Source organism: Candidatus Brocadia sapporoensis (assembly GCF_001753675.2).
Taxonomy (GTDB): Bacteria; Planctomycetota; Brocadiia; order Brocadiales; family Brocadiaceae; genus Brocadia; species Brocadia sapporoensis.
This window is the reverse complement of sequence record NZ_MJUW02000098.1, coordinates 1-49,179: the sequence shown is the minus strand read 5'-3', so window position 1 is coordinate 49,179 and position 49,179 is coordinate 1. Positions and strand designations below refer to the sequence as shown.

The following is a 49,179-nucleotide window of genomic DNA, read 5'->3' as shown; positions in this document are numbered from 1 at the left end:
CTATCGGCTCCTAACTATTCTGAGAAAATATTCTCTCTCACCATCCGTTTCGCTAAATAGTTACGATTTGTGTTTGTTCAACCATGAACTAACAGACTTTTCAAACAAGAAAATTGCCTGAGATATACCTATTTCACGGACTTCGTATATTGCCCTTGGAGAATTAAAGGGTGGAATAGATCCGCAGTTGCTTATGAACACTGAAAAACAGCCAGAACACATCTTAATCATATTTCAGACTCATTTAAGAATTGGGTATAAACCAAATTTTTTTGAGATGGCTATTGAAGCAAAATGGCAGTTGAAATATGGCGTCTGCTCAAAAAGGGTGTACTTTCAAATGCTGCAAATTTAACTGAAGATAACAAAATAGCGTCTCTATTGCGTTGGTTGTGTAATCTATAATCGTGTACGCTATGTCATGAGGCAAAGGTGGAGTATAGGTAATTTTGAAGGGTTAAGTTTTGTTTCATTCAGTCCAGCCTGTGCAACCACCCCCATGAATTCCATTGCGGAATCAGACGATGCCGTGTTCAAGTCATTTTCAAAGAAGGCATTGACGAATTGTTGTCATTTTGAAAAGCAATCATTTAAACACAGCAGACATGGAGCCTACGAAGGTTAATCTCGTGGAGAGAACCCACATGTTACTACCGTGTCATAGATGCGTTTAATCCCGTAATAATTTCCAAATTTATCTTGAGAAAATTCTTAATCTCTAAAGCCCAGCAACCTGACATCTATTTCTCATTCAAATGCACTAATAATATATCTATGAATCAGACCCGCTTCTATTCCCACAACCATGGTTTCACATGATTTTATACTATCCCTGGGAATATCCGGTATAGTAAATTCTTCTTTTTTAACAAGCAAATCACGATCATCATAGATTTCTAATTTAAATTTTGCAAAGCGATAATTTTTTTCGGACCTGTTGGCTATCTCACCGGTAAAGAGCACGTTATCACCAAAGGGGCTGAAACGTACGTTTCTTATAAAGAATCCATTTCCAATATCTTCAAACCCATCCGTATGAAAAGGTTTCACCGTTTCTTTGCCAACAACCTCTTTTTTGGGTGCTTTTGAGGTTCCCGGAGAGAGATTTTTTTCTAATGTATTTACCCGTTTTTCCAAGGCCTCCACCCTTGCTATAAGATTTGAAATAACGATCTCCAGCATATTCAATTTATTGGACACATCCTGTGCACTTAACGCATCCATCATAAAAGTAGGAACAATGAACGCCACCAGAACTATGAAAAACTTTCTCTTCTCTCTCTTCATTTTCACACCATAAAGTATCTTGCCTCTATCTGACCTGAACAAGTCGAAAACATACCATGGGCTTTAAAGCATACAAAGGATGATTTTGCACTGTCTTTCGCTTCAACCGGGAATTATTATTGTAATTCAATAACAGGTTGTGGATTATTCTTTTTTTTAATTCTATTACGGGGTGATATTATCACACTCTAAGCAGGTAGCGCAAGTGTAATCCGTCTCAACCGTCACAGGCAATCACTAAAGACCGTGAATCTTGACAAGGCGCGATAGAGTTGTTATTATCATAATCAATAAATTTCCGTATACACCTCTTTTGCCATGCACCTTCATGCGACATATTTTAACAATTCGATACGGCGTTCTGAAAAACACGTCCGATTTTTATTCATCCTTTAACTCCCTTAAGAAGGGCGATTCCGTTATTATCCGTTCTTATCGGGGTGTAGAATTTGGTGAGGTAGTTACGAAGGTTAGGGAGTCCCCAGATGATGTCTCGACAGAAAATCTCGGAGAGATTTTACGAAAAGCCACTCCCGATGACAAGGAAAAGCAAAGAAAAATACATGATGAATTAATTCCTATTGAATTCAAGTTTTGTCAAAAAAAAAATAAAAGACCACAAACTTCTTATGAAATTGGCTAGTGTTGAACACCTCTTTGGGACAAAAAAAATCATCTTCTACTACCTTGCAAACGGGCGCGTAGATTTCCGTGAGCTTGTAAAAGATTTGGCAAAAGAATATCAGTCCCGCATTGAAATGAAACAAATCGGGGTTCGTGACGAAGCCAGGCTCTTAGCTGATTACGAACACTGTGGACGAGAGCTGTGTTGCAGAGCCTTCCTTAAAAATCTCGAACCTGTTACCATGAAAATGGCAAAAAACCAGAAGGCCACGCTAGACCCTTCTAAAATATCAGGTCGATGTGGACGACTCATGTGTTGTTTGCGTTTCGAAGACACCGTTTACGAAGAGCTAAAACACGCGTTGCCAAGAAAAGGTTCTGTTGTCAAAACTGCGCAAGGAATTGGCGAAGTCGTTAATTATGATGTTTTACAACAACAAGTTACCATTGAATTAGAAAACGGAAGTAAGGTTAACACATTAGTTTCTGATATTATTGATAGGGTAAGAGAGCCGGCGCGGCAAAAAGAGACAGTTTGTGATCACCCCTGCGAAAAGGATTGTGGTCTTGAGTAAACAGAGCTTTTATCTTACCACACCCATTTATTATGTAAATGACATACCACATATCGGACATTCTTATACTACCATCGCAGCCGACGTACTGGCTCGATATAAAAGAGCCAGGAACTTCGACGTATTTTTTCTGACAGGAACAGACGAGCATGGGCAAAAAATTCAAAAGGCGGCTCATGCCTGCAATAAATCTCCCTTGGAATTTGTGAATGATGTGGTAGAAAAATTCAAAACCTTATGGGACGACCTCAACATTTCATATAATGATTTCATACGAACAACTGAGGAACGGCATTGTCGACGCGTCAAAAAAATCTTTCAAAAGATCCTGGAGAATGGTGATATCTATCTGGGAGAATACGAAGGATGGTATTGCATCCCTTGCGAAAGTTTCTGGATCGAATCTCAGTTGAAAGAAAAAAAATGCCCTGAATGCAACCGTCCTGTTGAAAGAGTAAAAGAAAAAAATTATTTTTTCCGGTTGTCCAAATATCAGAAACGTCTTCTGGAATATTATGATAAACATCCTTCTTTCGTCCAGCCCGAGTCGAGAAGAAATGAATTACTGCAGAGAATCAAATCTCAGATAGAAGATGTCAGTATTAGCCGTTCCGCCGTAGAATGGGGCATTCCGGTTCCTTCAGATCCAACTCATACGATATATGTCTGGATCGATGCGCTTCTGAACTATATTACCGCGCTGGGTTACGATGACGACTTACAACTATTTCAAACATACTGGCCTGCAAGCGTCCATATCATCGGAAAAGAAATCTTATGGTTTCATGGAGTTATCTGGCCGGCGATACTCATGTCGTTAAAAATAGATTTGCCTTTTAAAATCTTTGCGCATGGTTGGTGGACCGTGGAAGGCCAAAAGATATCGAAATCTCTGGGAAATGCAATAGATCCGCATAAGATTATTCAGTCTTATGGCACGGATGCTTATCGATACTTTTTACTGAGAGAAGTCCCTTTTGGATTAGATGGAAATTTTTCATATAGTGCTCTCATTCACAGAATAAATTCAGATCTCAGTAACGATCTTGGCAACCTATTACAACGCACATTAACCATGATTGAAAAATACTTCCAGGGAATAATTCCCGAAGTTTCCCGTGCTGACGACGAACTGAGCGGGGCATCGCGAGTTACCCATGATGCAATGGAACGGGAGATGGACAAACTTCAATTTAGCAGATCTCTTGAGATTATTTGGGAATTTATTGGCCGTACCAACAAATTTATAGAAGACAAAAAACCCTGGTCGCTGGCTAAAACAAGTGCGACAAGGCCGCAACTCAGCACCGTTATCGGCACTCTGGCACAAGCGATTAAAGATATTTCTGTTTTCATTTACCCGTTCATGCCAACAACTGCTGCAGAAATTCAACGACAACTTGGCATCATCGAAAACAATCAAACTCCTCGTTTAGAGTTTCAACAAAGTTTTCAAAAAGGGGTGATTATACGAAAGGGGAAACCCTTATTCCCAAGAATTGAACCCGTTTAAATTTTTTATATTTGGAGTTTTAGAGTGATAGATATGACAAAGGCATGGAGCAAGATAAAAGAAATTATGAAAAAAGACCCCCGTTATGCCTTGCACGCCTACCAGTTTGTATTTGAAGCCCTTGATTATACCACAAATATGCTTGGCAAAAATCAACAGAAAACAACCGATGCCGATCGTCATGTTACGGGGAAACAACTTATGGAGGGCATCAGAAAATATGCTTTAAAACAATTCGGTTTTATGTCTTTAACCGTATTCGGACTCTGGGGGATAAAACAAGATTTAGATTTTGGTAATATCGTCTTTAACCTGGTGGAAAGCGGTCTCATGGGAAAAACAGAAACGGATTCACCGGATGACTTTAAAAATATTTATGATCTCAAGAAGGTCTTCGACGAAGGATTTAAATTTGACGGAAAATACGATATCCATTTATCACTCAAAGCATTGGGTATCAAGAAAAGATAGTCGCTAGGCATCTTTGACACAACGAAATCCAACATTATTATCTTTCCCTTCGGGATAACTGCAGCTTCGATAGGCACTCCTCAGAATATAGTGATGGTTGAGCCACGACCCTCCTCTCACGACCCGAAATTTTCCTTCCTCGTACCAATCCTCACACCATTCCCAAACATTGCCAGCCATGTCAAAACAACCAAAAGGACTTACGCCTTCTTTTCTATTACCAACTAGTGCCGGAGAACCCGTATTGGGATCCTGATTATAAGCAGCTTTCATGCTATCCGGTTGTATATTTCCCCATGGATACTCTCTGCCATCGACTCCGCGCGCCGCTTTTTCCCATTCCACTTCCCTTGGAAGTCGTTTCCCTGCCCATTTTGTATAAGAAACAGCGTCTTTCCAGCTAACACCCACCACTGGCTGAGCTGGTTTATTAAATCGCTCATTATTCCAAAACAGAGGTTCCGGCGACCCTGTTTCTTCGATAAATTTTTTATATTGTAGATTCGTTACAGGAAATATATCAATATAAAAAGCTTCAACAAAAACAGTTCTTCGCTCCTCCCCCATAATAAATTCACCCGACGGCACAAGAACCATTTCCGAGCCGTCCTTTTCATTAATGATACTTGCCAACTTCATCATGTTTGTAGCACCCATAGCAAAGAAAAGGTTAAAATTCCTTGTTTTTTCTTCTCTCTTTTTTTCTTACTTTTCACAGAGCTTTTCACCCCTCTTTTCACAGTCAACTGCCGAAAGAGGTTTTGTTTTCGCATTTTTTAAATCGCTTACGATGCCCGGCATTCTCGCTTTCTTTGTGTTTACACAACCTACTCATAAAGAATTACGTGCCTTTATCTTTCATTCACATTTATATTCTTATCATCCGTAATACGTGGTATCTTTACCCTGTCACCTTCTTTCACCTTGTGCATTGTAAACCAGCCTTCTTTCATCTCAAGGGCATATTTAACTTTTTCTCTTGAAACGTGAGTATCCAAACTATAGGGTTTCATAGATTCTATTTGTATAATTCGGCCGTCTTCCTTAATAAAGGCGAGAGAAAGGGGAATATGCGTGTCTTTCATCCAGAAAGACAACTCTTTCTCGGTTGGAAAAATAAAGAGCATTCCTTCATTATCGCCTAAATGATCACGATACATCAAACCTAAAATTTGATCTTCAGGAGTAGTTGCCAATTCTACTTCCAACGCGATTCCGGCCACACTAATAGGCATTACCTTGTTTCTTTTTTGCCCATCACCCCAAATCTCCCTGATACCTGCGTATATTAGCACCATGCAAATAAAAAGTATCACAAAAGAAAAATAGCCATACCTTCTGTTCATTTCCATAACCACCATTCTCTAAAAATCACACCCTGAGATATTTTACGAACCTCAAAACCAAAGTCAACCTATTTCTAACCTTGACTTACTCCAACCAACCCGATATAGTTCTGATTATGCGTTTAGACGCCTTCTCTTACAAGATTTTTAATATCATAACAAGACACCAACTTATTAAACCTCATGATTCAATCATTGTCGGCGTATCCGGAGGACCTGATTCTGTTGCACTTATTAAGGTTCTTCATGCTATTAACTCGGCGAAGAACCTCCATCTCAGCCTGTTTTTAGCACATCTTAATCATCAACTACGGGGAAAATCTTCGGAAGAAGATGCACAATTTGTTCAAAAATTATCGAACAACCTTTCCCTGCCCTTCATTCAGAAAAATGTAAATATACAAAAAATCGCAGCTCAAACAAAACGTTCCATTGAAGAAGCTGCCCGGAGAGAACGTTATAAATTCTTTATGGAGTCAGCACAAGAATATCGTGCTTCTGCCATAGTACTCGGGCACACAGCAGACGATAACGCAGAAACCCTTCTTCATCGTGTAATCCGGGGAACAGGGACATTAGGACTTGGAGGAATACCCTTAAAACGCCCATTAACCACAGGTTCTCCAATACACCTTGTGCGTCCCCTCCTCTTTGCCTGGAGAAAAGAAATTATCAAATACCTCGGGGAAAAACAATGGAACTACAGGACAGACGCCTCCAATTACGAGCCGGTATACCTCCGCAATAAGTTGCGCCTTGAATTAATCCCATTATTAGAAAATCAGTATAATCCCAATATAAAAAATCTCTTGACGCAACTATGCCAAATTCTCAATCTCCATAATACGTTTTTTGTCACCGAAGCAAAAAAAATATTGGAAGTCTCCGTCGTAGAAGAAAAGAAAGATTCCTATACCATTGACACCCGCCGTTTAACGCAATATCCTAAAATACTACAGTATTTTACATTGAAAGAAGTTTTGAATAGCCTGCATGTCTCTTTACGCGAGATTACCTATGACCATTATACAAAGATATTGGACGAAATAGTTAAGAAAGGGAAGAAGCGTCATTTCCAACTACCCGAAAAACTTTCCCTGTGGCTCGAGCACGGCATGCTCCATTTTCAAAGAGACCGCCTTCCTACACAAAGCATACCCGCGTTAGAAGCCACTGTCCAAATACCAGGAATAACGCCTGTTCATACTTTGGGATACTTGGTAGCTGAAATATCAGACATGCAAGACTTCTCTCTGGAGACCCACAAAAAGCATAAAACAAGGGATCGGGAAGCCCTTGATTTACATAGCATCACCATGCCACTTTCTGTGAGGATGCGCCAGAACGGAGACACGATTTCACCATTAGGCACCCACGGGCACAAAAAACTGAAAGACCTCTTTATTGATAAAAAAATACCCTTAAAAGAGCGAGATACCATCCCTGTTATTGTAATGGACAACCAGCCCGTTTGCGCTATAGGAATCTGTATTGACAATAAGGTAAAAATTACTGCTAAAACAAAAAAAATTTTAACCCTTACATTCCAAAGAAGTTATGCAGGAAACAACCGTACGGAAAAGAATTTCATTGCTTCAAAATAAAATTTGTAGTTTCCAAAAGTTATTCATGGAAATTTCTATTCGTCTACAAGCTTCTCAAATTCGGGACACATTCAAAATTGTCTTTTTTTTACTCTGGCAACTCTATTTCGCTACAGGCGAGAAATATGAAATCTCGCCCGACATCACAGACCGCCTGATCCTAAACCCGATTCTTTTATCGATATAATGTCCCCGTCTTCTAAAATAAACGGAGTCTTATCTCCGCATCTTCCCACCAATTTTCCACTATAAAGGATTGTTTCACCATCTTGAAACTTTAATGCTTTATCCTTCTTTGCCAATCCGAACTTTACCTCGACATCCCTTTTTTCCTTTTGCATCATTCCCATACATAAACCAGTAGCAACCATGTTTTTATACATAATCTTCCCCATCCAACTGACATATTTCCCCTTGTATCGTTCCCATGCGATTTCCTTTTGCGTTTCCGTCATCCCGCTCCCATTGCCAAAGATATTGTCCAGATCTTCAAACGACTCTATCAGGAATACTTTTTTTGGCCCTTGCGAAACTGGCATGACATAAGGATCCTCAACCAATTTACTCCTGTCTACCGGCGGAGGAAGGGTATTCTCAACTTCAAGCACGTCACCATCTTCAAGTTTATACGGAAACACTTTTGTTACCCGCGAATCAAGCTTTCCGGTATAAGTCACAGTATTGCCAAATTTCACCAGAGAAAAATGATCCTTATGGGCTGAGTTTAGCTTTACCTCAACACTGGTATCCCCGTATTTTATACTCATCATCCAGCTCGTTATGAATCCCCATCCAATATAAGCCACCCTTCCATTCCACTTAACCCTTTTCCCCATACACTGACTCCATAAACTCTCTTTCTGCTCATCAGATAACTCACTTGCTATTCCGAAGATCTTATCAAAGTCTTCAAAACTCATGTCAATAAATCCACGGGAGGTCTCCTTTATAATAATCCCATAGTTTGACGCTACAATCTGATTTCCCGCATCCGACTCTTTTGGAGCAATTTCTGATTTACTTAGACACACAGATTTTCCCTGGCTTTTTTCTTCAATAACGAGATTTTCTTTTCTGCTTGTGGTTCTTCCCTCTTGAAATAACTGGTCAAATTCCCTTTGATACTTAACAACTAATTTTGTTTCTTCGGTAAAAATCATATCGTAGCGATTATAATTACCCATATTCTTCCTCCATGGATATGACCCCAAAGTCAGTAATTGAGAATCAAAAATAGCAAAATTATGGTGCATTCTTCCTTTTTGAAACACGGTCTTTATTGCAAATTTCTCATCCTTGTCAGTACCAGGCAGAGACCCTTTCTCGAATAGGTGTTTTGTGCTAATAACAAGCCTGATCTTTACCCCACGCTCATGTGCCTTAACAAGGGCATGGAGAAAATCATAGGAAGTAATATCAGAAACTGCAATATCTATAGAATCACGACACCCTTCAATAGCATTTAAAATTTGTTTTTTAATCTCCCGGGATGCAAAATACGCATCTGAAGAATAAACCTTTTCCTGCATATAAAAAAACGAAATCCACAGCATTACAACAAAAACCGTCCAATACATCTTTTTCACATTCATAATTCCCCTTTTTGCGAGATTTCTTGGAACAAAATACATTTAGATTCCTGTTTTTATAAAAAAATACATACCAACGCAAACGTATGCGCCCCTTGCATCGTCCCCATAAATCGTGAATCAAAGAAAGGACTATTTTGGCCGCAATGGATCACAAATGTACCTGATTGAACTCTTTTATTTTATCAATGCGCAAGGATGAATGCAAGCTTTATGGAAATCTCACACAACTTTTGATTTGACAAAAAGTTATATCTAACATAGAATTTTCTTAATTCGTTACAAATTTCAACTTTTATTTAAAGGAGTTTTATTCATGACCCACAGTTCAAAAAGATTTTATCTTCGTCTTTTTTTCATTTTTAGCCTCTGTGTTGGAGTAACTATGTGTTCCTTTCTTAACACAAAAAGCTATGCAGCGAATAAACAAGTAAGTGAAACCAGCGCAGAAGAACTAAGTACCGCCCTCCACTTTGAACATGTATTTGAAAATGTGGTTAACCAGATTAAACCTGCCGTTGTTTCCATTACTTCTGTAAAGACGTTTAAACACAGCAAACAAAAACAAAGACAAATGCCTAATGACAGATTTCATTCACAACCAAGACCAGGTCCAAAACAAGAACAGGAAGATGATCAATTCCAACAATTCAAGGATTTTTTTGGTGACGACTTTTATGATAGATTTTTCAAACCTCGATTTCCTGAAGGTGATTACAAAATACAAGGACTTGGTTCCGGAATAATTATTGATAGCGAAAAGGGTTACATTATAACAAATAATCACGTCGTGGAAGATGCCGATGAGTTGAAGATTAATTTAGGAGATAAACGGGAATTTGATGGAAAAGTAGTCGGCACTGACCCTCAAACAGACATTGCCGTTGTAAAAATAGATGGAAAGAACCTGCCTTCCGCAAAATTGGGCGATTCTGACACTATTCGTGCCGGGCAATGGGCCATTGCCATAGGAAATCCTTTTGGTCTGTCGCAGACTGTTTCCATCGGTGTTATTAGCGCCACGGGGAGGGCAAATGTGGGCGTTGCAGCGTATGAAGACATGATTCAGACAGACGCAGCCATCAACCCGGGCAACAGCGGTGGACCGCTTGTTAATATCAAAGGCGAAATCATTGGTATTAACACCGCTATATTTACCAGGAGTGGTGGTTATCAAGGAATCGGATTCGCTATCCCCATCAATATGGTAAAAATTATTATGAAAGATCTTGTAGAAAAGGGTAAGGTTACCCGTGGGTGGCTTGGAGTTGTCATCCAAGACATCGATCCCGCTTTGGCAAAATCATTTAATGTTACGGTTACAGAAGGTGTCCTGGTAAGTGATGTTCAAGACAATTCTCCTGCAAAAGAAGCAGGCTTTGAACGAGGCGACATTGTAGTTGATTACGATGGAAAATCTATTCGGGACGTAAATCATCTCCGCAACACGGTTGCACAAACGGAAATTAACAAAAAAATAAAGGTGAAAGTTCTGAGGGATGGAAAAGAAAAGGATTTAACTGTAAAGATTGGTGAACAGCCAGCCGATTTATTCGCCGCCGGGCCTGGTGCAGCTCCATCCGGAAAAGACCTTGGAATGACCGTACAAAACCTCACGAAAGAACTTGCCAAAAGTCTCGGTATCGAAGAAGAGAGCGGAGTAATCGTTACCGAGGTTCAACCTGGCAGTCCGGCAGCTATGTCAGAGATACGAGAAGGCGATTTCATCAAGGAAGTAAACCGAAAAAAAAATTAATAATGTTACAGAATTTAAAAAGGCATTGAATGAGGCGGACAAAGAAAAAGGTGTCCTGATGCTGATAAAACGGGGTGAGTTTTCACGATATGTTATTATTAAGACAAAGGAAAAGTAATTTTTTTCGACTTAACTCGTAATAAAATATTTCAAAAGGGCGATCCTGGAGATCGCCCTTTTTTTTGTGATTTTGTCAAACACAATTAAAATGGCATGTTCATCATCAGAACATGGTACTACATCCCCGCCACTACCCTAGCGGCTTGTTCCTTCATTTTCATTTCCCTGCTGCCGTAAGGAGATATTTCCCTTAACCTTCTGATAATTGGAGGAAGTTGTTCAATAATATAATGAACATCTTCTATGGTGTTATATCGACTTAAACTAAGCCTTACAGAACCATGCACTGCAGTAAAGGGAACACCCATAGCTCTCAACACATGTGATGGTTCCAGCGAACCAGAGGTGCAGGCAGAACCTGACGAGGCACAGATTCCTTTTTCGTTCAGCAATAATAAAATAGCCTCACCCTCCACAAATTCAAAACTCAGGTTCGTCGTATTCGGAAGACGCTGCATTTTGTGTCCATTTAACCTGGCATCCGGTGCTTTTTTCAGAATCTCTTCTTCCAGCCTATCTCTTAATTGTTTCATCTTGGTCGATTCCTCATTTATATAATTCCTCGCCAATTCACATGCCCTACCAAGACCAATAATCGAAGGAACATTTTCTGTGCCTCCCCGTCGATTCTTTTCCTGATGCCCCCCAATAATAAAAGGAGCAAACGTAATTCCCTTCCTAACAAAGAGGGCGCCAACCCCCTTTGGAGCGTGTAATTTATGGCCCGATAGGGTTAACAGGTCTATCGTACTTTTTGAAAGATTCAGTGGTATTTTACCTACGGCTTGAACCGCATCCGTATGGAGGATTGAACCCTTACCCTTTACAATCTGACCAATCTCCTCGATAGGAAAAATCACTCCTGTCTCATTATTTGCATACATAATTGACACAATCGCGGTATCTTCACGTATTGCATCAGATAATTCATCCAAATTAAGCATCCCATTGCTATCTACACCCAATTCCGTCACATGATAACCGCACTGAACCAAATATTTACCCAAATTATAAACTGCAGGGTGCTCTACCCTTGTCGTCACGATATGTCTTTTCCGCGGATTTGCCCGAAGTATACCCCAAATAGCTGCATTATCGCTTTCCGTACCACAACTACTAAACACCACTTCCGCAGGGTCTGCACCAACAAGCTCTGCCACCTGCTGTCTTGCAACATCTATTTTTTTCGCTACCTGGCCTCCAAAGGAGTGCATACTCGAAGGATTCCCATAATACTCGGTAAAATACGGCAACATAGCCTCTACAACCTCAGGAGCAACCTTTGTTGTAGCATTATTATCTGCGTATACAACCTTCATGAAGCCACCTCCTCAACGATAACCGTATCTGTCACAAACTCTCTTAACTTCGCTTCCACCGTCGATTTTAAAGTAACTTTTGAACTGGGACATTCTGCACAACTTCCCCGAAATGAGACCATAACACGGTCTCCATCAATATCAATTAATTCAACATCGCCTCCATCTGATTGAAGGGTAGGCCGAATATCTCTTTCTATGGTTTCCTGTATTAACTTCATCTTTTGTATATTTGTCAGCTTTTTAACGGGACTCCTAACCATTTCAATCATTGCTTTCTCTTTTTCTTTCTGCCATACCTCATTTATGATAGCCTGGATCTTCGGATGACATGAGCCACAGCCACCACCTGCCTTACAGTAATTTGTTACCTGCTCGATGGTTGTTAATTTATGCTCTCTCACCTCATGCATGATCTTATTATCTGTTACTCCAAAACATTTGCAGACAATCACACCTTCATCAACCGGTTTTTCTATCTTTAATCCGTGGTAACTTGCAATAGCTGCTTCCAGGGCCTCCCGGCCCATCACAGAACAATGCATTTTCTGCTCCGGCAACCCATCAAGATATTTTGCGATGTCGTTGTCCGTAATTTTCCCTGCCTCATCCAAGGTCTTTCCTTTAATTATCTCTGTCAAGGCGCTCGCAGAGGCAATGGCACTTCCACATCCAAACGTTTTAAATTTTACATCCACAATGCGGCCTGAAGTATCCAGTTTTAGCATCAATTTTAGCGCATCTCCGCAAGCTAAACTGCCCACTTCACCCACGGCATCCGGATTTTCAATTTCGCCTACATTTCTTGGATGAAAAAAATGATCCTTCACTTTTTCAGAATAATCCCACACGCGGCATTCCTTTCTAAACTAATCACAGAGAATCTCCGCTACTTGTTTCTTTTCGGCAATTCTCATTTTCAAAATGGCCTTTGTAACAGAAACTACTTACTTTCCTATTTTTATATTTTAAAAGTAACTATATTCTTTCACACCTTGAATGTCAAGGATGCTCGCCGTATAAAAGGTGGTATCGCGCAACAAACATATCCCGTATGCACCAAAAACCATTTTTCAGGAACATACAGATAACTCCCTCATTATCTTTCATTTCGCTGAAGGACTTTTCTTAAAAATTTCCCTGTATAAGATCGTTCATTTTTCGCAACCTGTTCTGGGGTGCCTGCCGCTACAACTTCGCCCCCCTTTGCTCCTCCTTCTGGCCCTAAATCAATGATGTAATCTGCTGTCTTAACGACCTCCAGGTTGTGTTCTATCACCAGCACCGTGTTTCCCAAATCGACTAGTCTGTGTAAAATTTTCAAAAGCTGCTGAATATCAGCAAAATGGAGACCTGTCGTAGGCTCGTCAAGAATATAAAGGGTTTTCCCTGTTTCGTGACGGGAAAGTTCTGTTGCGAGCTTTATCCTCTGCGATTCTCCGCCAGACAGAGTCGTGCTTGACTGTCCCAATTTAATATAGCCCAGCCCAACATCGTTGAGCGTGTGTAAGATCCGTTCTATTTTTGAAACATTCTTAAAAAACTGGTGGGCCTCTTCGATACGCATGTCAAGGACATCAGAAATGCTTTTATCTTTGTAAGTAACTTCCAGGGTTACTTTGTTATATCGCTTCCCTTTACATTCTTCACACAGAACATACATATCAGGCAGAAAATTCATCTCTACTTTTTTTATTCCTTGTCCCTTACAACCCTCACATCGTCCACCGCTAATATTAAAACTGTATCTCCCGGCGGTATAACCACGAACTTTTGCTTCCTGTGTCCGTGCAAAAAGAGAACGAATCATATCAAATGCCTTTGTATACGTTGCAGGATTCGAGCGTGGTGTGCGTCCAATAGGCGACTGATCAATTTCTATAACTTTATCAATATGTTCCGTACCAAGAACGGCATTATGCTCTCCCGGCACCTCATAACTATCGTACAACAACCTCGTAAGAGCCCGATACAGGATATCGTTAACGAGGGTGCTCTTGCCAGAACCGGATACTCCGGTAACACAACAAAAAGTTTTCAGCGGGAATTTCACGGTAATAGACTTTAAGTTATGAGCACAAGCGCCTCTTATCTCAAGAGAATGGCCCATATTGATTTTACGCCTCTTTGCCGGAAGTTCAATTTTTAATGTTTGGTTGAGATATTGGCCGGTTAATGAATCAGGGTTATCGACAATTTCATGTAAGGTACCGCAAGCAACAATACTGCCGCCGCGTTCGCCCGCTCCTGGGCCAAGGTCTATGATATAATCCGCATGGCGAATGGTGTGTTCGTCATGTTCTACAAGGATGACCGTATTCCCATAATCACGAAGACTTTTTAGCGCCCGAAGAAGCCGTTCACTATCCCGTGAATGAAGCCCTATCGTTGGCTCATCCAATACGTAACATACACCAACAAGACCTGAGCCAACTTGCGCGGCAAGCCTTGTTCTCTGGGCTTCGCCTCCGGATAGGGAGTCACTGCTGCGTCCCAGGGTTATATAGTGTAATCCCACCTCTATCATAAAGCGAAGCTTGTTTTGTATTTCTTTCAGGATCGGTCTGGCAATTATTGCCTGTTGTCCTTCCAATCTTAACTTGGTAAAAAACTTCAGGGCTTCTTCTGTCGTGAGGTTCATTATCTCTTGAATTGACTTATGATCTATTTTTACCGAAAGAGATTCTATTCTCAGTCGTGCTCCGTTACAGGCAGTACACGCCCGGTAACTCATATAGCTGGAAAGTCGTTTCAAAATGTGTTCGCTCGCTGTTTTTTCATAGATGCGTCTGAGGTTGGGAATCACCCCTTCAAAATCTTTCCTGCCAAAGAGCAAGGCATCCCGTGCCTCTTTTGGCAGTTTCGTAAAAGGCTTATGCAAAGGAACAGAGAAGCTTTTTGCAAATTCCTTGATTTGGTTATCATAATGATTCTGGGTAAGTGCCCCCCATTGTTTCCAGGCATCAATGGCACCTTCTTTTATGCTCTTACCTTTATCAGGAACAATTAACTCCGGGTCAAAATCAAGGCAATTTCCCATTCCATTACAGGATGGGCATGCACCGTAAGGACTGTTAAAAGAAAACATGCGTGGCGTCAGCTCTTCGTAACCACTACCGCATGTGGGACAGGCATATCGTTCACTGAGGAGAATATCTGCCCGTGATTTTTCGCGTTCCTGGTTTACCAGCATTACCCCTTCGCCTATTTTAAGGCATATTTCCACAGAATTGTGCAGACGTGCCTGGATATCATTTTTCATAACCAGACGATCAACGACTACATCAATTTCATGAGCTTTATACCGCGCCAATTTTGGAATTGCTGTAAGTTCTATAATGTCACCATCGACACGTGCGCGCACAAAACCTTTTTGTAGTATCGATTTAAATATCTCCCGGTGCTCTCCTTTTTTCCCTTTAACAAGAGGGGCAAGGAGCATAATCCTGGTCCCTTGAGGAATTTCCATGATTTTTTGTATCATCTGGTCAATCGTTTGTCGGGAAATAATACACTTACACTGATAACAATAAGGAGTGCCGATCCTCGCGTATAATAACCGTAAATAGTCATAGATCTCCGTAACGGTTGCCACCGTAGAACGTGAGCTGGGCGGACTGATGCGCTGTTCAATAGCAATGGTGGGGGGAAGCCCTTCGATGAATTCTACATCCGGTTTTTGGATTTGATCTAAAAACTGTCGTGCATACGTAGAAAGGCTTTCTATATAGCGTCGCTGTCCTTCCGCATAAATGGTATCAAATGCAAGGGAAGATTTCCCTGAGCCACTAATGCCCGTAATAACAGTTATCCGATCGCGTGGAATATTAACATGGATCCCTTTCAGATTGTGCTCTCTGGCACCTCTGATAACAATGGCATTGTTGCAATTGCTCTGTTTTGTACTCATCATTCCTTCAATCATACTCCTGTCACATTTACTTACAAAGATGTCTTCCTGGGGAATCTGGTCCAGTTTCTGACTAATTGCACCAGCAATCGAACGCCAACGCCAGAGGCTCCTTTTTGAGTATATGCGCCGTTTTTCTCACACCATGCGGTACCGGCAATATCAAGGTGCACCCAAGGATATTTTTCTGCAAATTTACTTAAAAAACAGGCTGCAGTGATGGCTCCTCCATAAGGACCTCCCACATTTTTAATATCTGCAATATCGCTCTTGATTTGTTCCTGATATTCCTCCCAGAGGGGAAGTTCCCACACTCTTTCCCATGATCTTTCACCAGCAATCCGGACTCTTTTTTTTAACTCTTCGTTATTTCCCATCATACCAGTAACAACCGTGCCCAAAGCAACCACACAAGACCCGGTTAGAGTTGCAAGGTCAATCACCGCTTGGGGATGATAGCTTCCCGCGTATGCCAATGCATCCGCCAAAATCAAGCGCCCCTCCGCGTCCGTATTTGTAACCTCTGCGGTCTTGCCTGAATGGAAGGTAATAACATCGCCCGGTTTCATTGCCGAACCACCGGGCATATTTTCAGTGCATGGAATCAGACCAATAATGTGCTGTGGAACCTTCATTTTCGACACCGCCATCATAGCCCCCATAACAGCAGCAGCGCCAGACATATCACTTTTCATCTGATCCATATCTTTGGCCTGTTTTAAACAAATTCCCCCTGAGTCAAAGGTAATCCCTTTTCCGACAAACACAATGGTGTCCTGACCCTTAGTGCGGGCATTATATTCGAGTATAATAAACTTAGGCGACTGGGCACTTCCTTGAGCAACGCCTAATAAACCACCCATCCCGAGTTTTTTCAACTCTGGCGAAGACATCACTTTATAATGAATATCAAGTTCCTTGGCCATTTTTACAGCATGATCCGCTAAAATAGCGGGGGTTTTATCCCGTGAAGGTGTGTTAATGAGATCGCGTGTGAAACAGACAGCATCAGCAACTATTTTCCCATATTTAACAGCATCGTGAATTGTCGTTAATGTATCTTTCCGAGATACGAGAAGAGTTAGCATCTTAAGTTCGTGTCGTTCTTCCGGTGAAATATATTTATATCTTTGGTATTTGTAAAGAGAAAGCAGTGCGCCTTCTACGTAAGCCTGACACCACTCGCTTGGCGGGATAAAAATATCCAGTGAGTCTGTCACCGTGGTGCCCTCACTGATACCCATGTCGCGCACAGTGCTGGTTGTAATGCCTGCTGCCTGTCTTATTTTGTCTAGTGTTACCTCTTTTTTCTTACCCAAACCCACCAACAGAACGCGTTTTGCAGGAATTTTTCCATACGTAGGCAACACCATCGTCTTGTTGAGTTTGGCACTAAACTCTTTTTTCTTTATTAATTCAGAGATACTATTGTGTAATGCCTTATTACAATGGGCGAGTGCTTCGCTCATGATTCTCATATCCTCATACAAGTAAAAAACCAGTATCTCTGCAGCTTCTTTTTCAACGGTTCCAATTTTTACATTAATTTTCATATAAACCCTTCCCGAATTTGCTTCTGCAGTTCATCTTCAATAAAGTGCGCCTTGTCCACAATCCTCTACGTTTCTTTTCGCTCCCCAGAGAGGAAGTGCAAGCTGTGTAACTGCAAATTTAGCATTAAGCGGTTATATATGTCAATGTAATATTTAGGTATGCATTGTTCTATGAATCCGTCTTTTTGAATGGATACAGATTAATCGCAGGGAGATACAAACACAGATTTAATGATGAGCAAAGGATGAGATTAATGGACAGGTAAATCTTAATGCGTGGTATACAATCTGAGAGATGACGTGGCAGGTGCGTGTAGGAAGTCTTTTATAAATGCGTTATTCTAAACTTCCTTCAGTTGAAAGGCAATGATAGATTGTACAAATTCCTCTATAATCTTCGTTTGTTCTTGTGTTGATAACAAACGGTATGGAATAATTGAGTCTTTCATCCAAAAACAGGTATTTTTAATAATCATGCTGAGATGAAGTATGCGCGGGAGATGTTCCACGGGATATTTTTTTAGATCTATTCCATTTACACCGATAGCTTCCAGAAATTTATTATGCATGTTTATACTTCCTCCCACATTATAATTATCATCAGTCATAGCGATAAGAAATTATTGCTGCACTACTAACAACCATCGTTTTGTACTGGAAATTATCGGCATAACTACCAATTATATTAACAAAAAAACGGGTCTGTCTTTTCCTCATAATTGTGCCTTTTTTAGCGTAATGGCACAAACAATGTCTGTTCTTCTTGTGTATCAGACGATACCCGCAATAACTCTTCCAGCGTTGTTTCTCCCCTGCGAACCGATTCCAGCCCGTCCACCCACAAGCTTTTTGTCCCACCCCTGACAGCTTCTTTCATAATCTCACTGGAATCCTTATGAGCAAGAATGAGCCGGCGTATGGTGTCATCCACACAGAGAAACTCTGCAATACACTTTCGGCCTTTAAATCCGGTATTGCTACACTCGTCACAGCCCTTGGGCCTGTATAAATATTCCCCTGCCGGCATCTTCAGCGTCTGGCGTAAATCATCGCCTGGCACAAACGCTTCGCGGCACTTCCCGCAAATTTTCCTTACCAAACGCTGTGCAAGAACACCAATAATACATGAAGAGATTAAATAGTCCTCCATCCCCATATCCATCAAGCGGGTAAATGCGGATGCCGAATCGTTTGTGTGAAGCGTCGATAAAACAAGGTGCCCGGTTAAAGAAGCCTGTATAGCAATCGATGCCGTTTCCCGATCTCTGATTTCTCCAATAAGAACGACATCGGGATCGTGTCTCAAAATGGATCGTAGTCCGGAGGCAAAGGTTAAATTAATCTGAGGATTTACCTGTATCTGGTTCACCCCCTCCATACTGTATTCTACAGGGTCTTCCACGGTTATAATCTTGATTTCAGGAGAGACAAGTTCTTTAAGTACGGCATACAAAGTCGTTGTTTTTCCACTTCCCGTAGGGCCTGTCACAAGCAACATCCCTTCTGGCTTACTTACCATTTTCCGAAATTTCATTAAAAATTCCTGATTAAAACCCAATTTTTCCAAATTGAGTGTAACTGCCGTCCGGTCTAAAATCCTCATCACCACTCCCTCGCCATAACTCATGGGGATGATTGAAACCCTTAAGTCTACCTCCTTGCCCGCTACTTTCATCTTGATCCGGCCATCCTGAGGCAGCCGTTTTTCAGCAATGTTCAGCTTCGACATAATCTTAATACGTGAAATAATCGCATTGTAGAGCTCGCGCGGGGGAGGAACCATTTCTTGCAAAACACCGTCCGTACGATAACGCAAACGTGTGTTTTTCTCAAAAAGCTCCAGGTGTATATCGCTCGCCCCTATTTCAATAGCCTTTGTTAATATGCTGTTTACAAGTCGTATCACGGGTGCTTCTGAAGCCATATCCCGTAGATGCTCTACATCATCTTTGACTTCGATACTGGAAGTCATCCCGTCTTCTTCTTCTTTAACCTCACCCTCATACATCGTTTCAAGAGAGGCTAAAATATCCTTTTCACAACCTGCAAAAATCCGTATTTCTTTATTTGTTGCCAATGCGATCGTCTCCGCCAACAATGAATCCTGAGGATCAGCAAGGGCAATCTCCAGTACCCCGTTATTCAAACACAGGGGAAGTACACGATTTGCCAGCAGAAAGACTTTAGGAACGTTTTCAATCAGCGGATAACGATCGTCTTTCTTTTTTTCCCAAACCGGTATCTGCAATAATCTGCTATAGGCAAGACGAAGGTCTTCTTCCGAAACCGTTCCTAAATCAATAAAAATGCGTCCGAGCTTTTGCTTCGTTTGTCTTTGAACTTCCAGCGCACGGTCTAAATCAGCCCGATTCACTTTGCCAATTTCAAGTAGCGCTTCCCCGATATTTTTTATTAAGGTTTGATTCATGATGGAAAATCTGTAAGACCCTCAAAACGTCTGTACTTCAACTTTATTCCCAACTTACCACATCTTTAGCTTCGCCTTCTCCTCCGGCATTGCTGTCCGATCCATACGAGACAAGGTCATAATCTCCGTGTTCGCCAGGGTAAATATAAATATAATTATTCCCCCAGGGGTCTTTTGGGACAAACTTTTTCTTTAGATACGGACCTTTCCAGTTGGAAACTCCTTGAGGCTCTGTTATTAGCGCCTCTAATCCCTGCTCCTGAGCGGGATATTTTGTCGTATCGAGCTTATACATTTCCAGGGCGCTTGAAAACCCTTCTATTTGCTGTTTCGCAACCGTTTGGCGCGATTCACCAACGCGACCGATCATCTTGGGGCCTATCAATGCCGCAAGCAATCCAATTATAATCATAACGATAAGTAATTCCAATAAGGTAAAACCGTTGTGTCTCAATAATCCTAACGTTAACTTGTTTCTCATGTAAATCGCTCCGTTCAAAAGTCATTATTAAATAAATTTAGCAAATTTTTACAATTTAATTGTATGGGATTTTTCATATTATTTAAGCGGGTTACCGGATGGCACGGACAAACGTTGTTTGTCCGTGTGATATATTCCAAATCCGTGTGTATATTCAAACAGCACGCAGATTTTATTAGACAGAAAAGCACTTTGCGACTCCATACTTACTCATCCCCCGTCTCTTTGCTATTCTCATAAGACATCTCGAATCCATTATTTGTTCCGAGTTCTTCATTTTCTAAGTTAATATTGCCCATATCATAGTATTCGGTTGTGACACCGTTTCTTACTGTATCAGAATCATTCGATATATCAATATTTTTTTTCAGTTCATCCTCGCTGAGTTCTGATTTATCCCTTGCATAACGAACGACCTGCTCCATCATCTCATCCATTCGATAATACGCCAATCCACCTAAAGGCTCCACATGTAACACAGCGACCATCTTATCGCAAACAAATCCTATTTTTTCTTCCAATGCCGTCCCATTCGGAAAAAAAGCAAATGTCTTCGTATGGTCATACTGGGCCTCAATCTTGTCAGCAAATATCTCAACATTTTTGGGCAGAATAAAAATCTTTTTATCACTGTTCCAGCAGAAACCTTTTTGGAGGTCTATGGTAACATAATATACCTCTGCAATCCCCATAGCCCTGATACGGGCCTCTCTGAGAAAAAATACCAGGTCTGACATCGTCTTTTTGAACCTGATAGTGTCAAAAGAGCTTGAGAACCTGGGCACTGCCACACCAGCAATAATACCGATAATCAACAATACAATTATTAATTCTATGAGAGTAAAACCGCGATTCTTATTTATAAAAAGATCCTCTCTTGTTTTAACAACTTTCTCTGTTGTTTCTATATTCATTAACCAATCATACTTTAATTTTCCAGCAATATCTAAGTTCTCAAATAATAACAAAAATACCCTTAGAATTTCCACAACCATAAAACGGAAAGGTTCATCAGTTTTTCATACCTGTGTTTGGCTATCGCGGCACCCGTCTTTCTTGTGGCGGTAATAATAAATGTACTTGACCAGCACTTTCTTCCGTAACTGTTGCATTACTATCATCTTTGTCCATATTAATATGTCAGCCGTGATATATTATTGTTTGACTTGTTGTCTGTTTCTTGGTACTATTTCTGCCGATTTTTTGTAAAGTATATTTGTTTTTCTACAGAATTTGCCTTACTCTTCAACGTTCTTTTTCGTTTCATACTTTTAAAATTTTTGAAAATTTTCTGCGTGTTTTCACCTGCCAATTAAAATTTAACGTTAACACAATATCCGACAATGTTAAGAATACACCCTGCTTCGAATGACGAAAAAGATTTTATTTTAAAGGGTGTGTTGTCCACAATAAGAGAGGTAGTCACTGAGCAACAATTCGATATATGGTTTTCGTGTCTCAGAATATCTTCCATAACTGGTAATAGTATCACTTTTGTTGCACCAAACTACTTTATTTGTGAGTGGCTTAACAGTCACTATAATGACCTTTTCTCGGGTGCTGTATACAAGGTATTAAACTCCTCAAAAGAAGTCATTTTTTCCACAGAGGAAGAGGTATTTAGGCGGTTATCTACCACGTCTTTTTCCAACGAAGATATCTCCTTAGGAAAAAAATCTCCTGAGGAAAACTATACGACTCAATTGTATAAATACTATAGTTTTGAGAATTTCGTTGTGGGTCCATGTAACAGATTAGCACATGCAGCAGCTATTGCCGTTTCTAAATCACCAGGACTTGCATACAATCCTTTATTTATTCACGGTGCTTCTGGATCGGGAAAAACCCATCTTCTACATGCAATCAACAACATACTTTTATCAGAGCACAGGATGAAAACTATCTATTTACCCTGTGAACGTTTTGTGAATCATTATATTTCAACGATACAATCAAATAGCTGGGATTCTTTTAGAAATTTCTACAGAAATATCGATGCGCTCCTCATTGACGACATACAATCGTTTGAAAATTCACATGGAAGCAGAGAAGAGTTTTTTCACACATTCAATGCACTCTACAATGCCAAAAAACAAATTATTATTACCAGCGATCGCCCCCCAGAATCTATCGCTACTCTTGAAGATAGACTTATTTCCCGCTTTAAGTGGGGACTCCTCTGTGGTATTGAAAACACAACGCTGGAAACACGCATTGCAATCACGGAGAAAAAGGCGTCACTGTGGGGTATTAACCTGTCGCATGAAACCGCATCTTACCTATCAAAAAATATAACCGGTAGTATCCGTGAGATTGAAGGTGCTATAGCACGTCTAAGTCGGGATGGGAAAACAACCAAGAACAGTATAACAATGGACCGCGTGAGAAAAATAGTTTGGGAGCTTTCAGAAAATAGAAAGCACGTCAACATAGAATCAGTTATTAAAGCAGTATCCGAGAGATTTAATGTCCGTGTGTCTCAACTTCAATCACGATGCAGGACAAGAAATCTTGCACTTCCCAGACAAATAGTAATGCACTTATCAAGGAAACTAACCAAGATGTCGCTCATGGAAATCGGTGGATACTTAGGTGGAAGAGATCATTCTACGGTAATTCATGCAGACGAAAAAATAACTAGAATGTCTAAGAAGGATAAGCATCTCAATATTATACTTCAAAAATTAGAAAGTGACTTACAGAAATAACATGTTTATAACATGTAGAATGTTCCCAGCATTTAGTGAAGAACAATATTAGATATAGGCCACCACTAATTTTTAATCTCCAATGGAGGATACTATAAAATACAAAGCATCTACAACTTTTCTACAAGTAATAAATGGTGTATGTTTTTATTTTTTAAACAGTTATGCTTTTTAACAGAAGAATGATCATTCCATAATAATAATTTTACGATTTATAAATTCTTTTAAAATATAATAAAAGAGATAGGAAGAATATATGAAATTAAGTTTTTCCGGAAAAGATTTGTACAGTGGTTTTAACCTGGTAACTGGTATTGTTCCCTCCTCGGCGCTGAAAAGCGTGTTGAAGGGTGTTAAGGTCGAGGTAAAAAAAAAGCAGGTAGAATTTGTTGCTACGGATCTAGAGGTTTTGGTTAAATATATCCTATCGGCAGGAAGTTGTGAAGAAGAGGGTGGAATTGTCCTGCCTGCGATTAGGGTAAACAATGTTTTAAGAGAGTGGGCTGGAAATGAAGAGATATCGGTATTGATTGAAGGATGTAATTGTACTTTGAGATCGGCTGGTGGGTATTTTAAGATAGCAGGAGAAGATTTTCTTCAATTTCCGGAAATAGGTAAGATAAGGACCGGAGGTTTTGTTGAGGTGGATGGTGAAATTATCAGCGATATGGTTGAAAAGGTTGTTCATTCTGTGTCAACAGTTAAAGTGAGGAGTATGTTATGCGGTGTCTTTGTAAGGATCATAGGCGATGACATGGTTATGGTTGCTGCAGATGGAAATAGGATGTCTACCATAAAACGCAAGGTGAATAATCCGGAAGGGGTTTCGATGGAAGGGATAGTTGCAGTGAAGTGTTTAACATTCATGCAACGTTTTGTATCTGAATGTAAAGGGGTTTTAAAGCTAGGGATGGGAGAGCAACAAGTGTATTTTGTGGGTGAGAGGGGTGAAATTGTTTCGCAGTTGATAGAGGGAAAGTACCCGAAATACGATGAGCTTATACCGAAAAAGAATGATAAGAGAATAGAAGTTGGTAGAAATGAGTTATTATCAAGGGTGAGGATGGCGTCATTCATGACAAATGAAGAATACCGTGTGGTAAAATTTGTGTTTAAGCAGGGAAAATTGTTGCTTTCATCCAAGACTTCAGATGTTGGAGAAGCGGAATTGGAAATGGCTGCTGGATATGATGGACCGGATTTAGAAATAAGTTTTGATCCTGAGTATGTTATCGACGCGCTGAAGGTTTCAGATAGTGATACTGTTACTATAGAACTTGGTGATGGCGGTGGTGCAGCCTTGTTCAGGACAGGTTATGAGCAAATGGATGTCATTATGCCAATTGAAATGAAATAGGGTTTTTATGTCGGGGAGATGTGTGTAATGACGGGAGGCTTGCCAGAAAGATATTTCTTTAATAAAAGAGGAGCTGTAAGCGTTGGTCAGGTGTTGAAGGGGTTATTTCCGAAAAGAAGTAGTGGAGATAAAATGTGTCAAGAAGTAAGGAATGCATGGAAAGATATTGTTGGTGAGGAAATATATCGGTGTACTGAAGTAATAGACTTAAAAAAGGGAGTTTTATTCGTAAATGCAGAGTCTACGGCGCTGATTCACCATTTGACTAACTTTGAGAAGGCTGCTATAATTGCGAAAGTTAATAAGTTGACGAGAGTGGAATATTTAAGTGATATACGGTTTAAAGTAGGAATATTGAATGATGGTAGAAGAAAATAGCACAACACATGATCGTGGTACATATGATTCGACTTCTATAAAGGTGCTTGGCGGCATTGAAGCCGTCAGGAAGCGTCCTGCTATGTATATAGGGGATACGACGGCTAAAGGGCTGCATCATTTGGTAGAAGAAGTAGTTTGTAATAGTGTAGATGAGGCAGTTGCCGGGTTTTGTGAAAGTATACAGGTAAAAATAAACATAGACGGAAGTTTAACGGTGCTGGATGATGGTAGGGGCATTCCGGTTGACTTGCATAAGGAAACAAACAAATCTGCGCTGGAAGTAGTTATGACAATGCTCCATGCAGGAGGCAAGTTTGAGCATAAGAGCTATAAAATATCTGGCGGTTTACACGGCGTTGGAGTATCGGTTGTAAATGCACTCAGTGAATGGATGGAGGTAGAGGTTAAAAGAGACGGGCATGTATATTTTCAGCGATATGAAAAGGGCGAGGTACGATCGCCAGTGGAAATAAGAGGCGTCACGAAAAAAAGAGGAACAAGGGTTATTTTTAAACCGGATAGCGGGATATTTGAAGAAGTGGAGTTTTGCTTTGAAACGATAGCGAAGAGATTGAGAGAATATGCCTTTTTAAATAAAGGTATAAAGATAACATTAACTGATGAGAGAACAGATAAGAATGAAACGTATTGGTACGAGGGGGGGATAAAGGCTTTTGTAAAGGAGCTTAATGAAGGGAAAGAGGTTGCTCATAAAGATATAATATATTTTGAAAAGGAGAGCAGGGGAACCATAGTTGAGGTGGCGATGCAATATAATGACGGGTATAGTGAGAATGTATATTCTTTTGCAAATAATATCAATACAATTGAAGGTGGTACTCACTTAAGTGGTTTCAGAGCCGCTTTGACGAGAACTCTCAATGGATATGCAAAGAGCAAGGGCATCCTCAATGAAGAAAAGGCGCCCTTAGGGGATGACTACAAAGAGGGACTTACGGCCGTTATAAGTATTAAATTGCCAGACCCTCAGTTTGAGGGACAAACGAAAACGAAACTCGGCAATCGCGATGTTCAAAGCTTGGTCGAAGCAGTGATAAATGAGCAACTTGGAACCTATTGTGAGGAAACACCATCAACAGCAAAGGCGATTATTAATAAGGGGATAGACGCTGCCAGAGCAAGGGAAGCCGCTCGAAAAGCCAGAGATCTGACAAGAAGGAAAGGGGCGCTTGGCAGCTCAAATCTTCCAGGAAAACTTGCAGATTGTTCCTCGCGGGATTTTGAAACTTCTGAATTATTCCTTGTAGAAGGTATTTCGGCAGGTGGTACGGCGAAGCAAGGAAGGGATCGAACGTTTCAGGCGATCCTTCCGTTGAAGGGAGTAATTTTAAATGTAGAAAAAGCACGCATTGACAAGATGTTGAGTAACGAGGAGATTCGAACTTTGATATCAGCTCTTGGTACAGGTATAGGAACGGATGAGTTTAATGTGAGCAATCTGCGGTATGCTAAGATTATTATCATGACAGATGCAGATATTGATGGGGCACATATCAGGACGCTTTTGCTGACGTTCTTTTTCCGCCAGATGATAGATTTGATAGAAAAGGGACACATTTATATTGCCCAGCCACCCTTGTACAAAGTGACAAAAAACAAAAGGCAGGAATATATTTACGATGACCGGGAACTTCAAAAAAAACTTATTGTGCTTGGTGGAGAAGGGACGATTATGGAGTTCCACGGGAATGGGAAGAAGAAAGAGGGTTTGAATAATTCAAAACTCACCAGATTGCTGCACCTGCTTGTACAAATGGAAGAGTATATAAAAATCTTAAGAAAAAAGGGGGTATCCCTAGATAAGTTTTTAGGATTACGGCATAAGAAGCAAGGAAATTTCCCGTTATACAAGGTATCTTACAAGGGGGATGTTTTCCACATTTATTCGGAAGAAGAGTTAGAAACGTTTATAAAAGAGAAGCAAAAAGCAGAGGGAAGAGAATTAGAAATACTGGAAGAAGGCGATGCTGTTGAACGTAGTGAGGGAATGATTGAAGTTGTAGAATATCATGAAAGCAGAGAAATTGAAAAGACCGTGCGAGAAATAGAGGCCTATGGTTTTTCCGCAGACGAATACTTTGTTGGCCATAATGGTGATAAATCAGGATACAAATTAATTTCGGAAGACACAGAAATATCTGTCCATTCTCTCAGCGAAATTTTGTCAAAAATACGCGAGATTGGTAGGAAAGGGTTGGAAATCCAGCGTTACAAAGGGCTTGGTGAAATGAATGCAGAAGAACTAGCTGTGACTACTATGAATGTGGATACCAGAACACTCTTAAAAGTAAAAGTGGAAGACGCAGCAAAAGCAGATTCCATCTTTAGTACTCTTGCGGGAAAGGATGTTCAGCGACGAAAAGAGTTTATAGAAAAACACGCACTGGAAGTGAGAAATTTGGACATATAGTTTGAGGTGCTTGGAAAAGAATCAATGAACCCAAGTACGATAATAACAGAAACAAACCTTTGAAAAGAATTTCAGACGAATGACACTCGTTCACACGTTTTTAAATACATGCAAGAAATACGCGCAGAAAACGGCAATTACAGATCCAAACGGTGCCCTTTGTTATGAAGACCTCCGCCGTGAAGCCTTAAGGTGTGCAGGCAGGTTATTATCGGGTAGCGTTGGAGAAAATATTGGAATACTTCTTCCTAATGGAAAAGAATTTGTAGCGGCATTTTATGGAATTCTCATTGCCGGGAAAACGCCGGTTCCTTTGAATTTCTTACTCTCACCAGAACAGCTCCTTTATGTAATCCGCGACGCTGAGATAGACACGGTATTTACCTGCAACCATTTCGTACCCTTACTGGGAAATCAGATAAAGTATATTTTCCTGATGGAAGAGAACGATTCAGGTGTATTGTTGAATGAAGATAGCATTCATTATGGCAGTGAAGGAGAACGGGCCGCCGTGTTATACACATCGGGCACGAACGCTAACCCGAAAGGAGTGGTATTAACTCATAACAATTTTCTGGCCAATCTCGATGGATGTATGCAAGCTTTTCACTTTGCAGAAAAGGATATATTGCTTGGTATACTACCGCTTTTCCATACTTACGCATTAACTACAACCCTCGTATTGCCAATCTGTGTCGGTGCAGCCATTATCTATCTGCCTCGGTTTTCAGGGCCGAAGGTATTGGAAATGATCGAAAAATATAAAGTCACGTCCTTATTCGCCATTCCATCCATGTACCGCGTGCTCCTGCGAACTGCAGAATCGACTAAATATGATCTGCGTACGCTAAGACTTTGCACATCGGGAGGCGAACCTTTGCCCGGCGATATTTTAGAGGCTTTTCGTAAGGCATTCCCGATTCCTCTGACAGAAGGCTACGGATTAACGGAAGCAACAGCGATAGTTTCGGTGAATCTCCCTGAGAAAAGCAAACCGGGAAGCGTTGGTCCGCCCCTGGATAACATTGAGATAAAGATTGTAAATGATAATGGGCAGGAAAAACCAAAAAACAACGATGGCGAAATATGGGTAAAAGGGCCAAATATAATGAAGGGATATCATAAGCTACCCAAGGAGACCGCTGAGACTATTGCACCCGACAGATGGTTAAAGACAGGCGACTACGGCAGACTTGACAATGAAGGATTTTTGTGGATTACAGGGAGAAAAAAAGAACTGATTATTATCAGCGGAGAAAATGTATCCCCTATGGAGATTGAGCAGGTCATCAGCAGATATGAGAAGGTCTTTGAAGTGGCCGTTGTCGGTGCGCCTGACAAGCTTCGCGGTGAGGTGCCCAAAGCATTTATAGCATTACATGAACACGTTACATGCAGCGAGGATGAAATCAAGAACTATTGCATGCAACAGTTACCCCACTATAAGGTCCCTAAATATTTTGAATTCCGCAGGGAATTGCCGCACGGTCCCACCGGTAAAATTTTAAAAAGGGCATTAAAATAGTTGTCGTACGCTTCTTCATAATCTTCGCTATGCTTGTAAACAACTCTGTCACAACCAGCGTATACTCGCCACACAACCTTCTTTCTTCCTTCGTATCCGTTTATAGTGCTTATTTTAACCGCCTACACCAGAGCGAGCGATAATATGTCGTTGCCCTCTTTTTTACCACTTTTAATTACCGGTGTAACGGGTGTGCCGGGATACAGTGTCTTTCAGCATTTCCACTCAAAATACCCAAACCACGTTACTGCGATCCGTCCCGTTCGATATTGGCCACTGAGTGGGGAAGGAATTATTCCTCTGGATATAGAAGATCGAAAAGGTCTTGCAGAGTTAATGAAACGGAAACAGTTCAGGTCTGTTTTGAACGGAGCGGGTTCCTGTGCATTAAAATCCTGTGAGATGAATGCCGTGCTGGCCTATCGCGTGAATGTGCAGGCGGTCTTGAATGTACTGGAAATGATAGGGGATCGCGACCTTCGGTTGATTCATCTCTCCACAGATCTGGTATTTCCTGGAAAAACAGAAGGGTTATATACCGAAGAGGACCCGATATCCCCTGTTACGATGTATGGTAAGACTATGGCCATAGCCGAAGAGATTGTTATGCTCAGGTATCCGTCTGCAGCAATTTTTCGTATATCACTGCCCATGGGAATTAGTGTCAATGGACATGCAGGGGCCATTGATTGGATACTATCACGTTTTAAAAAAAATAATCCGGCTACGTTATATTTTGATGAATTAAGGTCTCCTTTTTATTGTGAAGATTTTAACAAAGTTATTGAACTGTCCCTGGAACATAGTATCAATGGCATTTATCATCTCGGTTCGCACCGGCATCTCAGCCTCTATCAGATCGGACAAATTGTAAATAAGGTTGGCGGTTATGCCCCGCATCTTCTGAAAGGATGCATGCGTAAGGAGGCAGGACCAATACCCCCGAGGGCGGGAAATGTAACGATGAGTAACCGGAAACTCATCCAGGCTCTAAGGGTAGATCCATTCCGCAAGTGGCCGTACCTGGAACACCACGTCCCAGACGATAGTGACTGGCATCATGATCGCCCTCCTCATATGTCCTTCCATCCCGAGCAGATTCACAAATGTCTTTACCGGATCCCTATCGCTTGTTGAAATGGGATTGCTTTCGTTATAAAAAAATAACACTTCTCAGAAAATTCTTGAAAGCATCTCTGTGTCTTACGATAATTGCCAGAATAAACAACGGTATGGATCTATGGACCGAACAGGTTAAGCATTCGCATATGTCGTAAATAACCTTGTTCAAATATCATGATGATCTCCGTGATGAAAGATTACCCTATAAACTCTAATATCTCCTGCGCCGCGTGTTCAGATGCCCCGGACTTTCCAACAGTATGGATTAAAAAGGTCAATTCATTTGCGCAGGTTTGTCTTTTTTGATCATTGCTAAGTAATGATATGGCCTCGCGAGCCAGCCAGCGGTGATTTTTCCTGAGCATCAGGAGTTCGGGTACAATGGTCTTTTGTGCAAGGACATTCACCAGCCCTATGTAAGGGATTGTAAGGAACGGTCTGGCAATGAAGTAAGCGAAAGGGGATATTTTATAAAGAATAACCATGGGTTTAAAGTAGTAGGCAATCTGTAAGGTAATCGTTCCTGCGCCAGCTATGCAAAGGCTGGATGCTTTGATTATTTCATGGGATTTTCCCTGAATAATTTTATAAGGGATGGTTGCCTCCTTCGCAAGATCCTGGATAAGCGGGAGATATTGTTTATCACTACAGGAGATAAGAAACTGTGCGGTAGGGAAGGATTGATATATGAGTTTGGCAGCCCGGAGTATCAATGGCAATAGTCGGGCAATTTCCTGCCTGCGGCTTCCCGGAAGGAAGGCGACAACAGGGTCTCCGGTTTTCTTGAGCTCCGAGACTATTCCATCATCTGTGCCCTTGGTTTTCATTTCATCGAATAGCGGGTGTCCCACGTAAGTGGCAGGAATTGCTGCTGCATCATAAAAGACCTTTTCGAAGGGGTAAATTACGATTACTTTATCCACGAGCTTCTTCATTTTTTTTACCCGCCATGGCGCATGAGCCCAGAGCTGCGGACAAACATAATAAATAACAGGAATTTTCAGTTTCTTTGCAGCCCTGGCCAGGTGAAAATTAAAGCCGCAATAATCGATGAGAATAACAAGACCGGGCCGCTCTTGTTGAAAGAAGCGGATACAATCTTTTTTCATTTTAAAAAAAGTGGTGAGCTCTGTCAGGACGTGGAGCCACATTAATGATTTGGTAGACATATCATGGAGACAATGCAGACCAGCCTGTTTCATACGGTTTTTTCCCAGTCCGTAAAATTGTATTCGTGGATTCTTGTTCGCCATGCGGGACATAAGATTTGCACCATGAATATCCCCAGACGAGTCGCCCGCGCTGATAAATATTTTGTAATGGTCAGGCATAGATAATCTTGAAAAGATACTTGATGAGGTTTATAAAGAAAAGCGCAGGGATCAGCAACCAGACCAGAACGAATATAAAAGAAGTGTCTGTACAAAAGAATCCATACTGAACATCAAGGGCAAAGAGGATAAGACACACGACAGGCAGGGCAACAAAGACAGTGATTATTATGCAAAGAAAAACGGGGGAATGTGAAAATAATGAAGAAGAGAGAAAGGTGCTTCCTGTATAAAATAGGATGAGGAAAAAGAACAACATTCTCGTTTTAGCAAAAAAATAACTTCCCGCAGAGGCGAATAAAGCTACAAACGTTACCATGAGCAATATGCAAGGCGACACCTTACCACCTACCCGTATTCGAATGGATAATCATGTATCTTAATGTCAAAAAAAATCCCAGTACTTGAAGAACGTAGTTTATTCTATACCGGGATTTTTTCAAGCTAATTATTTTCTTGCTGAGGAAAACTAAACACCGGGGAAAATCATTTTGAAAAAAGATAGTTTTGCCAAATTTGAAAATCGAGAAAAATACATTGCTTTTTGACGAGATTTTGTTTTATTAAGAACATGTTTTGTTTGATAATTAAAGCATCGTTGGGCTTAGAAAAAGTATTTTGGAGGAAAAGAAAATGATTACCAAGGACATGGTTATTAATGACGTTATAAAGAAGTATCCGAAAACCATTACGGTTTTCAGCAATTATAAGGTGGACGCATGTTGCGGCGGCGGTTTCAGTATTGAAAAAACCGTTAGTGCTAGCGGGATAGATCTGAGCGCTTTGCTTGCGGCATTAAATAAGGTTGTTCAAACAAACAATAAATAAGAGGAAAGCCATCTTTTTCTATTGTCACATGTTTCCGGGAAAAGGAAAAATAATGTTCTTTGTACAAGGGGAATGAGTTTTTACTAGAGCGGCCTTTAGTATCATAATTTATGCTGGCAAAAGTCAAAAGCGTAGCTGTTTTTGGTATTGATGCGTATATATTGGATATCGAGGTTTACATTGCCACGGGTGATATACCGTATATTGCCATTGTTGGGTTACCGGATGCAGCGGTCAAAGAGAGCCGTGATCGGGTAAAGGCGGCGATTCATAATAGCGGTTACCAGTTTCCGTACAAACCCATGACAATAAATCTTGCGCCTGCAGGCCGCAGGAAAGAAGGCCCGGTCTTTGAATTGCCGATAGCAATTGGTATACTTATCGCAACAAACCAAATTGAGGTTCCCGATATCCAGGAATACGCTATTGTCGGAGAATTATCGTTGGATGGCAAGGTGCGTCCGGTCAAAGGTTGTTTATCCATGGCATTTAAGTGCAAAGAGCTGGGGATAAAAAAATTTCTCGTACCCTTTGAAAATGCATCCGAGGCGGCTATTATTGAGGGAATTGATGCAATTCCTGTCAAAACCCTTGCAGATACAGTAGGAGTTTTGACCTCTGCCATTCCTTCCGTACCCTGTAAGGTCGAGTTGAGTGAAGTGTTCAGGGAATCTTCTGGGTATGACATGGATTATGCAGACGTAAAAGGCCAGGAGCACGCCAAAAGGTCGTTAATGGTTGCCGTTGCGGGCAATCACAATGTAATTATGGTGGGACCGCCGGGCGCGGGTAAGACCATGCTTGCACAGCGTATTCCTACCATCATGCCGTCTCTTACCTTAGAAGAGGCTTTAGAAACAACAAAGATTTATAGCGTTGTAGGGCTTCTTAATCCGGGACAGTCATTGATTATAACACGGCCATTCCGTGCGCCTCATCATACGATCAGTACAGCCGGGTTAATTGGGGGTGGTTCTTTTCCAAGACCTGGGGAGATTAGTCTTTCACACAACGGGGTCTTGTTTTTAGATGAGCTTCCGGAATTTGACAGAAAGACGATAGAAGTGCTCCGGCAACCGCTTGAAACAGGTTCTGTGACAATTTCACGTGCTATGAATTCTGTCACTTATCCGGCTAAATTTTTTGTTTGTTTGGCGCTCAATCCCTGTCCGTGTGGCTTTTTTACGGATGGCCAGAAAGTCTGCCGCTGCACACCCCATCAAATCCAAAATTATATGTCAAAGGTTTCTGGGCCATTATTGGATAGGATTGACATTCAGATAGAAGTGCCGTCTGTCCGATATAGTGAGCTTGTTTCAGAAAAGGATTCACAATCATCAAAAGATATACGGGAAAAAATCGCCGTAGCCCGTGCCATGCAGAAAGACCGGTTTCGGGATCAGGCGATAACGGTGAATTCACATATGTCTTCAAAGCAGATCAAGAAGTATTGTGTGGTGGAAAAAGCAGCAGAAACGCTGCTCCATCAGGCAATGACGGAATTGGGGCTTTCCGCACGTGGCTATAGTAAGATTCTCAAGGTTGCACGCACTATTGCCGATCTGGATGAAAGTAAGCTGATAAAGACAGAGCATGTATCAGAAGCGATACAGTACAGAAACCTGGATAGGGGCCTGTGGAAATGACCATCCTTGTGCGACTAATCACCGTAAACAAAATTATTATCCGTATTTTTTAACAGAGGAAATAGGGCATCTTTCCTGGATAAAATCGGGTTTTTTAATGGCCATGGTATCGCCAAATCCGGATCATTCCAAAAAATACCCCGCTCATGTTCCGGAGAATAGGTATTGGTACATTGATAGGTGATTTCGGCATTTTCCGAGAGTACGCAGAATCCGTGTGCAAAGCCTTCGGGAATATAGAGCATTTTCATATTTTCCGATGATAAGGTTTCTCCAACCCATTTTCGGTACGAGGGCGATCCTTGCCGTATATCCACGGCAACATCAAAGATCTCGCCTGACAATACCCTCATAATCTTGCCCTGTGCCATGGGATTTTTCTGATAATGAAGCCCGCGCAGTACATTCTTTTCAGATTTTGAGTAGTTGATCTGAACGATGTGTTTTATTATACCACCATGAAGAAAATCAGGGTATTTATACAGTTCTGCAAAGACCCCCCTGTCATCAGGAAATATCTTCGGTTCAATAAGAAGCACATCCGGTATGGCTAGTTTTTTAAATGAGAAGGGCATGCTGTGGTTCCTCGTGTACGATCTTTTTTAAATATTCTCCATAACTGGTATTGATCTGGTTTGCTAATTTTTTCACCTGTCCGGCATTAATAAACCCCATCCGGTAAGCAACCTCTTCAATACAGCCGATTTTAAGCCCCTGTCTTTCCTCTATGGTTTTGATAAAAAGTGATGCATCAATTAACGAATCATACGTTCCTGTGTCAAGCCAGGCATAGCCACGTCCCATAAGTTGTACTTTTAACTGCTTTTTTTGGAGATACGCATTGTTAATATCCGTAATTTCCAGCTCGCCTCTTTTTGACGGCTTAACGTTTTTTGCGAGCTCGATCACGGTGTTATCATAAAAATAAAGCCCCGTTACAGCCCAATTTGATTTTGGCTTGGCCGGTTTTTCCTTGATGGAGATTACCTGGCAAGCCTTATCAAATTCAACGACCCCGTATCTCTGGGGATCTTTCACATAATATCCAAAGACGGTAGCCCCTTCTTTTGCTGAGGAAGCAGCCTTTAACATATCCGGAAGACCGTGTCCGAAAAAGATATTGTCGCCCAGAACGAGGCAGACCTTGTTGTCGCCGATAAAATGCCTGCCAACGAGAAAGGCGTCTGCCAATCCCCGTGGTTCGCATTGTTCTGCATACCAGAGATGTATTCCGTAATCAGTTCCATTACCCAATAAATCCTTAAATCTGGGTAGCGCTTCAGGGGTAGAGATAATAAGGATATCCCGTATTCCTGCCAACATTAAGACAGACAGAGGATAATAGATCATGGGCTTGTCGTAAACAGGAAGCAGTTGTTTGCAAATAGCCTTTGTTATGGGATACAAGCGTGTTGCCCTGCCGCCGGCCAAGATAATACCTTTCATGGCTTATCCCCTTTCCGGACACCAAAATTACCTGGAGAAAGATTAAAGATACTTTTCAAATTAAAAAAGGAAAAAGTGCCAATGTGCGTCCAGAAAAGTTTCATTTTACCGGTATCCTCACGAAGCATGATTGATTTCAGGAAACAAATATGACATAAGCTCTCTGGCAATAGGCCCTGCAATGTCACCACCATGTCCCGGTGTGTGTTCCACAAGGATAACAAAACAGTATTCCGGTTTGTCATAGGGAGCATAACCAATAAACCAGGCATGGTTGTCCTTGTGACGTCCTGTCTCCGCAGTGCCTGTTTTACCGGCGACCTTATAGATATCCAAACCCTTGTCTTTGGCAGTGCCACGGGTAACCACGTCCTGCAAAGACGTGCGCAGAATATTTATAACATCAGGCGACAGGGAGAGCTTCTGTTTATTCTTTGGTTGAAATGTCTGAACCGTTTCGCCCTGAGGATCGGTAATTTTTAATAAAATGTGGGGATGAACTAACGTACCGCCATTTGCAATTGCAGCGTAGGCCCTTACCAGCTGAAGTGGGGTGGTGAGTAATGCCCCTTGCCCGATGGAAACATTCATGGTAGACGCAATGGTGGCTAATTTTGGCATATTGCCGGCTTTCTCGTGAGGGAGATCAATGCCTGTCATCTCACCAATGCCAAACTTTTTAGCCCATGCATATAAAGTATCGCCACCAAGGTTCTTTGCCGTTTCAAAGAAGAATACGTTGCAGGAATGTGGAATGGCATCTTCTATGGTAACGAATCCGTGGCCATACTCCGACCAGCATTTGAAAAGGATATTTTTATATTTTAAATAACCCGGACACTCAAAAGTTGTTTGAGTTGTTATCGCATTTGAACTCAGGGCTGCAGCTGCTGTAATCACTTTGAAAATGGATCCTGGTGGCAATGCCCCCTGTATGGCTCGGTTGAGGAATGGCTTTGAAGGGTGCTCGATAAGTTTGCGAAAATCCTTTTGAATCGTATTGGGATTAAAGCGCGGGTTGCTGGCCATGGCAAGTATTTCACCTGTCCAGGGGTTCATAACAATAATAGCGCCTAAATTTGTGCCGAGTGATTTTTCTGCGTAGGTCTGAATTTGGCTGTCAAGGGTGAGATAGAGGTTATTCCCGGGAATGGGAGGTCTTTCCAGTACCGTTTTTTCAATCTGGGTATTTTTGCAGGTAATTTCCTCAAACTTCTTGCCTCGCAATCCATGCAATTCATCTTCGTAATATGCCTCGATCCCGGTTCTGCCGATCGTATCGTTTTCTGCATAGCCGTCATAGAGTAGTGAAGGGGTTTCATTATCGGCGGCGCTGGAAGCCAGGATAAAATTACTCCAGTTATTGCTCTGAAATTTCCATTCATCCTCGGTGAGTTTTCCCAGATACCCTAAGATATGTGAGGCAAGCGTCTGTTCCGGATATATTCTTTCTGGCCGGGGGGTAATTCGTATGCCAGGAAAATCATCCTGTTTTGTCTCTATCTGTATAATCTTTTCCCATGCAACATCAGAAACAACGGGATAAAAGTCTGTCTCTTCTTTTATCCGGATTGCCCTCCCGTATTTTCGTTCCATATTCTGCTTCAGTTTTTCCACTTTTTCGATTGCCTCGTCAGTGTATTCTAATAACTTGGTTTGCGGAATATCCAGCAACTGGGAGAGTTTTTTCAGCCAAATCTCCTGATTTTCATGGCAATCCCGGCACAATTTTTTTGTTTTTTTATGCACTTCCAGTTCGGTAATTCGCGGAATGGTTTTTTTCGTGCGCGTTATAGAGCAATAGAGCAGGTTCTTATAGTGAACAGATATGTCAAAGGCGTGCTGATCGATAGCCAGAGTTTTTCCGTTTCTATCGAAAATCGACCCCCGTGTTGAATCTAAGGGATAGGTAGCGATCCGGCGGGTTTTTGAGATGCCTTTGTATTTATCACTCTCAATGATTTGGAGCTGAAAGAGACGCACAACAATGCAGATAAAAAACAAAACAAAAAAAACGAATATTATTTTGAAACGAAAAGGATACATAAACTAATTATCCTTAATGAAAAAAAGCTTCTGGGTAGGTTGAAATTTTTTTAATATCCAAAACAGAACCGGTACAATCATCGCGGTATACAAAGAACAGCAAAAGATCATCCAGAGTGTTGCTGAAAGGGAGAGTGAATAAAAGAAAATCTCCTGGTGAATGGTGTATGCGATATTGTAAATGACTGAGAAGATAAATGTAATAAGGATTTGAGTAACCAAATGTCCTCTGAAAAGTATCTCCCGAAAGGACCAGACAAAAAAACCTATCGCAACGAAAAATACGGAATTTATTCCAAAACTCCCTTCCGAAAATACGTCTTTTGACATACCCGTTAGCCAATTCGCAAGGGTATTTCGTTTTATATCCGTAAGGAAGGAATAAAATACTACGAAGGGAAAGTACAAATCGGGTGCTGCTGAACCAAGAGTAATCCAATACATCAGGGTGGACTGAAAGAGGGAGATACTGAACAGGATACAAAAAAAGGGGAACCAACGCATACAGTTACTCCTCGCGGTACAGGTGCAGACATGAAGCATGCCCCTGCGAGACGCTTTTATTTACAATGCAGTAAAACCGCAATTAGACCCCTCCCATCGAGAGGGACGAAAGGGGATGTAAAAACCTTGTAAAGTAAAGAAAGATTTTACGTGGTAATATTATAACAGAGTATTTTCAAAAAACAAAATTAACTCGGCCAGAGCTTAAAATCCTGACGGGACTGATTTACCATTTTCGTGATTCGGATTTTGTTTTTTTTCGGTTTGTACGGGGTAGAGTACCCGGGACTACTGTGTAATAACGAGCACGCTCTCAACTTTCGAAATATTTACCCGTGGTAATACCTTTACGGATTGAAAGAGCGCACCACTTTTTGTTTCATTTTCCACGACCGTAGCAATCGGTAAAGAAGGCGGATAGAGTCCTCCTATGTCAGACGTAACAATATCGTCTCCTTTTTTCAGCTTTGCCCAGCGCGGCGTATATTTTAATTTACAAAAGGCAGTTGCATTTCCCTCAACAATTACCTGTTCACGCGTTCGGACAATCCTTCCTGGTATACGTGCAGCTGGGTCTGTGACAAGCTGGACAATGCTATGCCTTTTGCTTACGGTTGTAATTTTTCCAACGAGTGCATTGTCCGATACGACAATATCGTTGGGTTTCACCCCCTGTTTTGAGCCTGCGTTAATCGTTATGCTTTTCCTGAAATTTGATGAATCGTATCCAATAACATCCGCCAGTATGGGGCTTTTTTTCACGGCGGTATTTTCTGTCTGGAATTTTGAGAGGGTACGTAATTTGTTCTGGAGTTTGTAAATGGTGTCCTGTTGTTCAACGAGCTTGTTCTTGATCTGTAAGACTTGCTTCTCCAGATGTCTTTTCTCTTGTGCGTCGTGTAACGCAGAGATAACGTTATCAAAAAAAGCGCTGGCTTTATTGCTGCAAAAACAAGTTGCCCACTGGAATGGCCTCATAGGGGCGGAACAAGTCATCTTGATACAGCCTGAAATGTTCGGCGGTAAAGATAACAGAACCAAAGATATTACTAAAAGGGTAATTATTGTTGCAAGGGGGTGTTTAATAAGATTACTGAAACTAGGGGTGGATGTCCTCATCCTGCAGAACAGATTTAAATAAATCAAGATTTTCGAGGAGATAACCCGTTCCTCTTGCAACGGCTGTTAAAGGATCATTGCCTATTTGCACCGGAAGACCCGTCTCAGCTACCAGTAATTTGTCTATTCCTCTGATCAATGCACCGCCGCCTACTACAACCAGTCCGTTCGTGATCAGATCCGACGCTAACTCCGGCGCCGTTTTTTCAAGAGTTGATTTTACAGCACACAAAATTTTATCGATTGGCTCTTTTAACGCCTCTCTGATTTCTTCGGAAGTAATGGTCATTGCCCTGGGTAAACCAGCGATAGCATCGCGCCCGCGTATCTCCATGGTGAGTTCTTCTTCTAAAGGATAAGCAGAACCGATTTCTATTTTTATTTGCTCTGATGTACGGTGTCCGATATCCAGGTTATATCTTTTTCGTATATATTGAAGGATTGCTTCGTCAATTTCGTCTCCTGCAACCCTGAGACTCTCATGAGTAAAAATATCGCCGAGCGATATAACGGCGACTTCTGTGGTTCCACCACCGATATCAACGATCATGCTGGCTATCGGTTCGCCTACCGGAAGACCCACACCAATCGCTGCTGCCTTTGGTTCGGAAACCAGGTACACCTCCCTGGCGCCGGCACGTTCGGCAGAATTAACGACTGCCCGTTTTTCTACCGTGGTGATGCCAGAGGGAATCGCAATCAAGACCCTGGGGCGTACGCCCCATTTGCGTTTATGCACCTTTGTAATAAAATACTTAAGCATGGCCTCCGTGATATCAAAATCGGCTATGACGCCATTTTTGAGCGGGCGTATAACCGAGATACTACTCGGTGCCTTTTCGAGCATGGCCTTTGCAACGTTTCCTACCGCATTTCCATTTAAAAGAACTTTATTTGTCCCTGGTTTCACAGCAACAACCGATGGTTCTGAAAGCACGATTCCTTGTTCCGGTATGCAAACAAGGGTGTTTGCCGTACCAAGATCGATTCCCATATCTGTGGAAACAAAACCTAATATAAAATCTAGTGGATGCATTCAGGTATATTTTTTCTTTTGAGGACGTTTTTGTTAATGTTCAGCGCTTCACAAGCATTGTAGTTTTTTATTGTGAGTAATTGTATACCATGTAGTAGCGAAGCCGCAACCAAATCCCGCCTAGTAAGGAGTTAAGGGGGCATAAAACAGTTGCTTAAAAAGGCAGATTTTACTTGATAATACGATTACGGCAGAATTATACGGTTAACCTTTATGAAATGTCAAGGGGAAAGTCCCTTTTGCACAATATGATTGCAAAGAAGTCAAATACAAATATCTCTTACGATAATGCACCTCCGCATCTTTTATGCTGGTTCCCTGGTGGCAACAGATCGGGGTTTAATTATAGCTATCATGAGCGTGATACCTGTTGTCGCTACGCAAAGGATTGCAAGCCAATCACCGTACAGGGTATAGAAGGGGGTATATTTTTTAACGAATTTTATGCGATTGGTAAGGGTTCCGCTGATCTCCCGGTATTTTCCTGCAGAGTCTGTTAATTTGTCGTATATGGTGCCATCGGGTGAAACGAAAGAAGATATGCCGGTATTAGCGGCGCGTGCCATCGGGATGCGGTTTTCTACCGCACGGAATACCATAATAGCAAGGTGCTGGTCAAGCTCCGCGCTGTCACGGAACCAGCCATCATTCGTTATGTTGAGCATGAAATCCACCCCGTCCCTCTTGAATTTTCTGATGAGAGATGGGACGGTATCCTCGTAGCAGATAGATGCGCCAAAAATAAAATATTCGTTTTCGAGGGTCTCTAGCGGGAATACTATCCGGCTGTGGCCATGGGTTAACCCAATTTCATATGGTACGAGATTGCCCAGAAAGGGGAAATAGTTTCTCAGGGGAGTAAACTCTCCAAACGGTACCAGGTGGATCTTGTCGTAGCGGTCGATGAATGCTCCTGCCCTATTGTAGTAGTAGGCACTGTTAAAATAGACCTGTTCTTCCCCCTCAAAAGTCAGTGCAATGCCTCCCAAAAGTAAATTTGTGTTTAACTTCTGTGCGAGGCTGGTGGCGGTAAGCTGCGATAGCAGGTCGATCTTCCTGCCCGTAAGTGCAGAATCGATATTGAGGATTCCTGGCATCATGGTCTCCGGCCATACAAGGAGGTCGATTGGTGTGCTTTGCATGCTTTCTGACAGATCGGTATATTTTTTAAGAATCTGTAGCTGGTCATCTTCGGTAGACTCAAATTTTAAATCCTGGGGGATATTCCCCTGTACCATACATACGACGGGCCCCTCTTTGGGGTGATAATGCCTGAGCCAGGAGAACCCGTAAAGGATGCTGATTGCCAGAAACACGGATGGCAGAATGCACGTCAGTTTGAAAAAGGTGCGCCTTTGGCGTATGAAACTAAGGGAGAGCAGATCGGCTATCGCTGCGTTACTCATGATGATAATGAGGGAAATGCCGTAAACACCGGTGATATCGGCGATCTGTATTACCGGCAGATACTGATACTGCGTGTGTCCGATGAAAAACCATGGAAAACCCGACAAAAGAAATGACCGGACAAATTCCATCGCCGTCCATATACAAGGTACAACGATGACAAAGGGAAGTTTCAGTTTTGTTGTAATATACCGTGTGCAGAACGCGAAAGCGAGGAAATATGCGGAGCAATATAAACTCAGCAATACCCAGGCAATAAAGGCGATATGGCGAAGCCACGATAGTTGAATAATAAAGAATATTGCGCCGATACCCAGCGAATAAAGGCAGATATATTTTTCTTCAGTTACCATAAGTATGAACCACGGAATACAAGCGACCCATGCAAGATAACCGAGGTCTGCCGGCGGAAAGGAAAGGCATAAAAGGAGTATGGTCAAAAAAGTGAGGATGAGGGGCTTTCTAAAATGCGGCTTGTTCAATGTTTTGGAAATAAATAAGCGTTTTTAGGAATGTCAAACTTTTTAGTTAAGCAAAAAACAAACACACCCAGACCTTTCCCAAGAGAGGAATTTTAGAAGTTCCCTTCCGGAGAAGATTACGGGGGGATAAAAATGAAAAGTCATTAGGATTCTGGCTTTTAAAACCTAACCCATCTAATCCAGAGAGATGACATCGACCAGGTCTCCCGCCATAAGTTTTTCTGCGTCTTCACGGACAATAAGCAAACAATTGGCCATGGTGGTAGCCAGCAGGTCAGCCGAGCCATGCCATTCCACCGGAGAAACCAGCCAGGCGTTATTGTGCATCCGGAGTAATGCTGGGCGGTATTCACGACGCTTTCTCTTGACAAGGATCTCCATCTCCAGAGACGCCTTTACCGTAGTCCGGTGAATATTGGGAAATCCCATCATTTTCCGGATGGCAGGATAAATGAATAATTCAAAGGTGACAAAGGATGCCACAGGATTTCCCGGCAATGCAAAGATAAATGTCTTATCCTTTTTACCGAAGATGACAGGTTTTCCCGGTCTTAATGCCACCTTCTCAAAATAGATCTGCGTGTTTAAATCCTTCATTACGTCTCCCACGAGGTCGTATTCCCCCATAGAGACGCCACCGGAAAGGATGAGAATGTCTTTCCGGAAACCCCTGCACATCATGTTCGAAATTTCTTCTTTCGTATCTTTTACGATGCCCAAGAGTTCAACGTCTGTGCGCATGCTTCTTGACTGCGCAGCAAGGGAATAGCCGTTACTATTCCTGATCTGTGCAGCGGAGGGTTTCATTCCAACGTTCACGAGTTCGTCACCGGTGGAGATGATGCCTATCGTGGGTGCAGCAAATACCTCGACATGGGACTTTCCCACTGTAGCAAGGATGCCAATTTCCTGGGGTCTGATAAGCATGTTTTTGCGAAGAACCGTTTGCCCGACCTGCATATCCTCGCCGCGGCTTGAGATATTCCTTCCCCTGTCAATGGACCGGAGAATTTTTACCCGACTATTTGCGGAAAGGTCCTCTGTCTCTTCAAACTTAACTACGGCGTCAGCCCCTTTGGGTACCGCGGCGCCTGTCATAATCTTGGATGCTTGTCCGCGAGAAATGGTTTTTGCTGGCATGTGGCCGGCTGCAATGTCTTCAATAACTGTCAACTCAACAGGAGCAGGAGTAGTATCTTCAGCTATGACGGCGTATCCATCCATTGCCGAGCGGTCAAAGGGCGGCATATCAATATCGGAGTATACATCCTGGGCTAAACAGAATCCCAGGGCATTTTCAAAAGGGATTGTTATGACCGGTAGGGGCCTGATGGTATCCTCAACAATTTTTATGGCGGTATCGACAGAAATCATAGATTTCCTATATTAAAAAAACGACGGCAATATGTCAAGGATTGTTAATCAAAACAGGAATAGTACTCAAAGGACATCGGCCTTCTTTTGAAAAAAGCTTGACAGAATGAAATATTGTGTATATAAGCCTTTATAGTATTCTCTCACAAAGCGGATGAAATGCGCTTTCTTTATTACCCTCCCCACCACCGCAAGGAAGGCGAAGAGAGGATGAATTGGATGGAGACTCTACGGTACGAGAATTAATAAATTTTGATAGATGGCAATGTTTTTTACTCAATTAAAAAAAGCAATTTTCTGGTTAAGCATCGCAAATTTTTTCTGTATCGTTGGTTGTGCTGCCATAAGAATCGAAAAGGGCACCTTTTCGCCGCGAGATAAAAATTATATAATAAATATACCGGAAACCGGCAAAGGATGGGAGTCTATTCGGATAGATAAAGAGGATATTGCACTATGGCAGAAACAATATAAAGCCATGATTGCCATCATTTCCAGCAATATAGAAAATAAAACACTCTCGCCGGAGATGCTCAGCAGGGAACTTTTTCTTGGGCTAGCCGGTAAAAAGATTATTTCAAAAGAACCTGTGCTTGTGGATGATCAAAGTGCACTGCATACCATTTTAGAAGGCAGAATGGATAATAGCACATTAAAGATCAGCTCCTATGTTATTAAGGCGGGCGATAAAGTTTACGACCTGGTATGCTGGGCGCCATCCGGTTCATTTGATTATATTCAGGGTGATTTTGAGAATATGGTACGGTCTTTTCGTTATATGAAAGAATAAGATTTTATAGTCATCCGCTTTCTGGTGAGGTGAAAGTAATTTCTGAATTGGTATTCGAATGATAAGCAAGGAAAGGGTACGTATTCAGATAACATTAACCCCGTCAGGATTTAAAACCATGGCTGGATTGGCTCACGAATTTTATGCTTCGGATTTCATTTTTTCCGGCTCATTTGGGTTAGGGATTCTGTATGAGTATTTTATTGTCCATGGACGCCGCTGTTAAAAAAGGGATTCTCCTGGTGGGCCAGATATCCGTACTGGCGGTCAAGGGATTTGTGGGAATTTTTATACCGCCGTTCAACCTGAAACTTGTCCTCCGGGAAATAGACAATTTTGGAGCGGGATCACTTTTTTTGGTCGATCTTATTGCACTCTTTACCGGGATGGTGATGTCCCTTCAGACGATTTACGGGCTCCGTATGTACGGTGCGGAGATATACGTCGGCAGTGTGGTTTCCCTGTCCCTTGTCAGGGAATTAGGGCCGGTCATGGCCTCCATTATGGTGGGAGCAAGGGTAGGGTCTGGTATTGCGGCAGAAATTGGCGCTATGCAGGTAACAGAACAGATTGATGCAATGCGTGCCCTGGGGGCGAATCCTATCAAAAAACTGGTGAGTCCAAAGATCCTTGCTGGAATGATTACTCTTCCCCTGCTCACCGTTACGGCAGATATCGTCGGGATTTTTGGGGGGATGGTTATTGCCCTCTTTGAACTTGAGATAGACCGCACATTTTATATCGATTCCGTATTAACGACGATTACCATTTCAGATTTATTGAGCGGCATTGGGAAGACGGTAATTTTTGGAGTGCTCGTTTCAGTGATCGGTTGTTATTTTGGGTTGCGAACCACCGGTGGCACAACAGGTGTGGGGCGTTCTACGACCATTACCGTCGTAACGACATCGATTTTGATCCTGATCTCAGATTTTTTTCTGACGAAATTATTTCTGGTTGTGTTTTAGTGGTGTAATTATACGATCAATGAAAAGAGTTTGAAGTCTGTGGTTGCAACTCATGTCTAAAATAATCATTGAGTTTAAAGATGTCTATAAATCTTTTAATGGCCTTCCGGTTCATAGCGGTATTAACTTGTCTATCGTCGAAGGCGAAATTATGTCGCTCCTGGGTGGCAGTGGTTCCGGGAAGAGCGTCCTTCTCAAGGAACTGATCGGGCTTATACGCCCTGACAAGGGCGACATTATGGTCTTTGGCAGAAACGTAACTCAGATGAAAGAAGGCGAACTGATCCGGTTGCGCGAACATGTGGGATTGCTGTTTCAGGGAGCAGCGCTGTTTGATTCGCTTACCGTGTCCGAGAATATTGCCTATCCGCTCCGGGAGCATCTTCAGCTTACCGAAAATGAAATCCGGAAACGGGTAGCGGAGAAACTACAGCTCGTAGGGCTAGAAGGCATCGAAGCCAAGATGCCGGCTGAATTGAGCGGTGGGATGAAGAAGCGGGTAGGGCTGGCAAGGGCAATTGCCACGGAACCCGATATTATCTTATATGACGAGCCTACAACCGGCTTAGACCCAATAACCGCCCAGCGGATAAATGAGTTGATTCTGGAATTACAAAGAAAACTGGGGGTTACCACCGTTGTCGTGACCCACGACTTGCATTGCGTGAGAACAGTTTCTGACAGAATTGCCATGCTTCACGAAGGGAAGATCCTTACGGTCGGTACCTGGGAAGAGCTGATAGCTTCCGGAATACAAATGGTGAAAGATTTTTTCCGTGGCACGATCTGTGATTAAAAGGGGGTTTTTGTGACTAAGGAACAATTTGCTGAATTACGGGCTGGATTCTTTACGCTGGTAACCCTGGCAGGATTCGGCGCCATGGTATTTATTCTTGGTACGCAGAAGGGGTATTTTGAACCTCAGATTATCCTTAAGACAAGGTTTGTGAATGTTTACGGGCTGAAGGCGGGGGCTCCGGTCCGATTTATGGGGGTAGCGATCGGGCAGGTGAAGGATGTCCTTTTGCCAAAAGAATTGCCTTGTGCGGGTATTGAGGTAATATTAAAGGTAGACAAATCGGCGCAGAAGAACATCAACCACGACTCTGTTGCCACGATTAAGTGGCTGAGCTATGTAACGGGGGATTCCTACGTGGAGATCACCTCCGGTGAATCGAATGAACCCGCAGTGGAAGATGGGGATTCAATAAAAAGTTCCGAGCCAATCAGCTATACAACAGCCATTGAAGGGGGCATAAGTATGGTCAAATCCTTTTCAGGGATCGTGAAAAAGCTAGAGGAAGGCCGTTTTATTGAGTCATTCAACAGCATTTCAGCGTCATTGGATGAAAGTGTTAAAGCACTGCAAAAAGGAGATGGATTATTGTCTGCTCTTATTTACGATCCGAAGGGCAAACAACTCCTGGAGAATTTGGTTAAGACTACGGAAACACTGAATGAGATTACGGGCAAAATTGCTAATGGAGAAGGCACTCTTGGCGCCATGATATCAGACCCAACCCTGTACGAAAATCTCAAGCGGCTCTTGGGCGGTGCAGAACGCAGTTTTGTACTGCGCAATTTGATTCGCAGAAGCATTGAGAAGGGAAAGGAAGAGCGATAAGCGGTAGCCGCGCCTTCGGTTCAGAGAGCGGATGCCGGTTCTTATTTTAATCTTCTGATGAAAACGTGTATTTCCCCGTCCTCCTCGCATATTTCCAGAAGTTCATTGCCTGTGGTGTTGCACCATGAGGCAATATCCTTTTTAATTCCCTCGTCTGTGGCAACAACTTCAAGGATCTTGCCTATTTCTACATCCTTTATTTTAACGGATGTTTTAAAAATGGGCATAGGACACATGAGGCCATAACAATCCAGGGTTTCATCCGCCTTCATAAGAAAACTCTCAACTTTAGTTCTAATTCGAATCTATTTTAATTACACGGCCTTTGACAACTACTTTTAATCTCCCCTCTAAAAAAGATGAGCCGGGGGGGTATTACGGTCACTTTTCACGGTGTAAAGCGACGAGGCCCATCGCTTTATAACCGCAGCTTTGGAATTCCTTCTATCCGTGTTCGTGATGTTCGTCGTGCGCATGATGCTTCTTTTTTTCAAGCCCCTTGCCTGTGGTTTTCTTAAGATAGTCATCAATGGCCGCCTCGATGGCCTCCTCGGCGAGCACGGAACAGTGCATCTTGGCTGGAGGCAATCCATCCAATGCCTCTGCAACAGCCTTGTTAGTAAGCTGTAGTGCCTCATCCAGGGTCTTTCCTTTGATCATTTCCGTAGAAATGCTGCTCGTGGCAATGGCCGCACCACACCCGAAGGTTTTGAATTTTACGTCAACAATGACGTTGTCCTTGACCTTGATGGACATCCTCATGATGTCGCCACAGGCAGGATTTCCTACCTCCCCTACACCATCGGCATCAGCGAACTCCCCGACATTCCGGGGATTAGCAAAATGATCCATAACCTTTGTGCTGTATTGCATAGATAACTCCTATTCTGAAAACATTTCCTTTTTTAAAACAAAATCTCCTAATCGACCATACAGTTCTGATGAGACTAATTGATATTTTGGAACCGGAGGTGGTGCCATGAACAGCTCTCCATTTATGAGTTCATACCACTTGTCATCAGATATTTTTAAATAGTCCTCGTATGTATACCTTTTTTTCTAAGACAAGAGCGGATGTCTTGCAGCATTTCTAAAAATTATTTTTTCTGGTTATATAAAGGCGACATCTGCCGTAACCGTTCTACGGTAGGCGGTAATTTTTCCAGAATAGATTTGACATCCTCCTCGGAATTGTTAATGCCCAAGCTGAAAAGCACAGTCCCCTGAGCAAGCGCCGCATCAACACCTGTGGCCATGATGACGTGAGATGCCTTAAGCGACCGCGAGGTACATGCAGAACCGCTGGAAATTGCAATACCCTGCATATCAAGAAATAATAAAACCGATTCGCCTTCAATATATTCCAGACACATACTGAGATTTCCTGGCAGACGATGTGTCGGATGCCCATTGATATATACATGATGAATATTTTTTAATATGCCGTCTCTTAGCTGATTTCTCAAGCCCTGAACCTTATCCATGCGCGAGGCCATTTCAGATTTTGCCAGTTCTGCCGCTTTCCCCATACCCACAATGCCGATGACATTTTCTGTTCCTGCCCTGCGGCCACCCTCCTGTACCCCGCCCTCCATGGAAGGAAGTACCCTCACGCCTTCGCGGACATATAACGCCCCAATCCCTGAGGGCCCGCTGAATTGGTTGGCAGACATGCTCAGAGCATCGACCGGTACATCTTTGACGTCAATAGGGATATTTCCTGTTGCAGCAACTGCGTCTGTGTGAAACAGAACTCCCCTCTCTTTTGTAATGGTTACAATCTCTTTTATTGGCTCGATCGTCCCAATCTCTCCATTGGCATACATAATGGACACCATTGTTGTGGTGGCTTTAATTGCCTTTTTAACATCGTCAGGATTCACCATTCCATATTTATCAACAGGTAAATAAGTAACTTCGTATCCTGATTTTTCCAATGACTTTAAGGGATTAAGCACGGAAAAATGTTCGATTTGCGTGGTTATAACATGGTTTCCCTTCTTTTTGTGCGCTGCCAGCATGCCTTTCAGGGCAAGATTATTGGCCTCTGTGCCACTTGACGTGAATATGATTTCATTTGGTTTCGCGTTAATAAGATGGGCGACCTGCCCGCGTGCTGCCTGGATGGCTTCACTCGTAGCTCTTCCGAATTGATGGAGATTCGAGGGATTGCCAAACCCATCCTTTAAAAATGGCGTCATAGCCTCTATAACTTTCGGGTGGATGGGTGTGCCCGAGATATTATCCATATAGATTTTTGTCATAGGATTTTTCCTGCAGAGAGTAAAAAAAGATAATTCTGAAAAAATCAAAAATTTTCATTATTATACCATCTTTCACTTTTAATCCAACAATTTAATAGTGTCGTTGTGCACAATTCTGACAAGGACGAAGATAGTATTTTCGTAACTATTCAGCGTACTTTCGCTCACAAACCCTATGAGTGAACAAAATATTGATTCTGTAATCCCGAAGGGA

At 42.0% G+C, this 49,179-nt stretch carries 42 protein-coding genes; 18 read left to right on the top strand and 24 right to left on the bottom strand.

Translation table 11 applies throughout. From position 1 onward, the window contains the following. Positions 1-294 precede the first annotated feature (294 nt). On the top strand, positions 295-405 hold the full coding sequence (locus BIY37_RS14385) for an AvaI/BsoBI family type II restriction endonuclease (protein WP_420886189.1): 111 nt from the start codon (positions 295-297) through the stop codon (positions 403-405). A 342-nt stretch (positions 406-747) separates the two neighbouring features. Here BIY37_RS14385 and BIY37_RS09200 read toward each other — a convergent pair whose 3' ends face one another. Continuing rightward, the gene (locus BIY37_RS09200; RefSeq protein WP_070067548.1) at positions 748-1,287 is read right to left on the bottom strand and encodes a hypothetical protein; all 540 of its coding nucleotides are present in this window, start codon (positions 1,285-1,287) and stop codon (positions 748-750) included. A 581-nt stretch (positions 1,288-1,868) separates the two neighbouring features. Between BIY37_RS09200 and BIY37_RS09190 the strand changes: the two genes are divergently transcribed. From BIY37_RS09190 to BIY37_RS09180, 3 genes are read left to right on the top strand one after another with little or no spacing between them, the layout of a single operon-like run. Further along, a complete protein-coding gene (locus tag BIY37_RS09190; RefSeq protein ID WP_080324980.1) occupies positions 1,869-2,486 on the top strand; it encodes a PSP1 domain-containing protein in 618 nt (205 codons plus the stop codon). Next, complete coding sequence (metG, locus tag BIY37_RS09185) at positions 2,479-3,999, top strand: methionine--tRNA ligase (RefSeq protein ID WP_070067545.1); 1,521 nt, start codon at positions 2,479-2,481, stop codon at positions 3,997-3,999. Before BIY37_RS09190 ends, metG begins: the two co-directional genes overlap by 8 nt. Positions 4,000-4,032: 33 nt before the next feature. Then, on the top strand, positions 4,033-4,470 hold the full coding sequence (locus tag BIY37_RS09180; protein ID WP_070067544.1) for a Minf_1886 family protein: 438 nt from the start codon (positions 4,033-4,035) through the stop codon (positions 4,468-4,470). Positions 4,471-4,473: 3 nt separating this feature from the next. Here BIY37_RS09180 and BIY37_RS09175 read toward each other — a convergent pair whose 3' ends face one another. Together BIY37_RS09175 and BIY37_RS09170 are read right to left on the bottom strand one after the other, a co-directional pair. After that, positions 4,474-5,112 (bottom strand): formylglycine-generating enzyme family protein, encoded by a 639-nt coding sequence (locus BIY37_RS09175; protein WP_146326913.1) that lies wholly within the window; start codon positions 5,110-5,112, stop codon positions 4,474-4,476. Positions 5,113-5,321: 209 nt separating this feature from the next. Then, a complete protein-coding gene (locus tag BIY37_RS09170; RefSeq protein ID WP_070067550.1) occupies positions 5,322-5,822 on the bottom strand; it encodes a DUF192 domain-containing protein in 501 nt (166 codons plus the stop codon). A 110-nt stretch (positions 5,823-5,932) separates the two neighbouring features. Here BIY37_RS09170 and tilS point away from each other — a divergent pair, with 110 nt between their 5' ends. Further along, entirely contained in the window at positions 5,933-7,420 is a 1,488-nt protein-coding gene (gene tilS, locus BIY37_RS09165; protein WP_070067542.1) for a tRNA lysidine(34) synthetase TilS, read from the top strand. Positions 7,421-7,563: 143 nt separating this feature from the next. Here tilS and BIY37_RS09160 read toward each other — a convergent pair whose 3' ends face one another. Continuing rightward, positions 7,564-9,012, bottom strand: coding sequence for a phospholipase D-like domain-containing protein (locus BIY37_RS09160; RefSeq protein ID WP_179129352.1), 1,449 nt, complete (start codon positions 9,010-9,012; stop codon positions 7,564-7,566). A 313-nt stretch (positions 9,013-9,325) separates the two neighbouring features. Between BIY37_RS09160 and BIY37_RS09155 the strand changes: the two genes are divergently transcribed. Beyond that, the gene (locus BIY37_RS09155; protein ID WP_070067540.1) at positions 9,326-10,765 is read left to right on the top strand and encodes a Do family serine endopeptidase; all 1,440 of its coding nucleotides are present in this window, start codon (positions 9,326-9,328) and stop codon (positions 10,763-10,765) included. Positions 10,766-11,001: 236 nt separating this feature from the next. On the opposite strand, the gene nifS is transcribed toward BIY37_RS09155, so the two are convergent. The 8 genes from nifS to BIY37_RS09115 all read right to left on the bottom strand — a co-directional run bounded on the left by nifS (position 11,002) and on the right by BIY37_RS09115 (position 21,490). Continuing rightward, positions 11,002-12,204 (bottom strand): cysteine desulfurase NifS, encoded by a 1,203-nt coding sequence (gene nifS, locus BIY37_RS09150; RefSeq protein ID WP_070067539.1) that lies wholly within the window; start codon positions 12,202-12,204, stop codon positions 11,002-11,004. Then, positions 12,201-13,055: a Fe-S cluster assembly protein NifU gene (nifU, locus tag BIY37_RS09145; RefSeq protein ID WP_070067538.1), complete on the bottom strand. Its 855-nt coding sequence runs from the start codon at positions 13,053-13,055 to the stop codon at positions 12,201-12,203. The genes nifS and nifU (BIY37_RS09145) overlap by 4 nt, the downstream gene beginning before the upstream one ends. Before the next feature lie 248 nt (positions 13,056-13,303). Continuing rightward, positions 13,304-16,117: an excinuclease ABC subunit UvrA gene (uvrA, locus tag BIY37_RS09140; protein ID WP_230402487.1), complete on the bottom strand. Its 2,814-nt coding sequence runs from the start codon at positions 16,115-16,117 to the stop codon at positions 13,304-13,306. A gap of 29 nt (positions 16,118-16,146) precedes the next feature. After that, positions 16,147-17,667, bottom strand: coding sequence for a leucyl aminopeptidase (locus BIY37_RS09135; protein ID WP_070067537.1), 1,521 nt, complete (start codon positions 17,665-17,667; stop codon positions 16,147-16,149). 341 nt (positions 17,668-18,008) lie between these two features. Then, on the bottom strand, positions 18,009-18,236 hold the full coding sequence (locus tag BIY37_RS09130; RefSeq protein WP_070067536.1) for a hypothetical protein: 228 nt from the start codon (positions 18,234-18,236) through the stop codon (positions 18,009-18,011). 161 nt (positions 18,237-18,397) lie between these two features. Beyond that, positions 18,398-20,095, bottom strand: coding sequence for a type II secretion system ATPase GspE (gene gspE / locus BIY37_RS09125; protein ID WP_070067535.1), 1,698 nt, complete (start codon positions 20,093-20,095; stop codon positions 18,398-18,400). A gap of 43 nt (positions 20,096-20,138) precedes the next feature. Beyond that, positions 20,139-20,576, bottom strand: a complete 438-nt coding sequence (gene gspG, locus BIY37_RS09120; protein ID WP_070067534.1) for a type II secretion system major pseudopilin GspG — start codon at positions 20,574-20,576, stop codon at positions 20,139-20,141. 206 nt (positions 20,577-20,782) lie between these two features. Continuing rightward, positions 20,783-21,490 carry a prepilin-type N-terminal cleavage/methylation domain-containing protein gene (locus BIY37_RS09115; RefSeq protein ID WP_179129351.1) on the bottom strand — a complete coding sequence of 236 codons (708 nt, stop codon included), beginning with the start codon at positions 21,488-21,490 and terminating at the stop codon, positions 20,783-20,785. A 429-nt stretch (positions 21,491-21,919) separates the two neighbouring features. Here BIY37_RS09115 and dnaA point away from each other — a divergent pair, with 429 nt between their 5' ends. From dnaA to BIY37_RS09085, 6 genes are all read left to right on the top strand, one after another. Beyond that, complete coding sequence (gene dnaA / locus BIY37_RS09110) at positions 21,920-23,284, top strand: chromosomal replication initiator protein DnaA (protein ID WP_070067532.1); 1,365 nt, start codon at positions 21,920-21,922, stop codon at positions 23,282-23,284. 256 nt (positions 23,285-23,540) lie between these two features. After that, on the top strand, positions 23,541-24,641 hold the full coding sequence (dnaN, locus tag BIY37_RS09105; protein WP_070067531.1) for a DNA polymerase III subunit beta: 1,101 nt from the start codon (positions 23,541-23,543) through the stop codon (positions 24,639-24,641). A 27-nt stretch (positions 24,642-24,668) separates the two neighbouring features. After that, positions 24,669-25,019 (top strand): DciA family protein, encoded by a 351-nt coding sequence (locus BIY37_RS09100; RefSeq protein WP_070067530.1) that lies wholly within the window; start codon positions 24,669-24,671, stop codon positions 25,017-25,019. Then, positions 25,000-27,453, top strand: a complete 2,454-nt coding sequence (gene gyrB / locus BIY37_RS09095; RefSeq protein WP_070067529.1) for a DNA topoisomerase (ATP-hydrolyzing) subunit B — start codon at positions 25,000-25,002, stop codon at positions 27,451-27,453. Before BIY37_RS09100 ends, gyrB begins: the two co-directional genes overlap by 20 nt. A gap of 79 nt (positions 27,454-27,532) precedes the next feature. Then, positions 27,533-28,978 carry a class I adenylate-forming enzyme family protein gene (locus BIY37_RS09090; RefSeq protein ID WP_070067528.1) on the top strand — a complete coding sequence of 482 codons (1,446 nt, stop codon included), beginning with the start codon at positions 27,533-27,535 and terminating at the stop codon, positions 28,976-28,978. A 144-nt stretch (positions 28,979-29,122) separates the two neighbouring features. Beyond that, the gene (locus BIY37_RS09085) at positions 29,123-30,115 is read left to right on the top strand and encodes an SDR family oxidoreductase (RefSeq protein ID WP_070067527.1); all 993 of its coding nucleotides are present in this window, start codon (positions 29,123-29,125) and stop codon (positions 30,113-30,115) included. A gap of 182 nt (positions 30,116-30,297) precedes the next feature. Here the strand turns inward: BIY37_RS09085 and lpxB are convergent, their stop codons facing one another. Next, positions 30,298-31,431 carry a lipid-A-disaccharide synthase gene (gene lpxB / locus BIY37_RS09080; protein WP_070067526.1) on the bottom strand — a complete coding sequence of 378 codons (1,134 nt, stop codon included), beginning with the start codon at positions 31,429-31,431 and terminating at the stop codon, positions 30,298-30,300. Positions 31,432-32,064: 633 nt separating this feature from the next. On the opposite strand from lpxB, the gene BIY37_RS09070 reads away from it, so the two are divergent. Together BIY37_RS09070 and BIY37_RS09065 are read left to right on the top strand one after the other, a co-directional pair. Further along, on the top strand, positions 32,065-32,259 hold the full coding sequence (locus BIY37_RS09070; protein ID WP_070067524.1) for a DUF542 domain-containing protein: 195 nt from the start codon (positions 32,065-32,067) through the stop codon (positions 32,257-32,259). A 110-nt stretch (positions 32,260-32,369) separates the two neighbouring features. Continuing rightward, entirely contained in the window at positions 32,370-33,905 is a 1,536-nt protein-coding gene (locus tag BIY37_RS09065) for a YifB family Mg chelatase-like AAA ATPase (protein ID WP_070067523.1), read from the top strand. Between the two features lie 14 nt (positions 33,906-33,919). On the opposite strand, the gene rfbC is transcribed toward BIY37_RS09065, so the two are convergent. The 8 genes from rfbC to BIY37_RS09025 all read right to left on the bottom strand — a co-directional run bounded on the left by rfbC (position 33,920) and on the right by BIY37_RS09025 (position 43,319). Further along, on the bottom strand, positions 33,920-34,480 hold the full coding sequence (gene rfbC, locus BIY37_RS09060) for a dTDP-4-dehydrorhamnose 3,5-epimerase (RefSeq protein WP_070067522.1): 561 nt from the start codon (positions 34,478-34,480) through the stop codon (positions 33,920-33,922). Then, positions 34,464-35,351 (bottom strand): glucose-1-phosphate thymidylyltransferase RfbA, encoded by an 888-nt coding sequence (gene rfbA / locus BIY37_RS09055; protein WP_070067521.1) that lies wholly within the window; start codon positions 35,349-35,351, stop codon positions 34,464-34,466. Before rfbA ends, rfbC begins: the two co-directional genes overlap by 17 nt. A gap of 117 nt (positions 35,352-35,468) precedes the next feature. Next, on the bottom strand, positions 35,469-37,397 hold the full coding sequence (gene mrdA, locus BIY37_RS09050) for a penicillin-binding protein 2 (RefSeq protein ID WP_070067520.1): 1,929 nt from the start codon (positions 37,395-37,397) through the stop codon (positions 35,469-35,471). A gap of 3 nt (positions 37,398-37,400) precedes the next feature. Further along, positions 37,401-37,901 carry a rod shape-determining protein MreD gene (mreD, locus tag BIY37_RS14380; protein WP_070067519.1) on the bottom strand — a complete coding sequence of 167 codons (501 nt, stop codon included), beginning with the start codon at positions 37,899-37,901 and terminating at the stop codon, positions 37,401-37,403. A 288-nt stretch (positions 37,902-38,189) separates the two neighbouring features. After that, entirely contained in the window at positions 38,190-39,020 is an 831-nt protein-coding gene (gene mreC / locus BIY37_RS09040; protein WP_080324977.1) for a rod shape-determining protein MreC, read from the bottom strand. Continuing rightward, positions 39,001-40,056 (bottom strand): rod shape-determining protein, encoded by a 1,056-nt coding sequence (gene mreB / locus BIY37_RS09035; protein ID WP_070067517.1) that lies wholly within the window; start codon positions 40,054-40,056, stop codon positions 39,001-39,003. Before mreB ends, mreC begins: the two co-directional genes overlap by 20 nt. A 305-nt stretch (positions 40,057-40,361) precedes the next feature. Further along, a complete protein-coding gene (gene lnt, locus BIY37_RS09030) occupies positions 40,362-41,903 on the bottom strand; it encodes an apolipoprotein N-acyltransferase (protein ID WP_080324976.1) in 1,542 nt (513 codons plus the stop codon). Between the two features lie 216 nt (positions 41,904-42,119). Beyond that, positions 42,120-43,319, bottom strand: a complete 1,200-nt coding sequence (locus BIY37_RS09025; RefSeq protein WP_070067515.1) for a molybdopterin molybdotransferase MoeA — start codon at positions 43,317-43,319, stop codon at positions 42,120-42,122. Between the two features lie 259 nt (positions 43,320-43,578). Between BIY37_RS09025 and BIY37_RS09020 the strand changes: the two genes are divergently transcribed. The 4 genes from BIY37_RS09020 (at position 43,579) to BIY37_RS09005 (ending at position 46,701) form a co-directional block, all read left to right on the top strand. Next, positions 43,579-44,109 carry a hypothetical protein gene (locus BIY37_RS09020; protein ID WP_070067514.1) on the top strand — a complete coding sequence of 177 codons (531 nt, stop codon included), beginning with the start codon at positions 43,579-43,581 and terminating at the stop codon, positions 44,107-44,109. Positions 44,110-44,300: 191 nt separating this feature from the next. Next, on the top strand, positions 44,301-45,077 hold the full coding sequence (locus tag BIY37_RS09015; protein ID WP_070067513.1) for an MlaE family ABC transporter permease: 777 nt from the start codon (positions 44,301-44,303) through the stop codon (positions 45,075-45,077). 52 nt (positions 45,078-45,129) lie between these two features. Further along, entirely contained in the window at positions 45,130-45,873 is a 744-nt protein-coding gene (locus BIY37_RS09010) for an ABC transporter ATP-binding protein (RefSeq protein ID WP_070067512.1), read from the top strand. Positions 45,874-45,885: 12 nt separating this feature from the next. Next, positions 45,886-46,701, top strand: a complete 816-nt coding sequence (locus tag BIY37_RS09005; RefSeq protein WP_070067511.1) for an MlaD family protein — start codon at positions 45,886-45,888, stop codon at positions 46,699-46,701. A gap of 41 nt (positions 46,702-46,742) precedes the next feature. Here the strand turns inward: BIY37_RS09005 and BIY37_RS09000 are convergent, their stop codons facing one another. From BIY37_RS09000 to BIY37_RS08990, 3 genes are all read right to left on the bottom strand, one after another. Further along, the gene (locus BIY37_RS09000) at positions 46,743-46,973 is read right to left on the bottom strand and encodes a sulfurtransferase TusA family protein (RefSeq protein WP_070067510.1); all 231 of its coding nucleotides are present in this window, start codon (positions 46,971-46,973) and stop codon (positions 46,743-46,745) included. 172 nt (positions 46,974-47,145) lie between these two features. After that, on the bottom strand, positions 47,146-47,574 hold the full coding sequence (gene nifU / locus BIY37_RS08995) for a Fe-S cluster assembly scaffold protein NifU (RefSeq protein WP_070067509.1): 429 nt from the start codon (positions 47,572-47,574) through the stop codon (positions 47,146-47,148). A 224-nt stretch (positions 47,575-47,798) separates the two neighbouring features. Continuing rightward, complete coding sequence (locus BIY37_RS08990) at positions 47,799-48,965, bottom strand: cysteine desulfurase family protein (RefSeq protein WP_070067508.1); 1,167 nt, start codon at positions 48,963-48,965, stop codon at positions 47,799-47,801. Between the last annotated feature and the right edge of the window lie 214 nt (positions 48,966-49,179).

Bases quoted from the DNA above. Each gene is read 5' to 3' on its own strand.
- BIY37_RS09160 (WP_179129352.1), bottom strand. From the start codon at position 9,012: ATGAATGTGAAAAAGATGTATTGGACGGTTTTTGTTGTAATGCTGTGG.
- rfbC (WP_070067522.1), bottom strand. From the start codon at position 34,480: ATGCCCTTCTCATTTAAAAAACTAGCCATACCGGATGTGCTTCTTATT.
- BIY37_RS09070 (WP_070067524.1), top strand. From the start codon at position 32,065: ATGATTACCAAGGACATGGTTATTAATGACGTTATAAAGAAGTATCCG.
- tilS (WP_070067542.1), top strand. From the start codon at position 5,933: ATGCGTTTAGACGCCTTCTCTTACAAGATTTTTAATATCATAACAAGA.
- BIY37_RS09025 (WP_070067515.1), bottom strand. From the start codon at position 43,319: ATGATTTCTGTCGATACCGCCATAAAAATTGTTGAGGATACCATCAGG.
- uvrA (WP_230402487.1), bottom strand. From the start codon at position 16,117: ATGATGAGTACAAAACAGAGCAATTGCAACAATGCCATTGTTATCAGA.
- rfbA (WP_070067521.1), bottom strand. From the start codon at position 35,351: ATGAAAGGTATTATCTTGGCCGGCGGCAGGGCAACACGCTTGTATCCC.
- BIY37_RS09115 (WP_179129351.1), bottom strand. From the start codon at position 21,490: ATGAATATAGAAACAACAGAGAAAGTTGTTAAAACAAGAGAGGATCTT.
- nifS (WP_070067539.1), bottom strand. From the start codon at position 12,204: ATGAAGGTTGTATACGCAGATAATAATGCTACAACAAAGGTTGCTCCT.
- mreD (WP_070067519.1), bottom strand. From the start codon at position 37,901: ATGCGTTGGTTCCCCTTTTTTTGTATCCTGTTCAGTATCTCCCTCTTT.
- BIY37_RS09090 (WP_070067528.1), top strand. From the start codon at position 27,533: ATGACACTCGTTCACACGTTTTTAAATACATGCAAGAAATACGCGCAG.
- BIY37_RS09175 (WP_146326913.1), bottom strand. From the start codon at position 5,112: ATGATGAAGTTGGCAAGTATCATTAATGAAAAGGACGGCTCGGAAATG.
- BIY37_RS14385 (WP_420886189.1), top strand. From the start codon at position 295: ATGGCAGTTGAAATATGGCGTCTGCTCAAAAAGGGTGTACTTTCAAAT.
- BIY37_RS09015 (WP_070067513.1), top strand. From the start codon at position 44,301: ATGAGTATTTTATTGTCCATGGACGCCGCTGTTAAAAAAGGGATTCTC.
- mreB (WP_070067517.1), bottom strand. From the start codon at position 40,056: ATGCATCCACTAGATTTTATATTAGGTTTTGTTTCCACAGATATGGGA.
- BIY37_RS09200 (WP_070067548.1), bottom strand. From the start codon at position 1,287: ATGAAGAGAGAGAAGAGAAAGTTTTTCATAGTTCTGGTGGCGTTCATT.
- BIY37_RS09130 (WP_070067536.1), bottom strand. From the start codon at position 18,236: ATGCATAATAAATTTCTGGAAGCTATCGGTGTAAATGGAATAGATCTA.
- mrdA (WP_070067520.1), bottom strand. From the start codon at position 37,397: ATGTATCCTTTTCGTTTCAAAATAATATTCGTTTTTTTTGTTTTGTTT.
- BIY37_RS09100 (WP_070067530.1), top strand. From the start codon at position 24,669: ATGACGGGAGGCTTGCCAGAAAGATATTTCTTTAATAAAAGAGGAGCT.
- BIY37_RS08990 (WP_070067508.1), bottom strand. From the start codon at position 48,965: ATGACAAAAATCTATATGGATAATATCTCGGGCACACCCATCCACCCG.
- dnaA (WP_070067532.1), top strand. From the start codon at position 21,920: ATGTTAAGAATACACCCTGCTTCGAATGACGAAAAAGATTTTATTTTA.
- BIY37_RS09085 (WP_070067527.1), top strand. From the start codon at position 29,123: ATGTCGTTGCCCTCTTTTTTACCACTTTTAATTACCGGTGTAACGGGT.
- nifU (WP_070067509.1), bottom strand. From the start codon at position 47,574: ATGCAATACAGCACAAAGGTTATGGATCATTTTGCTAATCCCCGGAAT.
- lpxB (WP_070067526.1), bottom strand. From the start codon at position 31,431: ATGCCTGACCATTACAAAATATTTATCAGCGCGGGCGACTCGTCTGGG.
- gspG (WP_070067534.1), bottom strand. From the start codon at position 20,576: ATGAGAAACAAGTTAACGTTAGGATTATTGAGACACAACGGTTTTACC.
- mreC (WP_080324977.1), bottom strand. From the start codon at position 39,020: ATGAGGACATCCACCCCTAGTTTCAGTAATCTTATTAAACACCCCCTT.
- BIY37_RS09065 (WP_070067523.1), top strand. From the start codon at position 32,370: ATGCTGGCAAAAGTCAAAAGCGTAGCTGTTTTTGGTATTGATGCGTAT.
- BIY37_RS09010 (WP_070067512.1), top strand. From the start codon at position 45,130: ATGTCTAAAATAATCATTGAGTTTAAAGATGTCTATAAATCTTTTAAT.
- BIY37_RS09135 (WP_070067537.1), bottom strand. From the start codon at position 17,667: ATGAAAATTAATGTAAAAATTGGAACCGTTGAAAAAGAAGCTGCAGAG.
- gyrB (WP_070067529.1), top strand. From the start codon at position 25,000: ATGATGGTAGAAGAAAATAGCACAACACATGATCGTGGTACATATGAT.
- BIY37_RS09000 (WP_070067510.1), bottom strand. From the start codon at position 46,973: ATGAAGGCGGATGAAACCCTGGATTGTTATGGCCTCATGTGTCCTATG.
- BIY37_RS09155 (WP_070067540.1), top strand. From the start codon at position 9,326: ATGACCCACAGTTCAAAAAGATTTTATCTTCGTCTTTTTTTCATTTTT.
- BIY37_RS09180 (WP_070067544.1), top strand. From the start codon at position 4,033: ATGACAAAGGCATGGAGCAAGATAAAAGAAATTATGAAAAAAGACCCC.
- BIY37_RS09020 (WP_070067514.1), top strand. From the start codon at position 43,579: ATGGCAATGTTTTTTACTCAATTAAAAAAAGCAATTTTCTGGTTAAGC.
- BIY37_RS09170 (WP_070067550.1), bottom strand. From the start codon at position 5,822: ATGGAAATGAACAGAAGGTATGGCTATTTTTCTTTTGTGATACTTTTT.
- dnaN (WP_070067531.1), top strand. From the start codon at position 23,541: ATGAAATTAAGTTTTTCCGGAAAAGATTTGTACAGTGGTTTTAACCTG.
- gspE (WP_070067535.1), bottom strand. From the start codon at position 20,095: ATGAATCAAACCTTAATAAAAAATATCGGGGAAGCGCTACTTGAAATT.